Here is a 57671-nt window from a genome sequence, read left to right as displayed (position 1 = left end):
CTTGACTGCTTCATCAAGTAAAGATACCGCCAATCTGTCGGCGCCTGATTGTAATGCTTTTTCAGCAACCTCCACATCTCCGTGTCCATAGGCATTGGCTTTAACTACAGCAAAGATATTCGTTTTATTTGAAAGGCGTTGCCGTAATTGACGGATATTATATGCGACGTTGTCTAAGTTGACTTCCACCCATGAATCCCGGTAAAAATTCTGTGGCAAAATAAGCTCTCCAATCAATATTTTCTTCTATATTATCAGAAACGGACACGGAAAGCATGCGAAATAAAGCCGAAAAAAAATAAAGCAGACCCTAATGCGGAGCCTGCCTGCTAAAACATTATTTGACTTCTTCTCCTGTTACAGATACAGAGCTTGCAACCTCAATCAGCTCTGCTTTTGTTAAGTCTTCACTGGCTAAATAATAAGAATTTCCGTTATGATGCCATTCCAATGCCGCTTCTGTTAAAGCTCCCATGGTAAATCCCAGGTTGACCATCTCACCGTTGACTTGCTCAGGAACTAAAGCACTTGCAGGGAATGCATCTGCTTTCTCTTGGACCAGTGTGAAATTTTTCTCTCCTGCGAAGGTTAAGATCACCCGTTTTCCGTTCTCAGTGTCTACTTCTTTCTTTTCAATCAACTCAGCGCCCGCTCTCTCTAACGGGTAAAAGACTTCTAATTCACTGTTGGTTTCTTCCTCTGCCATTACCGGGATACCAAGCGTTCCGCTAGTCATGTTTTTCTCGATTTCAAAGGTGTCGGAGGCAAATTCCGGATCTAGTTCAAAGGAAGAGAATTGAACCTCTACCAAAGGGTTTTTATCTTTATCGAGTACCTTGACCATTACAGGTGTATAGGCTTTTTTGTCAAAATAGATTTGCTGGTAAGGCAGGTTATTATTATTTTGGTAGTTTGTCTTTGTTTCAAATACATAATAATTTTCCGTTGCCTTAAAATCCGCTTCTTTATCTTCGATTATATCTTTGACTAATGACTGGTATAAATATGGCTGGCTGCTGTTATTCGGCCATTCGCTTTGGAACTTAAAACTTTTATTCAAAGCCGGTGTCAGCACAAAAACTCCATCTTCGTTCTTAAGAATGATCTGGCTGCCTTTTTCATCTTGTTCATTCTTTAAAAGCACCCGATAAAAATCCTTCTTCTTGTGGGAAACTTCAATGTCATACGTTTGGCTTTCTTCTCCAGTCTGCAGGCTCATGCTTGCTTCTACTTTATAGCCGTTCATTTTTTCTAAATTCCCCGCTAATTTATCTGCAACATCCTCTTTCGACTTTTCACCACAAGCAGCCAAGACCAGGACCAATAATAAAATGACCCCTAAGCCGAATTTTTTTCTCATTGTCACAACTCCTTTGTCTCATTTCAAAGGACAAAGGGAACGCACAAGTCAAAAAATCAAGAAAATGCACGAAATACGGAAGCCAATCCATCAATCACATCATGCGCTAACAAGTCCTGCTGGGAGTGATCCTTGGCAATCTGCTGATCGGCGGACATACCATGGATATAACACCCATTTGATAATGCGGCCTGCATCGTCTGGTTTTGCATCATCATGGCCAGTAATATGCCGGATAACGCATCTCCGCTTCCTCCCTTGGCAAGTCCAGCGTTACCTGAAGTATTTACCCATTGATTCCCCTCCGGATCAGTAACAATGGTAATCGCACCCTTCAATACCAGGTAAACGTTGTAATTGATAGCAAACTGCTTTGCTATTGAAAATGGCTGCTGCGTGATTTCCTGGACAGAGAAACCTGTCAGCATTGCCATTTCGCCCGGATGAGGAGTTAAAACTGTGGGATACCGGCGTTTTTGCAGCAAGGCTAGATGACGCTTCACATGATGAAGTCCGTCTGCATCGATTAAAACAGGCACTTCTGCCCGGGTAATCAAATTCCTGGTAAACTGGGCGGTTGTCTCTTCCCTGCCCATTCCCATGCCGACAGCCACTGCATCATAACCAGAAGTGTTTAGTTCCTGATTGGAAATTTTCCCGGCAGCTTCAGCCAGCGATACATATGTCGCTTCAGAGCAATGAGCGGAAATGACTGGAATATTCTGGGGTAATGTACCTGCGGTAATCAATCCAGCTCCCGCCCGTAACGCGGCCCTAGTCGTCAATGCAATAGAGCCCGGCATCTCAAGTGATCCTCCGATAAGCAAACCTTTGCCATGGCTGCCCTTGTGGGAAAATTTGTTTCTGTTTGGCAAGCTGGATTTCGTTTCTGTGTTTCCCCAAGTTAACCGGATAGCAGCGTGCTGAAATGCTTGAGGCGGAATGCCGATTTTCACAACTTCCCATTGGCCGTAAAAAGGAAGTGCTGACACAATAAAAGCCGTTTGTTTTGGCTGCTCGATGATAATCGTGTAATCAGCGATAACCCCTTCTACATCCGCTGTGCCTTCATCCGCAGGAACACCGCTTGGAATGTCTATCGAGATAGTAAAGACGTCTGTGCCATTAAGGATTTGAACTGCCTGATTAAACGGTTCCCGCAAAGGAAGCTTGGTACCAATACCAAGCATCGCATCAATTACAATGTCAACTTCCTTCAATGCTGCTTCAAGCTTACCAGGCGACTCCCACCGTTCAATTGCCCCCTCAGTGTTTTCATACAACAACTTATGGTATGCTGCATCCCCTGTGATTTTTTCGTCTGGAACCAGCTGCAGGACAGAAACCCTGTAACCATTGATCAGCAAATTCCGGGCAATGACAAACCCATCACCGCCATTGCTTCCTCCCCCAGCCATCACAAGGATTCTCTTTTCTTTTCCAGCCCGTTCTTCCACTTTCGCAGCTGCAGCTCTGCCGGCATTCTCCATGAGCAGCTTGCCTTCCATTCCTGTTTTTTCGATGGCATAACAATCAGCTTCGTACATTTCTTTTGCGGTGACAATATGCACAATGTTCCCTCCTACCCGCACTAAAATATTATGAGACAACCCATGCGATTATGCAGACTAGCCTGACAAGCTCTAGAAAACATCTTAATCAAGGAAGTTTTATACAGCTGCCCGACAGTTAGGATACACTGCCGTTCAAGCTTCTATCACTACTTGTGCTACGGCATAATCCTGACTATGCGATATAGATAGAAATACTTTATACTGCGGCAACTGCTCCACCTTTATTTTCGGAGCTCCTTTTTCATCAGCAATAATTTCAATGTCCTGAAAACTTAACTTTCCCAGTCCGGTGCCCAGAGCCTTTGCATATGCTTCTTTGGCAGCAAACCTCCCTGCGAGGAATTCCACCTGTCTGGCATCTGATTTCAACCGAAAAAAAACTTCCTGTTCCTTTTCTGTTAGTACACGTTTCACCAAACGCCGATTACCGTCGATGCTTTTTTTCATCCGTTCCAGTTCTATGATATCTATTCCTATTCCCAAAATCATTGAAACCCAACCTTCACGTAAACTATTTATATTCAGTATAACCTTAGGTTAACGCATTCTCTATTTCCTTTCCCGGATTTCTTCATTCCATGGACAAGAAAAATATATTAACCCTCCTGTAAGCAGGAGAAATACACTATGTTTGTGAATATCTATAAATGTAAAGTATTATACATATTAAGAACAATACTAGCAAAAGGGGAAGTCATATGTTTATCAGAAATGAAAGCTTTAAAGATTTTATCCGGTTTTATCCTGTAGTGAGCACCCTTGTCGCTATCCAACTAATTGTTTGGCTATTAGTCATTCTTGGACCTGGAAGAGCTCTGTTCCAAATGGGGGCAGGTGTAAATATATTTATCGAAAATGGTGAATATTGGAGACTGGTTACTCCGATTTTTCTACATGATCCAAACGGAGTAATGCACGTTCTGTTCAATTCATTTTCTTTAGTATTGTTCGGACCAGCCCTGGAACAAATGACAGGGAAAGTAAGGTTTCTGCTAATTTATTTCTTAACCGGCATCATCGGCAACTTCTTCACCTTCATTGTCGAACCTTCCGCTTACTATGTACACGTTGGAGCCTCCGGGGCTATTTACGGCCTTTTCGGCGTTTATATGTATATGGTGTTTTTCCGAAAACGATTAATTGATCCGGGCAATGCACAAATCATTACAGTCATTATTGTTATCGGGATTATCATGACCTTCCTCCGTCCAGGAATTAATATTCTGGGGCATTTATTTGGATTTATCGCCGGGCTTGCACTGGCACCAATTTTCCTGCGAAATGTTCAGCCATTTTCACTATGGCGCAACAGGAAGGCAAACGATGGCAATATATCGTTTGATCCAAACCGTTGGAACAAACGGCGTCTCCCCTGGAAAAAATACATTGTTCCGTTACTTTGGATCTTTATCGGCCTATTGGTGATCCTCGGTCTTATCGGCAGGCTTTTCTAATAAAAAAAGAGTTACCCGAAGGCATAACGCCTGCAAGGTAACTCTTCTTTTTTATTTTTCCTGGAAAGAATACCAGCCATGTAACTCATCAGCTTCAGCCGCTTCCATATCCTTTACCCGAAACCTTTTTCCGAGTCCACTATGCGAAGCGATCGAGAAGTAACTTGTTTTTAAAGATTTCCTCCATTGGAACCAATGCTCAGAGGAAGACATCGACTGGATCCTGTTTTTCTTCGTTACGATCGTTTCCCTGCTCAAGCCCCGGTTCCGAAAATATAATTGATTTCTTTGCACCGCAAAACCAGCATCTTTATAACGGAGAAAACCGAGAGCACTTGCCGCAGCCAATACTATAAGGGCGGTCCAGCTGTACATTGGAAAGAAATAAATCAAAGGAATGGCAACTAGCAGGACAGGAGCAGCGGCCCGCAATATAAATCTGCGCGCAGATCGCCTCGGCAGTCCCCGCCAATTTTGCTCATACTGGAAGTCAGGCAAAAATTGACCAATAAAGCCTGGGATTTCACTCGTTTTTAATAAAGGGAATAAGGCAATCGAAAAATCATCATTCTTGTCTGCCGCTCCGCCTGCAACCTCCGCATAGACTGCTGCATAGCCGAATGGCTGCCTGAATATATTTTCCTGAATACGAATGCCTTGAATTCTTTTCAACGGGATGGTCACCTGTTTTTTCTCTAATAATCCACGGGTGATAAATATCTCGTCCTCACGCTTGTAGATGGTGAAATAGCTGTAGCGGAGAAACGTACCTGCAATCGCCATTAGCCATAATACGAGACAAATGATTAAAACGAGAACAATAATGACCATTATACTTAAATGTACTGCCCAATTATATATTCCCTTAAGAAACCCCTCCGGCACCATCTGATTAAACTGTGACCCCACTAAAGCGAATAAGGATAAAAATACACCAATACCGCCAGAAGTAGTAGCAGCAAATAGTAAACGGGGGAACTTGATTTTTTCGGCAGGTACATCTGGATGTTCAGGTGACTGAACCTGGTTCATTCCTTCCTGCGGCTCCCCTGTCGTATCTTTTAAGCCTTTAAGGATATCTCTTAATTGTTCACCATCGTTTCTTGTTACAGCTTTCAAGCCTGCTTCAGCTGCATTATCACTGCCAGCCGTCTGTACTTCAACCCTTACCAGGCCAAAAAGCCTGTGAATGATGCCGGCAGTCAAATCAATCGATTGGATTCTATTTTTCGAGATATAACGCTTTTTCCTAATCAGCAGTCCATATTCTATCCTTAATTCCTCTTCTTCCACTCGATACGTAAATCGATACCAGGATAAAAAACTGAAAGCGATCATCCCTGCTACTATTAGCGCTGCGGCTAACATCCAAATCCAGGAGCTTGCGCTAATATTGCGGACAAATGCAAAGGAACCAATAAGCAATGGAATGATAAAGTCCTTTATAAGCCTTATAAAATTAAAAATAGTGGTCGCCGGATGCATACGTCTCGGTTCAGACATCATCTTCATCCACCCTGGCCAGCCGTGATATCCGGTCTCTCAATTCTGATGCTTCTTCCTCCAGCAAGGCAGGAATTTCATGAGTGGTTGCAGCCGTCGACACCGTTACTGTCGCCAGCTTGAAGTGCTTCAATATCGGCCCCTGCTTTGTGTCCACATGCTGGACACGGATCATCGGCACTAGCGTACGCTGAACGATAAAGATACCATGCTGAACATCTATTTCCTGTTCAAATACTTCATATCTCCACCTTCTCCACTTTATCGCAGGAATTAAAAATACCGATAGATATGTAGCGGTTGCCATTACTGCCCAACCGATAAGGACTGTCCATAAAGGGACAGAAAACCGACCCGCCATAAAGGTTAAACCGATAAGCACCAGCCAAAATACAGTAATAGGTATAAGAGCTGAAATCTTCCACACCTTGACAGCGTCCTTTGCGATAAAATTTTTGGGAGGTTGCCGCATTTATAGTCACCAGCCTTTCTAGATAACAAACGTTCTTCTAAAATAGTATCATACTCTTCCCCTATACGTACGGAATCATTCAGGTAACGGTTTCACTTTTCGCTAAATCCACGCCGCTCCAACCTCCTGATAAGGTAGATGCATTACGCTTGTACGAATGGTTTTTTAAACAGAAAAAAGCCCCCTTCATTGTTAGAGGGGGCTGGAAAACTTTATTAATAGTTTTGGCTGCCACGGTTTCCCGTGTTTGAATTCCGTTTGTTTTGGAACTTGCGGTTACGGGAAGGTTTGCCGGATGGCTTGCCTTTTCTCGAGAAGTTCCGCTTATTGTCATTGCTTCTATATTTTTTCTTATTCTTGTCTTTATAAGCTTGCTTAACGCTGACGGGTGCTATTGATGTCAGGTTAACCGGAGCATTGCGCCGCTCTTTTGTCAACATTTTCAATGCTGCCGATACTACGGTTACTGAATCATGCTGCTCCAGTAATTCGTTAGCAGTCTCACGGTATGACTGCAAGTCTTTGCTGTCAATCGTTGACTTCAACTTGTCGACGGTGATTTGCTGTTGGCCGCGCAACGCTTCGTCCATCGAAGGTGCTTGCAGGCGTTTGATCTTTCCTTTTGTAACCTTTTCAATCAGGTGCAAATGCGGGACTTCCCTTGGTGTAATGAAAGATACCGCTTCTCCGCCCTTACCTGCTCTCCCTGTCCGGCCGATTCTGTGGACATAGCTTTCAGGATCCTGCGGAACGTCAAAGTTATAAACATGCGTTACACCGGAAATATCCAGTCCTCTTGCCGCAACATCTGTTGCTACCAGGATTTCAATGCGTCCAGCTTTAAATTTATTCAATACAGACATCCGTTTGCCCTGGGTAAGGTCGCCATGGATACCTTCTGCACGGAATCCGCGTGCTTGCAGCCCTTCTGTTACTTCATCGACACGTTTTTTTGTTCTTCCGAAAATAATGGCTAGATCCGGTACATGGACATCAAGCAAATTAGTTAACGTATCAAACTTTTGTTTTTCATGTACTTCCACGAAAAATTGATCAATGTTTTCTACTGTCATTTCTTTTGCCTTCACTCGGACTTCTTCCGGTTTTTTCATCAGTGTAGTTGCAATGTCTCTGATTTCTTTCGGCATTGTAGCAGAGAACAACAATGTCTGCCTTTGTTCAGGAATGGACTTAAGAATATCACGGATATCCTCAATAAAGCCCATGTTAAGCATTTCATCTGCTTCATCCAATACAGCTGTATGGACATTGCTGATATTAATGGTCTTTCTGCGGATATGGTCAAGCAAACGGCCCGGAGTCGCAACCACGATATGCGGACCTTCCCGCAATGCCCGAATCTGGCGTTCCATATGCTGTCCGCCATAGACAGGAAGCGTTCTTACCCCTTTAAACCGGCCAAGCCTGTTGATTTCTTCGCCTACTTGAATAGCTAATTCTCTTGTTGGCGCAACTACCAATCCTTGGATTCGTTTAAGATCTTGTTCGATTTTCTCAATCATCGGAATACCAAAAGCAGCTGTCTTACCTGTTCCTGTCTGCGCTTGTCCGATGACATCATTTCCTTGCATAGCTAGCGGAATTGTCTCAGCTTGAATTGGCGTAGCCTCTTCAAACCCCATTTTTTCTAAAGCCTTCATTATCGGGTTAGATATGTCTAACGATTTAAAAGTTGTCACTATTTTTTTCCTACTCCTTTAACAAAATTCTCATATTCTGCACGTGTACAGCACGTTTTGAGAACTTGTCTTCTGAGCCGATCCTCATGCTTCTAAACAGCTCTTAGAAACTTCTTATTATATACAAACTTACGTTAATGTCGAATCGACTTCTGCAATGCAAGTTCCACATTCATCCCACGCGATTAAAAACTAAGCACTTTGCCCAGTCCTTGTTACACTTTGCTCTTTGAAATAGCTTCTGCTTCAAATGAAAAAGCCTTTCCCTGCTCGCGCACGGAGAGACCTTATAGCAAGCATTCAATGGATTAATAAATCTTACCACACTCTATGATGTAATTCTACCTGTATTAAAAATGATTTTCAAATAAATGAGTGTTAGAATGTAAAAAAACATTTACTATAAGGAGAAGCTTCATGAATAAAACACCGGTTCAACCATACATCGCCATTGCTGTAGGAGTCGTCTCCGTATCTACCGCAGCTATCTTCGTAAAGCTGTCTGATAGTGCTCCCGCTTCGATCATAGCTAATTACCGATTATTGCTTGCTGTTTTGTTAATGGCTCCTTACGTGCTTGTCAAACACCGAAAGGAATTAATACAGATTGACAAAAAAGATTGGTGTTTCTCTGCCCTAGCAGGTATTTTTCTCGCCTTCCACTTTATTCTCTGGTTTGAATCATTAAATTATACATCGGTTGCCAGTTCTGTAGTTCTTGTAACCCTCCAACCGATATTTGCTTTCCTCGGAACATACTTCTTTTTTAAAGAAAGGTTTTCTGCGGGTGCCTTAATTAGCATGGTGATTGCAATCATAGGTAGCGTGATTATCGGGTGGGGTGATTTACAAGTCAGCGGCATGGCCCTGCTAGGGGACATGCTTGCCCTTTCAGGTGCTGTAATGGTTACTGGCTATCTTTTGCTCGGCCAGAGTGTACGCAAGAGACTTTCCTTGATGGCCTACACGTTTGTAGTATATGGAGTCAGCTCCCTTACCTTAATTATTTATAATCTTCTCCTCCAACAGTCGTTTACTGGCTACCCATTAAATGATTGGTTGATTTTTCTAGCTTTAGCAATCATTCCTACCTTCTTTGGACATACACTGTTCAATTGGGCGATTAAATGGGTCAGCACTTCTACCATTTCGATGAGCATCATTTTTGAACCGGTAGGAGCTTCCATTTTAGCTTATCTTGTATTGGGGGAACAGATTACCTGGACACAATGGCTTGGGGGGACCATTGTCATTTTCGGCTTGTTCTTGTTTATTGTAAGCACCTCAGGCAGAAAATCCAGACTGACGCTTTCCCGCCAAACAAAGGACAAGCGGTGATCAAATTTTTTCTTCTACTCAGTACCCAATCATTATAAACTTAGATAAAGCCATGCTATAATACAAATAAATAATTACGACTATTGATCAAAAGGAGATACAATGAGAATTCAATTAATGACCGATGGTAGTTCTGATCTTTCTAAGAAAATGGTGGAGGACCTAAATGTAAAGGTCGTACCTCTTTATCTGAATTTTGGAGACACTCAATATCGGACGGGAGTCGATATTGATATACCAACCTTTAATCAAATGATAAGTGAAGCAGCAGAGCTTCCCCGCTCCGCTGCTCCGAGCCCTAATGACTTTTATGAAGCTTATAAAAAAGTAAATCCGGAAACGCCCATTTTAATGCTTAGCTTGACTAAAGGGTTAAGCAGTACCTATGCAAACGCGTTAATGGGAAGAGAAATGCTGTTACAGGAAGAACCCGGCCGGAAAATCGAAGTTATTAATACAAAAACGGCGTCCTCAGGGATTATCCTGCTCCTGCATGAAGCAAAAGACAAAATAAATGAAGGTTTTACTTTCGAGGAATTAGTGGACCACCTGCATATCAAGGTAGAACAAACAACAACCCTTTTTGTTCTAAAAACGATCGACAATTTAATTAAGGGCGGCAGATTGGATAGAGTAAAAGGGGCTCTTGCCAAGACGCTGAATATAAAACTGCTTATGAAGGCAAGCGAAGATGAGGGCGTTATCGAAGTAAGCGAAAAAGTCCGCGGAGATAAAAAATCGATCCGACGATTTATCGAACAAATTGGCGAATACACAAAAAACGTGGAAGACAAATTAATTGCGATGACCCATTGCAATGCTGAAGACCGAGCCAGAAAAGTATTAGGAGATATTAAAAGCAAATATCCCTTTAAAGATGCCGTTGTGGCAGAAATGGGTCCGTTAATTTCCACCTATGCCGGAGAAGGCGGACTGGTTATCGCCTTTTTCAAAGATAAAAACCAGACAAACACATAAAATATCTGATTTGGCAAAACAGCACGCCCCAGGGCGTGCTGTTTTATTCTTTCCTCTAGGAGGAAAATGCTATTCGCTTTTGAAAGTGCGGTCGTTTCCGCTTTCTTAGTCTGGGTAGGTGGGTTGGGGGGCGAATAATGCTAGTATCCCTGCAGTGACGGGAAGCAGTAACATGACGAGTAATATCTCCTGATAGCCACCAAACCAGTCATAAAATAAACCAAAAGGCAGTGGGCCGAATGCTGAAGAAACGACCATACACGTTTGAGCTAACCCTTTAATACTGCCCAAATGCTCTCTTCCAAAATAATTCGGCCACACAATACTCAATGTAATTCTTTCGAAGCCATTTACGATTCCCCACATCACCCCAAAAATGATTGCCATTACTGCTGAATTGGTGAACAGTAAAATAACTAATGAAATGATATGTCCCAGGAAGGTTACTGCCAAAATATAATGGACAGATATCCTATCTACTAAGTATCCGACAATAAAGCTGACCGGGAACCCGAAGATAGCCATTAACGACAGAATTAAAGCCGCTGTTTCTGGTGACAACCCTTTCCCATCAGCGATAGAAACAATATGAAAGGTGACGCCGGTATTAACTAAAGCAGGAACACTAACCGCGAATAAAATAAACCAGAAAGTCCTAGTCCTCATCGCTTCCTTTAGCGTCCAGTTCACCTCATTTTCCTCTATATTGGGATTTACCGGAGAGCTTCTGTCGTCCCTTTTTTTGTTTAAATAACGGACAAATAAACTAACAGCTGGTGTGATAACTAATACGATAACTGCCCAAAGAGTGATTGCGCTCATCCAGCTGTATCTATTAATCAACCAAACACTTATAATCAGCAAAAGTCCAGCTAAGACAATCCAAAACACCTTAGTCCGGGCTGCATCCATAAAGCTCCAGTGTCTTTGGCGGGCTTTCCTATTATCGCCATCGGGAACCTCTCCAATATCTTTAGGCTGATTTCGCACAAATAATATGGCAAGCGGAACAAAAACGGCGACTAGCAGTATTCCCCAAAACACCCAAGCCGCTCTCCACCCCATTTGATCAATGAGCCACGTATTTAATGGAGGAAATAAAGCCGGGCTTGCAAAACCTCCGATTGTCATCAAGCTTAACGCTCTGCCCCGCTTGGCCCGGAACCACTGAGGAACCAGCGTATTGGGGAGCAGTGTCATTGAACCTTGACCAAATAAGCGAAGTAAAAAAATACCGATAAACATCATTATCGCCCCTGTTAAAAGGGCATTCCAAAAACATGCAACAGCCAGCATAGATGCCACGACTGCCATCATTGCCCTTTGGCCAAACCTGTCTACTAATCGGCCGACAAGGAATAACGTAAAACCGGCACAAAGTGTAGCAGTAGAGTATATACCAGATACATAAGAACGCGAGTAATCAAAATCAGCTATATAATGATCAATGAAAATAGAAATAGAATAGGTTTGTCCAGGACCAGAAAAAAACACACTCAGACCTGCGACAAAAACAATAATCCACCCATAAAAAAATGGCGGATTAACCAAAGGTAAATCATTGGATGGTGGCTTCAACTTCAACTTTATCTAAATCCCCTCTGTCACTAGTTAAAAAAGAATAGACAGCTTGCGCCAGCTCCTCCTTTTCCTCTCCAAGGCAAATATGATGCTTAGAATTATCATATAAAATAAGCTGAGTCTCCGAAGATATTTCTTTATCAAGATAGTGCAGTGTTTTATAAGGAACCATACTGTCCTGCCGTCCCTGGGCAATCATTACCGGGCAATTGATTTTTCCAAGGTATGGCCGCGCGAATCGTACACACTTTTGGAATTCCAGCATGGAAGTAAGTGGCACTGAGCCTAATTTCCAACGGTAGTTACTATATAAAGGATCATCTTTCAACTTCCCTTTGATTCCTTTCACTGCAAAACCGGCCAACTCCACCCCCATCTGCTTAAAGCTTAAATATTTCCCTGCAGGAGAAAGCAGTGCAAGTTTACTTACATCATATTTCGCAGCCAGATAACTGGCAATCATACCGCCCATCGAAAAGCCGATCAAATATATTTCATCACAAATCCGCGTTAGTTTTTCCAATTCCTGCTCAGCAGCAGTGACCCATTGTTCATAGGTAACTCCTTTGAGATCCAAGTGTTCGCCGTGACCAGGCAAACAAGGAACCTCCACTTGCCAATCAGTGCTCTTTTTTAAATGCTCGGCCACAGGCTCCACTTCATATGGTCCGCCCGTATAGCCATGAATACATAAACAGCCAATCATCTTGGTGCTCCTTTTTAATTTTATTATTGAGGATTACTTATTTATACCCCTTTTCAGACATAATAATCGCACGGTGTTTGATTACAAAAAGGAAGATCCTTGCTCATCACATGGCAAGGATCCCCTTCTATTTTATGCCTTTTATAAAAGAGCCGACTCCCTTAAACAACGGAGCGACTTGCTGGACCGTATTTGCCATCTGTCCTACCGTCGTTAACATTTTATCAATATCCACCTGGCCATTTTTATCCTGAAAATAATGAATGAAACCATTTACCGGTTGTAATCCGCCAGGCCCTCCGTGCGGATAATGAGGAGCCCACGGGGCAGGGTGGGGAGGTTTCATCAACTGTTCATAGGGCGTACCGGCAGCTGGATATACTGGCGGCTGCGGATAGGTGGAATTAGGAGGATACTGATTGACCGGCTGGATGGGTGGATGATAGCTGTAATCATACAAAGGCTGCGGCGCTCTCCAATTTCTCATATGAACACCTCTTTAATATGTTTTATTATAATTTATGCATTCCACCCAAAAAAGGTTAAGTAAAGCAGAACATTCTAAATATCGATCAGTTAAGACATCCACTTTGGCTACTTCTTTCTGCCGGCATCCAGTTTTCTAAATCAGCGTAAAAAAAACAAGCATGAAGGTTTAATTCACACTTGAGTTTATTGCCTTTTAAAGTGAAGTTTACTGCCCTTGTAAAAAGTAGAACCTGTGTCAATCCCGAGGGCTTGTTTCAGTTTGTTTTTTTGAAAACCTAATATTTTTAAATCGTCGACAAAAACGGCTGGTGTACCGTAAACCTTCTGATGCTGCAGCTCTTGGATAAACTGTTTGTTTTGGGAAATATTCTTTTCTGTATATTCGACTTCCCAATTTTCTAAATGGGATAATACCTTGTCACACTGGGAGCAATCTTCACTTACGTAGACCACTACATTCTGCTTAGTCATCGGTGTACCTCCTGGGTAATATTATCTAATTCATACGACCTACGACATTTACTTACTAGCCTTTTCCCTACTATATACCCATTGCGCAGAGAAATAAACGAATATATTAAATTTTATTAACAATTACAATACTTTTTTGTTAAAAAGCCTTTACAAGCAATTAATATGCAAGAATTTCCCCTATTTTATCAGCACCTCGAACAAGGTCAAAACTTTGGTTTTCCGCTCGTGGAATACTCGCTAAATATACCAAAACAAAAGCTACATCCTGACGGGGAATCGTTCCGTCTGCCTTGATTGTATGCTGGAGAAGCACCTTGCCCGTACCTTCCTCGTTTGTCAAACCGCCCGGCCGCACAATCGTATAATTCAATCCGGAGTCTTTCAGGTATTCATCGGCACGATGTTTTGCCAACAAGTATGCTTTCATTGGCGGGAACCTTTCCGGATCATCAGCATACCTAGAACTTAAAAGCACAAAACGCTTGATACCAAATCTTTTTGCCAAATCAATTGATTTAATTGCTCCTTCCTGGTCAATAATCAACGTTTTATCAGTGCCAGTATGCGGTCCTGAACCAGCCGCAAAAATAACTTTATCTATTCCATAAAAAGCATGGTCGAAGCTCTCTTCCAAGTTGCCAAGTACCGTTTTAACCCCCATTTCTTCAAAAAAAGGAACTTGGTCGGTATCTCTGACCATTGCTACAGGTTCGTCCTCTGTTTCCTTTAGCGCCTTAACAATGTGTCTGCCCACTTTTCCGTTGGCACCTATCACTAACACCTTCATCTGAAACGCCTCCTATTCACTCAATGCTATAATTATCATCCCACAAAAGCGTTCCGCTAAAACATCCCGAAATTAGTACCTGGTTACGTTTGTTGTTCGTTTAACCACTTGGCATAGTATGCCTCCAGACGTTCCTCCAATTGTTTCTTGGCTAGCCTTACTTGCTCTGGATCTCCAGCTTGTTGGCGCTCTTCCAATTTTGCGAGTCTGTCCTCCAGCTCGATAATCCTCTTTTCATAGTCAATGTGGCTCACAGGCTTTTTCTTTGTCTGTTTATCAAAAGCACTCTTGCTGCTATGACTGTCTATTTTCTTTAATGCTTCCCATTTATCCCTTGTCACCTGATAATTACCTGGATAACGGTGGAGCTTGCCATCATAAAGATACGCCGTCTCCGAGAAGCATTTATTTAAAAAATATCTATCATGGGAAATGCAAAGCACCGTTCCATCATAATGGTCAAGCGCTTCCTCCAGAACTTCCTGTGAATCAATATCCAAATGGTTAGTAGGTTCATCTAAAAAAAGCACATTGACTCCTTTATACATAAAGACAGCCAGCTTTAGTCTCATACTCTCGCCGCCGCTCAGTTGCCCTAACTTTTTAAATACGGAAAAACCATAAAACATAAACTTTGCCAGAATATGACGGCTCTTCTCTTCTGTCACTCTTACTTCCTCGCGAAAGTAATCAATTAACTGTTTATCATGGTTTTCCTCGAGAAAAGGGTGTTGAGAGAGATAGCCGATTTCCAATTGTGTGCCTGAATGAACTGTTCCTGAATCTGGCGGGAAAATTCCCAGCAATATGTTTACCAATGTCGATTTCCCGCTGCCATTGTCACCGACAACGGCCAGCCTATCCTGGTAGCGGAGGTGGAGGTCAAGTTCCTTTAGGACCTGTCTGCTTCCAAATCGCTTAGTTATCGATTCTGCCCTGATTACATCTTTGCCGGTGCGGTGATCGGCACCGAGGTCCAGTTTCATTTTAACTGGATCAATTACCGGTTTATCGAGTTTTTCCATACGCTCCAATGCCCGCTCCATATTTCTCGCCCGTTTATGAAGCCCTTCATTGGGCGGGTTGGCCTGATTCGCCCAGAGCTTTAAACGTTTGATTGCCTCTTTCATTTTCTTGATTTTTTTCTGCTGTTCCTGGAAAGCGGCAAACTCGTTTAGCAATTTTTCTTCTTTTTGCTGGACAAATGCCGAATAATTGCCAGCGTAATAAGTGATTTCCCCATTTTCTAAATCTGCAATCTTTCCGATGCAATTATCTAAAAAGCTGCGATCATGAGAAATGATGCAGACAGCACCTTGATACTGGCAGATATAATCTTCCAGCCACTCGATTGCGCTTAGGTCAAGGTGATTGGTTGGTTCATCCAGTAACAGTAAGTCGGGATTCTGCAATAATATTTTTGCTAATCCAGCTTTGGTTTTTTCACCGCCGCTCAAGGAAGAGAAGGGCTGCTCCAACAGGTGTCCAATTTGTAATCCATTGGCTATTTTATCGATTTGTGCATCTATTTCATAGCCGCCGGCTGCCGTGAATCTCTCTTGCATTTCACCGTAATCTTTTAAAATTTTATCGATGCGGGAAGAACTTTGCATCTCCATCTCTAGCTCGCTCATTCTTGCTTTTAATTGAATGATGTCTTCCATACTGGACAGTAAATACTTCTTCATTGTCCCGGTAAATCCTAAAGGCATCTGTTCCAAATATCCAACCTTCGTCCCTTTTTTAATATAAATATCGCCTTGTTCATACTCTTCTATTTTAGTGATTAATTTAAAAATAGTCGTTTTACCGCTGCCATTTCGTCCTACCAGCCCGAGTTTTTCTCCTGGTTTTACTTCAAAGCAAAGCTTATCAAAAATCATGTTGCCTCCGATGATTTTTTTAATATCCTTTAAGGTTACTAACATGGCCAAAACTCCTCTTTATTTTAATTTTTTCCAGCTTAAAAAAGCGCAAAAAGCCAGGAGTATCTTTACCCCTGGCTAATCATGGTTTATTTCAATCAGTGGAACCAATAGGAATGTCCAGTCCTATCCATCCCCTCCTGGTCCGATGAACCACAGCATCCGAAGCCGAGATTCAGCTATCACACAAGCAATAAAAAAATCCACACGTGGGGTGTGGATCAAGCTGGACTGATTGATAAAAAATGTATGTTCAGGTATAAGATCCTACACAGAGTCATTATTTAGTTGCTAAAAAGGGCATACGTATCCCGTCAGCAGCTAAATCATGAATAATTGCACGGTACATATACAGTGAAATTGTACTTGCCGCGTGCTTCTCTGTGTATAGCATCTTATTCCCTCCTTTTTCGTACGTAAGTTCATTCTCTTTAAGTATAATAAATTTTCTAACTTTTATCCAGCTTTAATTTTTCTGCATACGTACCGAGCTGCTTTAAAAGATTAATTGCTGTTTGTTTCTCTTCTTCCGTCAAACCGGCAGTGATTTTCTCGATTTGCGCCCAATGATCAGGAAAAATGTCATGAAGAAGTTCTCTTCCACTGTCGGTGATGGCCGCATAAGTTATACGCCGGTCGGTAACAGAAGGTTTCCTTGCCAAATATCCCTTCTTCTCTAATTTATCAACCACATACGTAATACTTCCACTCGCCAGTAAAATCTTATCACCTATCTTTTGTAATGTGTGATCGCCTTGATGAAAAAGCAGCTCCAAGACGCCAAACTCCGTGGGGTTCAGCCCCTTCTTCCTGATATCGATTTCAACTTGGTCTGTGATAGATCGATAAGCTTTCGATAAAACCACAAAAAGCTTCAGTGAAGGATCTTGCTTTTTTTCAGCATATTCATTATTTTGATCCATGTCAGTTCATCCTCTTTAATATCTCTCAAATTAAAAATAGTATAGTAGAAAGATGAAATTGCTGTCAAATCACGCTTGCTTTTATAGCAACCTTGGTCCTCCGTTCTTTTCTATGGCATAATGAATAGAGAAATTCATAGAAAGCGGTGGGCAAGTTGGTTTTAGACACAGGAGAACGAGTCATCCCTGAATACATGAAACCTATGAACAAGTTACTGTTAGAACATATTGCGAGATACCAGTTCGCTTTATATTATGTAAGTGGAAGAGTTTTGGATTTATCATGCGGGGCAGGTTACGGCACACATATGATAGCCAAAGAAAAAAAACAGGATATAACGGAAGTTGTTGGTGTTGACATTGATGAGGAAATCATTTCCTACGCACAAGCAACGTATTACCACCCGCAGTCTTCCTTTGTAGCAGCCAATGCCACAGATGAACGTTTAATCGGCCAGATAGGCAGCTTTGATACGATCATCAGCTTTGAGACGTTGGAACATATTGAAGAGGAAGAACATCTACTGGAAAACTATTATCGCCTATTGAACCCAGGAGGGTCTTTACTCGTTTCCACTCCGTTTGGAGATGGGAGAGGGGTGCCTTGTGGATCGCCATTTCATATCCATCAATTAACGCCTGACGAGTTTCGCTCCTTATTTACTGACTATGCGGAAACAGAGTTTTTTTATCAAAAAGGAGTACTTATCGAGCCGCCTCGGCCGGCAGTGAAGTATCCGTTAGGTATAGCCGTTTGTAAGAAGTAAACAAAAAAAGAATTTCCGGATAAAAAAGTCCGGAAATTCTTTTTAGAATGCACTAGCTTTATTGAACGACTAACGTTGATTTCATATTGGCATGGCCTTCCCCGCAAGGGACACTGCAATAAATTTCATACTCTCCTGGCTCTTCCGGAGTAAATGTAGCTGTTCCCTCTTCTTCAATATTTACGTCGAATTCATCAATCGCAAGGCCGTGCATGCCTTCCTCGCTTGTTAGGTTAATAGTTACTTCTTCTCCGCTTTGTACTGTATATTCCTCTTGGTCAAATTCAAAATCTGTTGCAGCAATATCAAGCGTATTATCGGCTTCAGAGCTTTCCGGGCTTTCCGACGACTCGTCACCGCCTGTTGTTTGTTCTGTTTGGTTTTGCTCGTTCTCCTGCTTCGTCTCTCCAGATTCATCATCACTGCCGCCGCAAGCTGCCAGTAGTAATAGAAGACTTAGCATTAACACCATAAGTATGCTTTTTCTCATGTTGAATCCTCCTCCAAAATGTCTCTTTTTTTAACGCACTTGTCTATATCTCATTTAAAGCTTTGTTAAACATGAAAATTATTTTTTCCATAACTATCCACGAACACCATCTTTAAATAAGCAGGCAGTACCTGTATCGATGCAGGTGTTGATCCATGAATTTCTCCATCCATATCAATTTCTCGTTCTTCTGTTGATTCCACTACTATTTGCTCTGCTTGTAAATGGGAAAGTTCGGTCAATGCATCGGGATCGACGTCCCCTTGATTTATCAACATCAATTCCTTAAACATGGTCAGGCTCGAATTTTTCACTATTAATAAATCTAATTTTCCATCTTGAACATCAATTGAATGAACAGGGATTTCCTGTGTTCCAAGAAATTTACCGTTTAATATCATAATTAAAACAGCTTCACCCTGCTTTTCCTCGCCGCCTGCCGTTACTTTATAAGTGAAAGGAACTGCCTGGTTAATCGTCCTCAATGTGCTTAGAAAATAACTTAATACACCAAAACGGTTTTTTTGCTCCCTATCAATATTCACAGAAGTTTCCGTGACAAGCCCGATTCCCCAGAAATTCAAGAAATATCGGTCATTCGAATGGCCGATATCAACCGCTCTTACTTGCCCATTGACAAGTGCTCTTGCCGCTTGATTTAAATTTTGCGGCATCCCCAGCATCCTGCTGAAATCATTGCAGGTCCCTCCTGGCAATACTGCAAGCGCCGGTCGCTTTTTCAATGAAGCAATAGCATTCACACATTCATGAACCGTGCCATCACCACCAAGGATAATGATAATATCGACGCTGTCGGCATAATGCTTACAAGTTTCCTGCAAATGCGATAAGCTTTTGGTTTGTACGACATATAACCGCTCTATATCTTTTGCCAAAACTGGCACTGTTTGGCTAAGTTTTTGCTCCATTTCCTCTTTTTTCTGGTTTCCGTTAAATAAAAACAATGCTTTGTCGATTTTATTCATTGATTGTCACTCACTTTCCACTTCTCTTTCCATTCTTCCATTCCTTTATGACGAGAAAACCAAACGGTTATTTTAAAACTTCTTATTCCAAACAAAGACCGGAAAGACAATTAATTTTCGTGTGGGAATATTATTTATCTATAAAGAAGCAGTAAGACTTTCACCGAATTTTGTAAATCTGTTAGAATTTTTTGGAAAGTTAAGATAGAATAATAGAATAATCTATCTTACAGGGGATGACTCCATGGTTTATCATAGCAATTTATTCAAGTTGTTCTTACATACAGAAGACCACCTCTTTAGAATTCAAGAGGCTGAAAAAATCACTAACATTTACAAACTAATTCTTTCGCTCCTCGGGTTGACTATCCTTTTATATGGATGGACCGGTTGGCTGGGAATAGGTTCAGATCCATTGTCTAATCATGTTCAAGATTTATCACCAGTTGATTATGAATTAACAAAAGTTTGGTTTATGGCAGGGAAATCAGTTTATGCCCTATTATTTGGTTTATTTGTTTTATTCATACCCACTCTTTTATTTCGGTTTGCTTATCAAATCCATTACCAAAAATTGTTGATTATGCAGTTATCCGTTTTGTTTATCATGCTGCTTGAAAGGCTGCTCTGGATTCCTTTGTTCCTATACGCTGGATTAGAGTGGTATGTGTCTCCGTTATCGTTTGGCATTATCGCTTCCTACGTCACGGACATTCCTTTCTTCATTTATTTTTTTGGTGCGATTTCTCTTTTTCAATTATGGATTATCGGCTTTCAAGTGAAATTTATATCCCGGCTTTCAAGGGTTCGAAAACGGTGGGTATGGACAGGCGTTATCTTACTTCATGTTTTCTATTGGCTGATTACAGCTATCATATCCTCTGATGGTCTTTATCTCGTTCGTCTAATAACGGAAGGAGGAATATAATCATGCTGAAAAAAAGGATTTTGCTTTTATCGGCAGCCTTGTTGACCGTTATTAATATTGTGCTACTCGTGATTGATACAGATGACGAAGTTGCCAGAATCTCTTATATTAAAGATTGGTCGCAAATCTTTCCTCACGATTTATATGAAACAACAATAGCCGCTGGAGTAGTGGCGCCTGTAGAGCATACTCCGGTATATTTCGATGCTGAACAAGGGCAGTTCTCCCAATTTCTTGTCCAGAAGGGAGATCAAGTAAAGCAAGGAGACAGCTTGTATGAGTTTCATGTAAGGGATTACCAGCGTACAGAAAAGCAGCTTCAACAAGATGGAGACAAATTAGCCGCAGAAATTTCTGCAATCCAACGTTCGATAACGGAAATTTCCGCTTATCAAGTTTCAGAAGCTTCTGTCCTGCCGCCTGTGTTGGAAAATGATGATCAGCCGGAAGCTGAACCGCCTTCCTATGAGGAAATAGAATACTTAAAAGAACAATACATCACCGAAAAGGAGTTAGAGCTTGCGAGCAAACAAGCAGAACTCGATTCTATAGAAGCTCAACAAGCAGAGCTGGCTTCCGGCGGTGATCTCATCACTGTTGAAAGTCCAGTTGCCGGCACGGTTACAGACGTTAAAGAAACCTTAAAAAATCCAGTTATTTCGATTGCCAGCGAAGAGTTCCGGATAGAGGGGGAACTGACAGAAAGCCAGCGAAAGGTGGTTGAATCTGGCATGGAAGTAAATATCTCCTTGCAGGATCCAGCGATACAAACAGAAGGAACGGTCGAAGCAATCGAAGACATTCCTGAACAAATAGACACTGAAAAAACCAGTAAATACGGGCTTCACGTGCAACTGGAAGAAACAGAAGATCCTTTGTTAGCAGGCTATCACGCCAATATGGAAATCATTACAGACCAGGCACTGAAAACCCCGACGGTGTTCACTAGGCAGCTTGATAGAGAGGGATTATCGCCCTCTCTCTGGATCATGAATCAGGATGGAACCCTTGAGCTGAGGCCTATCGAGCTTGGCCTTAGCATGGATATATATCAAGAGATTGAGTCAGGGGCAGAAAGCGGCGAATGGATTGCCGACCATCAAGACGTGAAACTTTATCATGGCACTAAATTTATTACTCCTATCAAGGAAAATCTTGTGCCGTGGAGAAAAATTCTTCATCAAGAAAAAGGCTCTTTTAAGAAAGCAGCTTTTTTAACTGGGATTGCTTCCCGGTAGGAAAGTTTCGGCTATTGATTAGGGAATAGAGCCTAATCGCTGTGATGCATGTACACTTTACGAGGGGAGGCAGAAGATTCAATCCTTATCTTCTGCCCTTCTAAACTACACTCCTGTTTAATTCGATGAAGCCAATAGTTTGTCATAATAATAAAGCGAATCCGCTTTTTCTTGTACAGGTCTTGCTTGGACATAATGATAGCCGTTCGCCCTGAATAGTTTTTGGGCAGCCATATTTTTGGCAAACGTGTCTGTTTTTAAATAGTTTAGCTTCTTTTCGCGGGCTACTTTTTCTGCGTATTGATACAATGCACTAGCCATTCCTTTGCCGCGGCATATCGGGTCAATAGCAACTCTCTTAATGGTCAGAGCCTTTTGAGAGCTGCGCCAGTTAATCAACGGGTATTCGTCATGCTCCTTTTCACTGATGGCAGCAGTGCCTGCTATCAGGCCGCTCTGTATGATTACGTATAGTTCGCCGTTCTCCATATCGGATAGATAATGCGATTCTAACGGGTAATCTTCACTCCATTGAAAGTTTCCCTGCTCATTCATAACCTTGACAGAAGCTTTGACGATTTCCATAATCCTGTTTAAATCAGCTTTTTCCGCCAATCTTATCAATAAAACCAACCCCTATGTACTAATTTTTGCTATTAAAAAACCCCGCCGCTTTAGCGACAAGGCTCTCAACATGTTAACCTAGCTGTTGCCCTAGAAACTCTTCTACTTGCTCAGGAGTTTTGGTATTCGCGCTGTGCTGGTGGGCAAGTTTTTCGCCATTTTGGAAAATCAACAAGCTCGGTATCCCCATTACTTCATGCTCTTCGGCAATTCCACTGACTTCATCATTATTAATCTGATACCACTTATACTGCTTATATTCCTCAAGTATCTCACCGATGAACATATCCATTCGCTTACAATCCGGACACCAATCCGCATAAAATTTAATAATGACTGGTTCTGCAGAATTTATAATATCATTAAATTGATCATGTGTTTTAATCTCTTCCATTATCAACATCTCCTTTCTTTTGCAATAAAACTACCATTCGTCTTTCATATATTCAAGTTTTCCGCCTGTTACGATTTATATTCAAACCTCCCAAGCGTAACAGCTGAAACCAAACCCGCGGCAAAAGTAATAATACAAGCCAATAGGCTTGGCCAATTTTGCGGCCAGCCTGGAAAAATGACAACCACCGATCCAATCACAAGGCCTATCACCAGAGCATAGGTTCCGATAGGATACTTCGCTAAAAAGTAATGAATCAGCTTACTCATAATAATAATCCCAAGCACGATACCTATACCAACTACCGCAATAATATCTAATTGCAAATTCGATATCCCATTAATAACTGTTGTATAAGCACCGATAATTAAAAGAATGAATGAACCACTGATTCCCGGAAGTATCATCGCACTGCTGGCAATAAACCCAGCAAAAAACAAAAACAGATAGGAACCGATGTCCAACTGCTCAATTGGTCCTGATTCCTCTAATTGAAAGAATACCATTGAAGCGACAAGCAATGCACCTATCAACAGCAGCAATACATGTCTGGCTGAAAATGAATGCCTGGCATCAGCCTTACTGAATAAAAACGGCAATACACCGATAATGAGGCCCAGAAAGAAAAACTGAGTTGGGCCTGGATGGTTTTCGAACAACCACTCAATAAGATTGGCTAAAGCGAGAACGGAAATAACTACACCTATCCCTAAAGGAATCAGGAAACCTAAATGTTTTTTCCAATCCTTGCTGAGAAAGCCATTGATAGCAGTAATAAGTTCATCATAGATACCAAGAATTACCGCGATTGTTCCTCCGCTGACACCGGGTACTACATCACTAGCACCCATCAGCATGCCCCGGTAAATATTTTTCCATTTCATCATAAGCTCTCCTTTAAACGGCCATTTTATATACAGCATTCATCATATCAAAAAAAGGAGATTTTTACATAAAAAATTTCCTTCACACCGCGTTTACTTATCCTGCTTAGCAGCAGCAAGTGTAATAATCCTATGTCGTGGGATGATTTTTATGAACCTAAATAAAATGGAGGGAGTACCATAGTCCATGTTGATATGCTGATCGGTACCCCGGAAGCGGGAAAAGCTTTTCCGGAAAATAGTTAGCGCCGCAAAATAAAGACTTGGATTCCCAAGTCTTTAGATAAACTGCTTAAGTTAACAAAGTTATTCTTCAATAAATTTCAATTCAGGTACCCATTGAGACATATGGTCTTTGACTTGCTGATAATGAAGCTGGGCATCGGCTAATTCGTTGTTTGTTAATTGATACATTGGTAATACCTTGAAATTTTTCCAGCCTGTGAATTTCACATACGTAGGCAAGAACCGGGGAGCTGTCACCTCGAAGTCTTGTCCGCCTTTTGCTTGTTCCTCGTCCATTTTTTCGATATCGAATTTCAATATTCCGCCGATCTGATTGTAAAACTCGTCTTGCCCAGATAGAAAATTGCCTAACGAATAAGCAGCAAATGTACGATTGCCATCTTTTCCTTCCACCCAATCGACCGGCTGCAGTACATGGGGGTGGTGGCCAATTACAGCATGTACATGGTGGTCAGCAGCTAACTGTACGAGTTCTTTCTGCTCCTTGCTCGGCATATCCTGATACTCCGTACCAAAGTGATAGCTCAAAATAATCACGTCGGCAAGCTCCTTCGCGCTCTCTATATCTTCGACAATTTTTTGTTTATCAATATAATTAACCAGGTAATCCTTCCCCTCAGGCACTGGGATACCGTTTGTCCCGTAAGTATAGCTTAAAAAAGCGACATTTATATCTGCTTCGGTACTCAGGACGCGTATGTTAGCACTATCTTCTTTACTCTTATAAGCTCCTGTGTACCTCATATCAATATCTTCCCAGTGGCTGATCGCACTCTGAATAGCTTCCTCCCCCCTATCAAGGGTATGGTTGTTGGCGATGGTTACAATATCGACCCCGACTTCTTTCAGCGCATTTCCTACTTCATATGGGCTATTAAAGCTCGGATAATCAGATAAACCAACGTCAGCTCCGCCAATCATCGTTTCCTGGTTAGCCATTGTGATCGAAGTATCTCCCAGATATGGCTTGACCTTTTCGAACATCGGCAAAAAATCGTAGCCTTCCTTTGTTTTCGCATCATTGTAGACAGAGGCATGGACCAATATATCACCAATTGCAGTAATGCTTAACTTCTGGCTTTCTTGCTTCTGCTCCTGTGAAGCATTTTCTTTTGCTGAATCGTCAGCCGCTTTATTTTCCTCAGATGCAGATGTATCATTTCCCATGTTGGCCGGGGAGGTTTCTGTTTCTGCCCCATTCTCCTGCTGGTTGCAAGCAAATAACGACAACAGGAAAAGGATACTGGCAGCTAGTATAATTTTTCGTTTAATCATAGGGGAGAACTCCTTTATACAGTAAAGCTATTATAATTCATAATGTGAAATAAACAGACAATAATATACATCTACTGCCAGTCTAATTTATTTTGTCTATAATTGCCACTTTCTACCGAAATCTCCCTACTGGAGGCCCGGAGCTGTCCATCCTTATCAGTCCCAGCATCTACAAGGCAGAGGATTGCTTGTTCTCGAAAAGGGAGTGATATTATGCACTTGGTTGAATACACTTAATTGATATCTTACTATAAGGGAGATGTGTTTTTTGAGTGATTTTATTAAAAGTGCTTCGTTTGAACATCGCTTCTGGCTGCAGGTTTTAGGAGACCACTCTCGCTTTATCCGCGATTCGCTCTATCCCTCCGAAACCGGAGATATTCGGAAGGCCCGATCGTTTGTGGAAACGTTCGACCAGCTCCTGCAACAAACGGACGCGCTGACCAGCACAAACGTGATAGCTTTTACTAAGCAAGCAGAAACGGCCGTCGACCAAATGAAGGACTTCAAACTATCGATTATTAAACGGCATTTAACCGGAAAAATTGGTATTCACTTGACTCCTACCTTTATCAATCACATGGTAAATGAATTGGAAGAGTACCAGCTTGTGATCAGCTTTTTAAAGCAAGGAGAAGAACCTCCGATCTTTCATGAGCTCCATCACCATCTAGTTTGGCTTGTAGATGCTTCCGGCCATGCTGGGGCAATTAATGACAATTTAGATGGAGTAGAGAAACGCTTGAAGAAAAAAAGCAAAAACTTCAGCAAACATTTTGACCAGTTTTACCTGAAAGCGATAGAGCTCACGGGGTATTTGCGTGCCAATCTTGATTCTTTTCCAGCCCTCAGCAAGTTTAATAGCGATGTCCAAGTCGAAATCAATTTATTCAAAACCTTCTTACATGAGCTGGAAGAAATGGAACTGTCTGAAACAGTGCTTGGGACTTTTTCGGGATTGATGGCTGATCATATGTTCCGCGAGGAATGCTACTATTTAACCAAGTTAGCTGAAGCTTCTAACACTTCATCGCCTAATTGCAATCCTGCTGCTCCCCGAACGCTCGATCCTTATTAAAGCATGGGAGTATCCTGTCTTCCACAATCGATACCTGTCATATAGATACTTTCCTAGGTTTCGTGACTCCTTTTTAGTGGAATAAGTTAAGCTGAAGGAGTGATCACATGCCAGGAGAAAGGATTGCCACATTTATATTTGCTGACGATGGCAGGATTCCCAACAATCAAGACTTACCATTATTAGTTTACCCTCAAGTTTTGCTAGATAGAATTGTCGATTGTGAAATGATTTTTAACGGTAATAATTGGAAGAACAGCTGGACAGGAAGTGTATTTGATTACCATCATTTTCACAGTAATACCCACGAGGTTTTAGGAGTAATCAGCGGACACGCCACCTTAACATTCGGAGGCGAAAGAGGAAAAGACCTCAAGGTTGCTGCTGGAGACGTTGTAGTGATTCCGGCAGGTGTCGGCCATAAAAAGGTAGAAGCGAGCAATGACTTCAAAGTTGTCGGCGCTTATCCGGAAGGACGCGGGCATGATTTGCTGACCGGAAAACCAGAAGAAAGAGACCAGGCCCTTAAAAACATAAAAGAATTGCCTATCCCGAACAAGGATCCTGTATTTGCAGAAGATGGGCCGCTGCTGGAATTATGGATGAAAAACTGAGCTCTAGCAGGATGCACATCCATAAATAAATGGCTGACCGCCGAACACAGACGGAAAGCCATTTATTAGCCTCTACATTTCAGGCGGTGAATCCACCCCGAGCAGCCGAAGCCCTTCCTTTAACACTACCGAAGCAGCGTATGTCAGGGAGAGTCGTGAATATTTATGTTTCCCTTCCTCGAGAATACGCTTGTTTGCATAAAATTTATTGAATTCCTGAGCTAAATCAATGACATACTTGGCGATTTTGGAAGGATCATCATTTTCTGCTGCTTTGTTAATCGTATTGGGAAATTCAGCAAGCACCTTCACCACTGGCCAAGCTTCTTCTTCACAGACCAACGTTTCTCCAGTCAATTGAAAGTTGCCCTTTCTTAACAGCGAGCACGCCCTTGCATAGGTGTATTGGACATACGGCCCTGTTTCCCCTTCAACCCGCAGCATATCCTTAAGCGAAAACTCTATATCGTTGTTGCGGTGATTTTTTAAATCATGAAAGACTACCGCGCCAACTCCAACAGACTTGGCCACCGATTGTTTATCAGCCAGATCAGGGTTTTTAGCTTCAATGTTTTTGGACGCCAATTCCATCGATTCCTTTAAAACTTCTTCAAGTAAAACGACCTTCCCTTTTCTAGTTGATAATTTTTTACCATCTTTTAACACCATCCCGAACGATATATGGCGGATATCCTTCCACCAGGAGTACCCCATCTTTTTTAAAACAGCGGATAACTGGTTAAAGTGGAGGCTTTGCTCATTGCCGACTACGTATAAAGACTTTGCAAAATGATACCTTTCCTTACGATAAACTGCTGCCGCCAAATCCCTTGTTGCATATAGTGTTGCTCCATCTGACTTTTTAATTAAACAAGGCGGCATCCCGGCTTCAATTAATTGGACGACTTGCGCTCCCGCAGACTTTGACAGCAAGTTTTTTGCCGACAAGACATCCACGATTCTTTCCATTTTATCGTTGAAGAAGGCTTCTCCTTCAGTTGAGTCAAAATAGACACCAAGCAGCTCATATATTTTGTTGAATTCCTGGAGAGATTCCTCCCGAAACCATTTCCACAATTGCAAGGCTTCCGAATCACCATCTTCCAGTTTTTTAAACCACTCTCTGCCTTCTTCAATCAGCTCGGGGAATGCCTCAGATTCATGGTGGAATCTTACATACAATGCAAGCAGCTCCTTTATGGGGTCCCTGCTAACTTGCTCCTTACTTCCCCATCTTTTGTAAGCAGCAATTAACTTACCGAATTGTGTTCCCCAGTCACCGAGATGGTTAATCCGTACGGCAGTATAGCCTCGCTTTTCAGCCAGTAATGCTAAAGAATTACCAATCACCGTCGACCGCAAGTGGCCCAGTGAAAACGGCTTCGCGATATTGGGGGAAGACATATCAATAGTAATCACTTCTCCCTGTCCTGCTACGCTGGCTCCATAGTCTTGTTGTTTGTCAAAAATTTCACCAATTACTTCATTGGCTGTCTGCTGCTTATTCAAAAAAACATTAACATACGGACCGACGGCCTCTACCTTTTCAAAGGACTCTTTGTTCATTGATTCAGCCGCCTGCCGGGCAATCAGTCCGGGACTTTTTCTTAAGTGCTGTGCCATAGTGAAGCATGGAAAAGCCAAGTCCCCATGGTCTCTCTGTTTAGGCACTTCGATCAACTGCAATATCTCTTCCTTATCCATATACCCTTCAAAAACGGCTTGTAAGTTTGCTGCAAACATATTTTTGTTTTTCATCATCATTACTCCTTAGCATAATTAATTACCAATAAAAAAACCCCCGTCTCTTTCGTAAAAGAGACGAGAGTATCATTCCCGCGGTACCACTCTAAATTGTTCGATCCTGAACCAGCTTATTTGGGATATCGGCCATTAACCGGCTGTTCCTACTATTCGTTCAGAACCGCTGTCGAGAAAGTCCGTTTCCTGCATCCTTCCGCATTGGGCTTTCACCATCCCCAACTCGCTTTTAGCTTCCAGTATGAGTACTCTCTTTCTCTTCGACTATGTATAGATATTAACTCTATTATAGAGAAATGAAGCAATAATTCAAGTTATTAAATAAAAGATCTGTATTTTTTCAGTTTTAGAACATTCATGCCGGGTATACTTTTTACAGTAACACCCAAATCCAAGCGAAAGGATGAGACAAATGGCAAGAAAAACACAGTATCAGCCTATTAAAGGAGACGGGGTTCAATTATCGGATGCACAAGAGGTTCACTACGCAAGAGAATTTAAACATGCAGATATTGCAGGCGGCTATCGCCGTGCTAAAGTGAGAGAAGCAAAAAGCGAAAATCCTGATTTATTAAAATAATTATTTATTCCTGGCAAGGATATTAGATAAAGAATTTGGGACAAAAGGATAGTGGCTAAAGCAAAAGTCGAACGATGATTCGAAGTCTTAACATTCGAACTCGTTCGATTTTTCTTTGCTCCTGTTTCATATAACCTGCCGCCCTAGTGACGACTCTATTTCTTCCTTCGAACAAGTTTCAGTGGTTCACTTGCCCGGCAGAATACTCGCTCCCCGTGAGTACGGCCTCAGCCTCCCCGAAAATAAAGGAGCCGTTTCTGCGTACGCTGAGTCGCTGCCGAAGCGTTCCTTGTCCCAGAAGCAGAAACGGCTTCTCCCGGGGGGATCAGACTCGTGCTGTCCCCCTGATGTCTGCGTATTCTGAGTTGAAAACAGTACGCAGGCTTTAAGCGGAGGAAATTCACGGAGACTCCTGCGGGAGGAAAGGCCTCGGTGAGACCCCGCAGAGCGCAAGCTCGAGGAGGCTCACCAGCCGCCCGCGGAAAGCGTAGTGTATTTCCGCAGCGCTATACTAGCGCTTTTCCGATAATATGAAGAAAACACCTACTGTTACATCGCCACTTATACCCACTGCGTATTCAATACGGCGGCCGCAAATGTAATGCTTCCAATGCCTCTGGCAAGATACGGTTCGGCGATGCTGCATTTTCGCAAAAAAATTAGTAATATTATTGCCATTTTTATAAATTCTTACGTAAAATGTGGTATCATAATAAGAGATAACATATATGAAACCGGCCGCAGCTGCAACTGCGGCCGATAGATAAGCTTGTTCCCTTCAGGGGAGCAGCCATGATTGCATAGACCTCTCACTATCGTCGGCAGGGAGGTCTATTTTTTATTTGTTAATTTTATTACCAACGTGAACAGCGCGATTAAAAAGGTTCCGAATGTGAACATTACCATAAAAACCTCAAACGTATCCACGGCCATCACCCCCATTCACCCCGTATTGGGGAGCTGGCCGACCCTCCCTGCATGGAAAAGCCTATCTTATCGATAGTATAACACAAAACCGAACAAACGTTCCCTTATTGATAAAAAACCAGACTTTTTTCTTATATGTTGTAGTAGAATCTGGATTTTTTCCGTCTACATATTGAAAAAGTTTACTAAGGGGGACAGACGATTGATAACAGTAAAAAACTTATACCACCAATTTGAGCTCGGCAAGAAAGGAAATAAAACAACGCTTCCCGTTTTAGAGGATATTTCTTTCCGGATACAAGAAAAAGAAATCGTAGCAATTAAAGGGAGGAGCGGATCTGGGAAATCTACCTTACTTAATCTCATTAGTGGATTTATCCGGCCTACACAAGGAGAGATTTGGATTAATGGGACAAACGTAACCGAACTAAATGAAACAGACTTTGCGGAATTTCGTTTACAATATATTGGCTTTATCTTTCAAAACTTTCAACTTATCCCAAGCATGACTGCATTTCAAAATATTGAGCTGCCATTAATATTAAAGGGCACACCTGCTTCCGCAAGGCAAAAGATAGTAGAAGAAACGTTAGAAAAAGTTGGCTTGCAAAATCACAAGGAGCATTATCCAAGTGAATTATCGGGCGGCCAGCAGCAACGTGTTAGTATCGCCCGGGCGCTTGTGCTAAATCCGCCGCTGATTTTGGCAGACGAACCTACTGGCAGCCTCGACAGCGAAACAGAAGAAAATCTACTGCATTTTATCGAACAGCTGAACAGAGATTTAGGCATCACCTTTCTGATTATTACTCATGACGAACAGGTTGCACGAATCGGAAACCGTACCATTGAAATTGCTGATGGTTCTTTGCTGGAAGGAAGTGATTCTCGTGAAATTTAAAGATCAATACCAGTTTGTCAGCCAAAATATAAAAAAAAACAAGATTAGAGTATTTATGACCGTTTTAGCAACAGCGATAGGTTGCGCATTTCTGATCGTGCTTGCGTCAGTCGGGTTCGGACTACACGATTCGATTTTAAAAGAAACAATGGAAGACAGAGCGGTAACCGAGGTGCAGGTTCATGGCCGCGAGACGGATGGCAACTATCAGCCATTAACAGATGAAGATATTGACTTTTTTGAATCTCTCGAGGGGGTAAAAGCAGTAACTAGGAACAAGCAGCTGTACCAAACACCTACTTATAAGCTAGAGGACTACCAAGCCCAAAGCAATACATTGGTTTCCCATTTTCCTTCAGAAGTAAAAGCAGGTCTCGAACTATCAGAAGGCCGCTTACCAGAGAAGGAAAATGAAGTGATTGTAGGATATAATTTTAGATCTAACTTGCTGCTTAGCGACGTTAATCAGGAAGAGCTTTACAACGATCAAGACGAACCAAAAGACAAATACCTTTATCAAGACAGCCTTATTGGAAAAGTCATGGACATGGAAGTCATTCAAATAAATGATAATCAGGAAGAAACCAAGAGCATTTCCTTAAAAATAGTAGGTGTCACGGAAAAACCCGGACGTGAATGGGAGGAAGATCGCTCGGTATATATATCCAATAGTGTGTTAAAAGAAGTAGAGGAATTTACAGGTACAGCTAGAGGAATGGTGGACAGTCCTGGGGGTGAACAACAAGGGCCTGAACTGGAAATCGGAGCTTATGATCAGGTTACCATTTATGCTACCAGTATCGAAACGGTGAAACAAGTATCTGAACAGCTAGAAACTGAAAACTATGCCTCTTACTCTGTGATAAGCGAAATGGAACAAATCAATATTTTGTTTACAATTATGAAAGCCGGCTTAATATTGATTGGTACAATTGCAGTGCTCATCGCATCTATCGGCATATATAATACAATGACAATGGCTGTGACGGAACGGGCCCCGGACATAGGAATAATGAAAGCAATCGGAGCGAAACCGAAAATCATTAAACGAATATTTGTTTTAGAAAGCAGTTTAATTGGATTAGCCGGCGCAGTCATTGGTACAATCGTTGCTTATGTCATAAGCTTCGCCGTCAACATCGGTCTTCCGCTGATCATAGAAAGTGCATTTAATGAAGAACTACCGCCAGGTCTGAAGTTTTCGATGATTCCTTGGACTTTAGTTCTTATCGCCGTCGGCATCTGTTTAGTCGTAACCATCTTATCAGGATTACGTCCAGCAAAACGCGCCACACAAATCGACGTACTAAAAGCTATGAGACGCGAAGTATAAAGAAAAGCAGCAACTTCCACCTTTTACCTAAAAAGGCTGGCCAATAAAGGCCAGCTTTTTTTACTATTCTAGCCTAAAGCAACATCCAATATCATCATGACAACGAAGCCAATCATTAAACTCATTGTGGCAAGCTGTACATGGCCCTTTTCCTGGGATCCTGGGATAACTTCTTTTGCTACTACAAATATCATAGCACCCGCCGCGAAGCTTAATGCATACGGCAAAAGCGGCTGGATAAAGACGACAGCTAATGCCCCGACGACAGCAGCCATAGGCTCTACCATTCCAGAGAGCTGGCCATAGTAAAAGCTCTTCCACTTAGACATACCCTCCCGCCGTAAAGGCATCGAGACAGCTGTTCCTTCCGGAATATTTTGAATGCCAATTCCTATTGCCAAGGCAATCGCTCCCGATAAGGAAGCAGTAGTGAATTCTGTTGATAAAGCGCCAAATGCGACACCAATCGCCAATCCTTCCGGAATATTGTGCAATGTAATCGAGAACACCAGCATTGCTGTTCGCCGTTTTGCTTTTTTGTCTTTAATATCTTTAAAATATAAACGTTCATCAATAAAAGGGATAATTCGATCAACAAGCATTAGGAACAGGCCGCCTAATATAAATCCCACAGCTGCTGGAATCGCCGGGGACAGCCCTTGCTCCTCTGCCATTGAAATAGCCGGCGCCAACAGCGACCAAAAGCTTGCGGCAATCATTACCCCTCCGGCAAAGGCCAGCATACTGTCAAACAGCTTTTGGTTGGCCCTTTTCGTAAAAAATACAAACGAAGCCCCCAGTGCCGTACTGGCCCAAGTGAATATAGTTATAACGAGTGCTTGGAAGACGGGACTTAACTCTGAAAACCAACCAGCCAATGCAGACCTCTCCTTATCTAAAATTTATCATTTTTAAAAAAAGCTCAAAGCGCTTTTTAGACGTGCACATTTTTGTTTCCCTAAGGAAAAACGCTCACTCGATAAGTGTATGCCTATGGGATAGCCAGTGTCAATTCCAGCCCACCTGGATCTTTATTGATATCCAGTGAGAAAAACTAACCCACCGCGCGCAGCAGTGGGTCTTTCCCGGAATCCCGAGGATTTTTTACGTTTTGGCTAGGCCGTGCTTCACTTTTAAAGATTCTGGAGCCATTTTAACCATTTGCTGCAATATTAATCCTGCTACAGCCACATCATCAATAACCCCAAATACTATAAGAAAATCCGGAATGATATCGAATGGGAATAGAATGTATCCGACCATCAGTAGGAGAGAAAATATTTTTGTTTTCACCTTTACTTCCTTCGAAAGGAAAAAGTCGCGTAGAAAAGGCAATGATTTTTTAAAATTAACTAAGAATTTCAACCGGCGTACAAATCTGATCATATGGAATTCTCCTTCTAAAGAGTAAAGTTTTCCTAATTTGCAGTTACGCTTTCGTTCTCCAATGAGATATATAGCAAACGGTCATCTTGCTTCCCAGGATTACCACGGCCATCTGTGTTATTAGTAATGAAATAAATGCCGTCTCCGCCGGCTAACACGTCTCTGATCCTGCCATACCCCTCTACAAGCACTTGCTGGTTTTTATTATCAGGGTTAAAGCTTCTCACCGATTCTCCCCTTAAGCTGGCAAAAATAAAATTACCTTGGTAAAAATCCATCCCAGAGGGTGCCCATGTGTCATCAGACGAGTGTAAAATCGGTGATTCCATATTTTCTGCCTGTTCGCCGCCCTCTATTTCAGGCCATCCATAATTACTGCCTGATTCAATCAAATTGATTTCATCATGTGCTTGACTTCCATGTTCCGTGGCATATAGGTTGCCCTGCTCATCCCAGGCAAGTCCCTGGTGATTCCGGTGCCCCCAACTGTAAATGAAAGAGCCGCTAAATGGGTTGTCCTCCGGAATGCTGCCATCCTGATTTATACGTAGAATACTTCCTGACAGGCTATTCCTGTCCTGCGCAGCACTTTCGTTGGTTGCATCGCCGACAGTGGCATATAGCTTATCATCCGGGCCTATCTCTAACCTTCCCCCATGATGGACACGGCCGCCTGGAATCTTATCCACAATCGTCTTTGTTTCCAGCCAGTGGTCATCCATTTCTTTGATTTCTGAAATCCGCTGAAAAACCCCCTGTTCCGTTTGGTAAGAATAGTAAGTATATGCCCGCCCCTCTTCTTCAAAATTTTTTGGAAAGGCTAAGCCAAGCAAGCCGGATTCCGGCTCGTCCGCCAGAGGAGCGTCAAGTTCCACGGGCTTCCTGTGCTGTTTTTTATCGGTAACTTCCACAATAGCGCCTGATCGTTCACTTATATAGATGCTCTCCCCAGCTTCGACAATTTCCCAAGGTTCTTCGAGCTGTTCAGCTAGGGTGTTTACTTGCTGATTTTTAATTACTGCTTGATCAGCCGGTTCGTTTTCCTCTGTCTTTTCATTTCTATCAAGACAGCCTGCAACAACTAGCAAAGTAAACATTCCTGTTAATAAGGCTTTCCTCAAGTTTTCACCCCTCGTAAAATGAACCATTTTATTAAGCAGGCCGCTCCTGCTTGTCTATGTAATTCTATTCACCCTAACAATAACCCTTTTATAGCAAAGTCAAACAGTGTGGACATAAGGGTGTTGAGGAGCATCTTCTTTCACGTATGGAAAAGAAAAAAACAGCTGTGTTTAACAAGGACCTGAAAAAGTCCTCTTTAACCTAAAGGGCTGTCAAAGTTTGTTGTTAATTCCACTGAAGTTAGACGAAAAGCGGTCTGTATGGAAATTAAACCCCACACAGACCGCTTTTTTAAAATTCTACCTATCATAGAGCTTCCGTTTTTCAGTGCCCTCTATTTAACCGCTGTTTTTTCTATCGAACAATTATACAGTTTTTTTCTTTTTAGCTGCTTTTTCACGTTCGTTTTTATTTAGTATTTTTTTACGGAGACGAATTGATTCCGGAGTTACTTCGCAATACTCATCGTCATTCAAATACTCAATTGCTTCTTCTAAGCTAAGTGTACGCGTTTTTCTAATTGTAGATGTTTGATCTTTATTAGCAGATCGAACATTCGTCAAGTGTTTCTCTTTGGTGATATTCACCGTCAAGTCATTATCACGGTTGTGCTCGCCGACAATCATTCCAGCATATATTTCTGTTCCCGGTTCAACGAAGATAACTCCGCGATCCTCCAGACCCATAATGCCATATGTCGATGCTTTTCCGTTTTCCAATGCGACAAGTACACCTTGGCGTCTTCCGCCTACCGGGCCAGGAAGAACAGGCTCATAAGAGTCAAAAGTATGGTTAATAATCCCGTAGCCTCTGGTCTGTGTCATAAACTCAGTCGCATAACCAATCAATCCGCGGGAAGGCACTTTAAATTCCATACGTACCTGTCCATTACCATGGTTAACCATATCGATCATTTCGCCTTTTCTAGAACCAAGGGATTCCATCACAGCACCTTGGTGCTCTTCTGGAACATCAACTTGAACTCTTTCAACAGGCTCGCATTGTACACCATCGATCTCTCTGATAATTACTTGAGGTTTCGACAATTGCAATTCGTAGCCTTCACGGCGCATGTTTTCTATTAAAATCGATAGATGTAGTTCTCCACGGCCGGATACAGTCCAAGCATCCGGAGAGGCGGTTTGCTCTACTCGCAAACTAACGTCTGTTTCCAGCTGTGTCAAAAGCCGTTCTTCGATTCGGCGAGAGGTAATATATTTCCCCTCTTTACCAGCAAATGGACTATTATTTACAACAAAAGTCATTTGCAGTGTTGGTTCGTCGATTCTCGGGATTTCCATTGCTTCCTGTTGATCCTGAGGACATACTGTTTCTCCTACGTTAATATCTTCAAGACCGGCTAGAGCAATGATGTCTCCTGCTTTAGCTTCTTCGATTTCGATCCGCTTTAAGCCAATAAAACCGAATAGCTTAGAAACCCGGAAATTCTTAACTGAACCGTCTTTCTTCATCAAGGCAACTTGCTGGCCAACTTTAATAGAACCGCGGAAAATACGGCCGACACCGATTCTTCCCAGGTAGTCATTATAGTCAAGCAAGGTCACCTGGAATTGGAGGCCCTCCTCTGAATTATCGATAGGAGCAGGGATATGCTCCATAATGGTCGAGAATACCGGTTCCATTGTTTCTTCCTGTTCCGCTGGTTCATTTCCAGAAGTTCCATTTAATGCAGAAGCATAAACAACAGGAAATTCTAATTGCTCATCGTCCGCTCCAAGCTCGATAAATAAATCAAGCACTTCATCAATTACTTCTTCCGGACGGGCATTCGGGCGGTCAATCTTGTTAAGGACAACCACAGGTGTCAGTTTTTGCTCTAACGCTTTCTTTAGTACAAATCGAGTCTGAGGCATGCAGCCTTCATAAGCATCAACTACAAGCAGAACACCATCAACCATTTTCATGATTCGTTCTACTTCACCGCCAAAGTCAGCGTGTCCTGGTGTATCCAAAATATTTATGCGCGTGTCTTTATAGTTAATAGCAGTATTTTTGGCTAGAATGGTGATTCCACGTTCTTTTTCTAAATCATTAGAATCCATTGCACGATCATCGACATGTTCATTTTCCCGGAAGGTTCCGGAGTATTTTAACAGTTGATCCACCAAAGTCGTTTTTCCATGGTCAACGTGGGCGATTATCGCAATATTGCGAAGATCTTCTCTTAATTGCATAATAGATATACTCTCCTCTTTTGTATCGAATTATCTGCTCCGACTACAACCAGACTATTATAACATAAACACCACAAAGTTGGTATACTATTCCCGTTTTGGTATTTATCTAAAAGTGCTTTTCCATTCATAGCAATATTTCTCACACGAACCGTTCCAGACTGTCTACTCTTTATCATGGATATCTTCTGATAAAAAAATCGTGAACAAAGCACCACCTCGTGGTGATCTATCGACGGTTATATTTCCTCCAGACCGCTCGATGATTGCCCGTGAAATAGCCAGCCCAAGACCGGTTTCTCCGCCCTCTCCTTTAACAAAACGATGGAACAAATGCGGCATAAGGTCTTCGGGGACTCCTTTGCCATCATCCGCAACCATAATAGAGATACCCTCCGCTTTGACAACACTAATCTCAACGACGGTATTGGCGTGTCTAATAGCATTGGACACAATATTCATCATTGCCTGCAAAAGCTTTTCTTTATCGGCAGTTATTTCTGCCTCGTCAATCGTTCCATAAGTAACTTCCACGTTTTTATCATTGGCCAGCGGCAGGGCTCTTTCTAATGTTAGTTTAATTAAATCGGCTACTTTTATGTTTTCTTTCCGGTAAATATTTTCCTCGCTATCCAGCTTCGCCAGGAGAATCATTTCATTGATTATCTTTTTGAGGCGGCCAATCTCGGCAATCATCACCTCAAAGCCTCGTTCTGATTCCTCCCGCTCGAATACTCCATCTCTAATTCCTTCTGCATATCCCTGGATAGTCATCAATGGCGTTTTTAGTTCATGGCTCGCATTCTGAAAAAATTGGCGCTGAGATTGGATGTAACGCTGGAGTTCTTGAGCCATCTCTAAAACGCTTTGCTCCACCTCTTTGATTTCACCGCTTGCATGGATGGACTGGATATCATTAAACTGCCGTTTTTCAATTTTTTTCACTTGCTCCTTCAACCGGGTCAATGGCGTTACCAGCCGATTGGTCATAAAATAACTGAGCAAAACAGCAACAATAATGCCAACAGTGAATACGAGGAGCAGTGTTCGAATAAAGTTACGCTGTACTGCTTGCAAATCATCTAAAGGCGTTACTAAAATCAATTCCCATTCCGGAAACCTGGGAGAAAAGCTTATTTTCGATACGACATACCTTTCATTTCCAGCCTTCCATAAAGGCTGGTTGTCTTGGGATAAATCATAGTTATTCACCCAGTACTCTGCTACTTCTCTTGGAAGATTAGTGATAATCGTATCATCATTATTGTCCGTACTGTAATAAAAAAAACCTTGGAGCTTCAAGTCTTCCAGAAGACCTGATAACTGCTGGATATTAATACTGGGTGTTTCATTGATCATCCCTGTGATAATCCTGCCGTTCTTCTCAAGCTGGCTCTGCTCGTTTTGAATCAATAAATTGAGAATCAAAGAATAAATGGTAAACGCAGCGACTGACATTATAACGACCAGCAAAGTAGTGAATGCAATGTTCAGCTGAGACTGAAGCTTCATTCCGATTCCTCTTTTGCCGTTTTCAAACGGTATCCGTATCCCCATACCGTTTCTACCGGAAGGCCATCTATTTTTTTACGAAGCCGTTTGATCAGGTCATCCACGGCACGGTCACTGCCAAAGTAGTCTTCGCCCCAAACTTTGGTCAATAGCTCTTCTCGGGAAAAAGCACGATTTGGATTATGGATAAAGATATAAAGGATCTCAAACTCTTTGGCGGTTATTTCAACTTCATCATCCCCCCAAAATACTCTCCGTTCTTCTGGATATAAGACAAGACTTCCAGCATGGAGCCCCTCTGCTTCTTCCTCCTGTTTTGAAGGAATGGAATGATCAACCCTTTTGAACAGCCTTTTTACTCGCGCTACCATTTCTCTCGGACTGAAAGGTTTTGTCAAGTAATCATCTCCGCCTAATTCCAAGCCAAGAATTTTATCAAGTTCGTCATCTTTTGCTGAAATAATAATAATAGGCACATCACTCTCCTGACGGATTCTTTTACATAATTCATATCCATCTATTCCAGGCAGCATAATGTCGAGAATCCACATATCCGGTGGATTGTTCTTCCATAATTCCATCGCTTCTTCACCAGTTTCTACCACGGTGACCTGGTAACCCTCCTTCATTAAATATGCTGAAACTATATCACGAATATTACGATCATCTTCTACCACAACAATACGATGTTTCATCTATAATGCCCCCTTACTCATTGTTATTTTCGCATATTTTCTACGGAATTGGCTGGTCATGGTGCAATTCCACACTTTTTACACAATTTTACCAAAGGACTGCCGAATCCCGCCCCTACAATTGGAAGTGTAGAAGAAATACTCCAAATATAAAAAAACAGAAAGGTGTGATTTCAAATGAATGAAAATGAAAATCACAATGAAAATAAATCATTATATACCGAAAATGATTCGCCAGAATTCCAACAAACAGCCGAGCCTGAAAAACAACCGCAAAAACAGCCGAAAGGGAATAGCAGGACAGGAACGCTCCTGGGTGGAATCATCGGAGGTCTTGTTGTAGCTATTATCGGTGGTTTATTGATATCCACCAACATTTTACCATTACAGCCGCAAAATTCAGAGTCAGGAAGCACGCAAGATACACAAACGGCTTCTGAACAGACAAGCAATAATAACAATATAACGATGACGTCCAATAGTGATTCCTCATTGGATAGTGCGCTTGAAAAATCAGCCGGAGCCGTTGTTGGAGTATCGAATCTTCAGCAAACGAACGCCAGCATGTGGGAACAGCCGGAAAGCTCAACACAGAAGGCAGGAACAGGGTCAGGTGTCATATACAAAAAGGAAGATGGAAAAGCTTATGTAGTTACCAACAATCATGTAATTGAAGGAGCAAGCGAGGTCGAAGTTATTTTACCAGATAGCACCCATGTTGATGCGACCGTTTTAGGATCTGATGAATTAACAGACTTAGCCGTTCTGGAAATCGACAGCAGTAATGTTAAAACAGTAGCCACCTTAGGTTCTTCAGATAATTTAACTGTTGGCGAAACAGCCATTGCAATCGGAAATCCACTTGGCATGGAATTTGCCGGTTCCGTTACCAAAGGAATCATTAGCGGCTTGGAAAGATCGGTTAAAATGGATTCCAATCAAGATGGAACTGCTGACTGGACCACGGAAGTTATCCAAACAGATGCAGCAATTAATCCAGGAAACAGTGGCGGAGCTCTCGTTAATGGGAATGGAGAAGTAATCGGCATTAATTCGATGAAAATTGCCCAAGGTGCTGTTGAAGGAATCGGTTTCGCTATCCCAATCGATACTGCAAAACCGATCATTAATCAATTGGAAACAGAAGGTTCAATATCACGTCCATTTGTTGGCATTAGTGCTATGGATTTAGCCAGTGTGCCAAATGAACATAAGCAAAACACATTGCATTTATCTGAAGATGTAGAAGATGGGATAGTGGTTGCCCAAGTGCAAAATGGCTCGCCGGCAGCAAAGGCAGGATTAAAGAAATACGATGTTATCACGCACGTCAACGATCAAGCGATTGGGTCCATGCTTGATTTAAAAAAATATTTGTATGATGAAACTGATGTTGGCGAAAAAGTCGAAATCACCTTTTACCGGGATGGCAAAAAACAAACAAGCTCCTTAACATTGAGCGAACAGGAAGCCTAGGTAACAAATCAACTTTGGCGGAAATCCTCCCCCGAACTGCCGAAGTTTTATATAGATTCGACACCCTGCAAAAACGCAGGGTGTTTTCATTGCTTTCTCGTTTAAGAAAGGGAAAAAGTAGTCGGTCCATAACATACATCCCCTTGAAAAAACCGAACGATAACAGAATTTGAAGTTTTAAAAGGGCACCTTCAAGGCTTCGATTGATGACACAATAGTTATAAATGGCAACGGTACAATAGGTGTTAATAGTATCGAATAAGCGCTAATACACCGCGATTTCAAGTAAACCATAAGCATTTGTTTACGGCAGAAAACAGTACGGAGACTCCTGCGGGAGGAAAGGACTCGGTGAGACCCCGCAGAGTGCAAGCTCAAGGAGGCTCACCAGCCGCCCGCGGAAAGCGAAGGATTCTGCCGGCGCAAGTTTAAGCACCTAACCTTGTTAGAGGAAAAAATAGAGTTGTCACTGTGTCCGCAGTTTAAATGAAGCATTAGAATAGAAAAATCGAACGATTCCGAATGTTAGAGATTTCGAATCATCGTTCGATTTGTGCATTGGCCACTATTCTTGCCCCAACCTTTTTTTGGATTTTTGCTTTTTTTCAATTCCTCTTAAGAGGGAATGAAGTATTCCTAAACAGAAAGCAATTAATAAAAACAATAATAAAAACTGCAGGAAAACCAGAAGAAATATATTATTTAAATTAGCTGCAATCCAGTCGACCCCATAGTAAAAACTAATAAAAGCTGCCGCGGCGGTCAGTAAAAACAAAAAAGCAACTCCTGCTGCTGTTACAGGCCTTAAGGTTCGGAGTGTCGCTCTATATCGCATAACCAGATAAATTAAACTGAGTATAAACAGCACCAACAAAAAAATACTGCTCATCCGTACACCCCATTCCGTAAATTCCCTTAGTATTATCAGAACTTAACAGTAGACTTCCCTGTAAGATTTTGAATAAAACAAAAACACAGGTATGAGCTCTCAGCTAATTATTATAAAATTGTTATAATAAGGACAGGAGGAAAATAAATGAAAATTTCTGAAATAACCGTTCCTAATCACATTCCGTTTGAATTGCTGCTGACCGCTGATCCTAATCCTTTGCTAGTCAGGCAATATTTGCAGCAAGGACGCTGTTATGCGGCATACGATCACACGGACCTCGTCGGCGTATATGTTCTTAACAGGAATAGTCCTCAAGTTAACGAAATTATCAACATTGCTGTCCAACCTGATTATCAAAATCAGGGGATAGGAAGAAAATTGATCAACCATGCAATCGTAGAAAGTGAGATACAAGGATGCCGCGAGGTGGAAATCGGCACCGGCAATTCCAGTATCGGCCAACTCGCTCTTTATCAGAAATGTGGTTTTCGCATCAAGGCCGTAATCAAGGACTTTTTCACAAATAATTATCCTGAAGAAATTATTGAGAACGGCATTGTCTGTAGAGATATGATTAGATTAAGCCGTTCGTTATAGAAAATAGGAATAATGGTTGGTGAATATTCAAGGAGGTATTAGCTTATGGAATATGTAATAAACGGAAAAGTATCCCCCGCCGAGCTTGCTAGCGTTTTTAAAGATTCAGGAATAAACAGACCATATCAAGATATGGAGCGTCTCGAGAAAATGTTGAATGAAGCAGACTTAATCGTCACTGCACGCAAACACGGTAAACTTGTTGGCGTTGCCCGGGCACTGACTGACTTTTGTTATTGCTGTTATTTATCTGATCTGGCCGTTGTGAAGCCATTTCAACAACAGGGGATTGGATCAAAGCTCATCAGCTTCGTAAGAAAAGAAATCGGTGAGGAAACAGCTCTAATCTTGCTTTCAGCCGCTCCTGCTATGGACTATTACCCTAGAGCTGGATTTTCAAAAGCAGATAATGCTTTTATTATTCCGAGAGTAAAGTAACTTTTTACATAAAAAAGCCATTCCCATCATAGAGAATGGCTTTCTTCTATTTGGTGCGTAACAGCGTATATGGCCATTAGTCGTATAAAATGGAGTCTACCTCGTTTTCATCCAGATAGTCTTCGTACTTTTCATGGTTTGGATTTACTCCACTAAATTTCCCATCCATATCAGCTGTTAAAAAGTTTTCTACGTCTTCCGCGCCGCCAACCAATTCATCCGAGTTAAAAAACATGTCTTCATAATCCTTTTCAGTATCATAAAAATCTGAAGGACCATCAGAAGAACCATACTTTTCAACGCGCTGCCAGGAATCTTCCGGATCAAAAACTGTCGATTCTTCTTCATCCACTTCTGTTTCCATTTCGTTGACACTGGGATGGAATACATCTTCTTCTGCCGGGCGGTCTTGAGAAATATGGTCTTCCGCATGATCGATGCACCTGCTCGTCGTTGGCATTGCCAACAACCGGTCGGCAGCAATTTCTTGCCCACATTCTTCACAAACGCCGTAATTGCCATTTTCAATGGCATTTAGAGAATTATTTATATCCTTTAACTCTCTTTCTGCATGGTCATTCAGGGCGATATCTTTTTCCCGCTCAAAAAGCTCAGAACCATGGTCACCAGGATGATTATCATAGCTGGAAAGTTCACCAAGGGATTCTTTGATTAATTCGTATTGCGTTCCATAGTGGTCTTCCAAGTGGTCCACTAGGTGCTTTTTTCGCTCCACTAATAATTTTCTGCATTGTTGCATTTGTTCTTGGTTAAGCACCAACAATCGCCTCCTGACAATCCAAACCTTTGGCGGAGCATTTATTAGTATAACCACTGGATCAACCACACAACCAGAAAAGATATTGGAAATTAAGGCGCAGAATTCTCCCTTTATTGTTTACTTCAAAACGAGTTGCATATCTATGTGGGGAATGCCGTCATCAAGGTATATTCCGGAAATTGCTTTAAAGCCAAAGGAGCTATAAAAATTACGCAAATACGCTTGTGCCTGGATTTTTATTTCCTTTTCCTTCCATTCTGTAGCGATATACTCAATAGATTTTCCCAGCAATGCTTTGGCGAAACCTTTTTTCCGGTGCTGACCATGTACCAACACCCGGCCGATAGATGCCTGTGGATAAACTGTTTCGCGAGGAAGGAGACGGGCATAAGCTATAATTGTGCCGTTTTCTGCGTAAAGTAAATGAACAGCCTGTTTATCATGGCCATCGAGTTCACGGTAAGGACAGTTTTGTTCAACTACAAATACATCGATTCTTGTCTGAATAATGGCATAAAGCTCTTCTGGGTTCAGTTGTTTGAATGTTTTTAGCTTCCAGCTCATCAAATGCCTCCTTAAATAGCGTGCTGCCAGCAGCTTTGTTTATACGTATAGTATTTATTTTAGGCAGCCGACCATTTCTGTAAAGTATCCAATACTTTTTCATCCAAAAAACGAGGTAGGGACATAACATACATCCGCTTACAATAACCGAACGATGACAGCGCAGGAAGCTTTAAAAGGACATCTTTAAGCATTCGATTGATGACGCAATGGAATATATATGGCGATTAACAGTAGTATCAGATAAGTATTCGTACTGCGCTGCGGAAATACACTACGCTTTCCGCGGGCGGTTGGTGAGCCTCCTCGAGCTTGCGCTCTGCGGGGTCTCACCGAGGCCTTTTCTCCCGCAGGAGTCTCCGTGGATTTCCTCCACTGAAAGTCTGTGTACTGTCTTCAACCAACAGCCCTAACATCGCAGCCAAAAAAGCTCCTTAATTTTCAAGGAGGCTGAGGCCGTGCCCACGGAAAGCAAAGTGTGCTGCTGCACAAGTTTAAGCACCCAACCTTATTAAAATTCGAAAAGAAAAATCGAACGAGTTCGAATCCTAAGGATTTCGAATCATCGTTCGATTTTTGCTTTGGCACTATCCTTTTGTCCCAATCTCGCCCCTCACACATTTTTTAAAGATCATCAAAACCGTTATCTGTATAATTCACTTTCGTATATTGTCTTGATTTTTGTTCGAAAAAGTCGGATTTGCCTAAATCAACTTCCTCATAAGCTTTTATCCAGCGCAATGGATTTTTGGTTATGTTCGGATAGGGCTTTTCATAGCCAAGCTGCTTACACCTTGTGTTGGCATAAAACTTAATATAATCTTCTACATCCTGCAGTAAGATACCGTCTATTTTATTCCCGATAATATGCCGGGCCCATTCAATTTCCAAGTGAGCTGCTTGCTTAAAAGTGTCATATACAAAAGTTTCTAACTCTTTTGTATTGTATTCCGGATTTTCTGCTAAAACTTCCTTGTAGATACGAACAAATAAATCTACGTGGAGTTGTTCATCCCGATTGATGTAATTAATCATTGTCGATGTTGCCACCATTTTCTGGTTCCTGGCCAGATGGTAAAAGAAAGCAAATCCAGAGTAAAAGAACAAGCCTTCCAGAATAACATCAAATACAATGGATTTGAGCAAGTTATCGATGCTTGGTTGTTCAGCAAAGGCCTGGTAACCATCTGTTATAAAATCATTTCTCTTCTGCAAAATGGGTTCTGTCCGCCAAAATTCAAAGACCTCGTCTTGTTTCTGCTTAGAAACCAGGCTTGATAAGACATAGGAGTAGGAATGATTATGGATAACCTCCTGCTGGGCCAGGATGATCATCAAGGCATTCAAACTGGAGTCTGTTAAATAATCAGCAACTTTGCCGGCATAGTCTGTTTGGATACTATCAAGCAGTGCCAGCAGTCCAATTATTTTTAAAAAGGCTTCCTTTTCGTCTTTAGAAAGTTCGGGAAAATGCTTCATATCCTGGGACATATTGATCTCAAAAGGGGTCCAAAAATTCGAAAGCATTTTTTTATATTTGGGATAAGCCCAGGAAAACCGCACATCATCCCAATTGAGTATATTTGAACTCTGACCGTTTATAATACTTGTTGAATTATTCGGAGCTGTTTTATCCATTAGCTTACGTTTATTTAGAGATACAGTCATATTTTTTCCCCTTTCTTTAGCTGGAACATGATTCGCAATCAATTAAGTCAGATGATGTTGAGCGTAAATAGTAAGTCGTCTTAAGACCGGATTTCCAAGCATCCATATGAAGCGCTAATAACTCTTTTGCCTGAACTGTATTCGGCACATACATATTGAAGGACACGCTTTGGTCAATATGCTTTTGCCTAGCTGCGTTTTGTTGAATGCTCCAGTGCTGGTCCACAAAGTAAGCAGACTTATAATACCAAGTGGTTTCTGCATCTAAGTCTGGAGCTGTAACAGGAATTTTATAATCCTTCTTTTCTTCCGAATAAAACTTTTGGAAAATAGGATCAATACTTGCCGTACTTCCTGCAATCAAGGAAGTCGAGGAGTTCGGGGCAACGGCCATCAAGTAACTGTTGCGCACGCCAACTTCCTGCACTTGTTCTTTCAACTTGGCCCAATCCACTTGGGTATCCTGTTTAGCTGAATAACCCTTCTGGTCAAAATACCGGCCATTTTCCCAATCAGAACCGGCGAATGCCGCACAAGCTCCCTTTTCACTTGCAAGTTCCATACTTGATTTAATGGTGAGAAAAGCGATTTTTTCATAAAGTTTATCTGCATATTCAACAGCCTCATCGCTTTCCCATTTAATTTTTTTCAAAGCAAGCAAATGATGCCAGCCGAATGTTCCAAGGCCAATTGCCCGGTATTTTTGATTCGTGATCTGAGCTTGTAATACAGGAATGGTATTCAAATCAATGACGTTGTCCAGCATTCGCACCTGGATTGGGATCAGCCGCTCAAGGACTTCCTCAGTTACTGCTCTTCCAAGATGGATGGAGGACAAATTGCATACTACAAAATCTCCTGGTTGTTTATTAATGACAATTGCACCGTCAACAGTCTGTTGTTCTGTTACAATGGTTGGGCTTTGATTTTGGGTGATTTCCGTGCATAAGTTACTGGAATATACCATGCCCAGATGACTATTTGGATTGTGGCGGTTTACTTCATCACGGTAAAACATAAATGGTCCGCCAGTCTCCAATTGGCTTTTCAACACCCGTTTCATAATATCAATGGCCGGCACTTCTTCCTTGGTTAAATCCGGATGGGCGACACATTCCCAGTACTTCTGCCGGAAACTTCCGCTGCCTTTTTCTTCATCATAGTAATCTTCCAAAGAGTAACCCATCACTCTTCTAACTTCATGAGGATCAAACAAGTACCAGTTTTCCCTGGCTTGGACTTGTTCCATAAATAAATCCGGCAGGCAAATGCCTGTGAATAAATCGTGTGTCCGGTAACGCTCGTCCCCATTGTTCAATTTTGCATCCAAAAATGAAGAAATATCTTTATGCCATATATCAAGATAAACACAAATAGCGCCTTTACGCTGTCCGAGCTGATCAACGCTGACAGCCGTGTTGTTTAGCTGTTTCATCCATGGCAATACTCCGGAGGATGCTCCGTTAAACCCTTTAATAGCACTGCCTCTGCTTCGGATTTTGCCTAAATAAACGCCAATCCCTCCGCCATTTTTAGAAAGGTTAGCGATGTCGGTATTACTATCAAATATTCCCTGCAAACTGTCATCCACTGTATCGATGAAACAGCTTGATAACTGGCCATAGCTCTTCCCCGCATTAGAAAGCGTCGGAGTAGCAACCGTCATATATAAATTACTTAATGCCCAATAGGCTTCTTTTACTAAGGATACACGCTTTTGCTTTGGCTCGTTTTTCATTAATGTCATGCAAATAATCATAAACCGCTCTTGTGGAAGCTCAAATACTTCCCCTTGATAATCCTTAGCGATATAACGGTCTGCAAGGGTCCGCAGCCCAATATAGGTAAACATAGCATCTTTTTCAGGATCAATTTCCTTGGCTAATTCCGATATTTCCTGTTTAGAGTACGTATCTAGAAGCCCTGGATGATAAATGCCAATATTAGTTAAATGAGTAACTAAGTCTATAAAAGCGCCGTATTTTTGGTTAGAATCGTATCCCCTATTGATAGAAGCCTGTTTGTATAGTATTTCTAAGTATAAAGCAGAGGCGACATACGTCCAATTAGGTTCATTTTCATCTAAGTAAGCCAATGCCTCCAAGATCAATTGATGGACCCATTCTTCATCAGATAACCATGGCTTCTGCTCAAGTACCTTTTCGCCATGCTGAAGCAATGACTCTATATCCATCTCAGGAAACCTCTCACCTAAAAGTTTTTGTATGCTGGTTTTCCAATTGCTTGTTTGTACTTCTGTTTCCATCATAATTGTTTTCCTCCTCTTCTTTATCCAACGCGACAGCTTAATTTAGACAGAAAAAAATCCGCCCATGAGTGACATGAGCGGACAGAAAACGACAGAAATCAGTTATAGAATGAGAAAATACCTCTATATCTTGGTCTATCGTTTTCATCCCCCAGTCCCCGAAGAAATGAAACACGCAAGCAGAGGCAGGTCTCCTGACTTGTGCTTCAGCCTACTAAAGACCTTCCCAAATCGCCGCCGGAAAGCTGATCGATTTAGTGGAAATTCTCTTTCGTCCACACTTACAGTTGCGGGGACAGTTCCGGATTTTCACCGGATTCCCTTTTCAGACAAAGATGTCACCTTTACTCGCATATAAACTACATATAGTGTTTGTTTTTAATTGAATAACAATATATTGTATTAATTATGACTTTATCATAATCATTTTTTTCTTGCAAACCAATTATTTCCCTTATTTTTTCTTCTTACTTAAAAAAGCCCGTGATACTGCGGTAATTAATGCCCGAAAATTTTTTTGGCGAATTTTCACTTATTCCCTGACAAGGATTTTAAGGAAAGATGTCGAAAATAGTGGATGTAGCACAAAGAAAGGAGGAGTGGTTTTGGCTCTCACAAAAGATACCGTAATTGGTTTTATCGGCACTGGAGTAATGGGAAAAAGTATGGCTGCTAATCTTATGAAAGCAGGCTATCGCTTAAATATTTATACGAGAACGAAAGAGAAAGCGGAGGATTTATTGAAGAAGGGGGCAGCATGGAAACAAACCGCAGCTGAACTAGCGGCAGGTTCAGATGTTGTGATTACTATTGTCGGCTATCCGCATGATGTCGAAGAACTATACTTTGGCGATGGCGGCATCCTCGCGAATGCTAAACCAGGCAGTTATGTAATCGATATGACGACTTCAAAACCGAAGTTAGCTGAAGAAATCAGCCAACAAGCCACAAAACATCATATTTACTCCCTGGACGCTCCCGTCTCAGGCGGAGATGTTGGAGCGCGAAACGGGACGCTAGCTATTATGGCAGGAGGTGCAGAGACTGCCTATCAGGAAGTACTGCCTATCTTAGAGACATTGGGGGAGAATGTCGTCTACCAAGGTGGCGCAGGGGCTGGACAGCATACAAAAATGAGCAACCAAATTACCATTGCTTCCAACATGATTGGTGTATGTGAATCCATCACTTATGCTGAAAGAGCAGGATTGGATCCGGAACGGGTATTAAACAGCATATCGACAGGGGCTGCTGGCAGCTGGTCGCTCAGCAATCTTGCCCCGCGCATGATTGCTGATAATTATGATCCCGGCTTTTATGTAAAGCATTTTATTAAAGATATGAAAATCGCCTTGGAATCAGCAGAGGAGATGGGACTGCTGACACCCGGGTTAAAGCTTTCTCTATCTCTTTATCAAAAACTTGCCGAAGACGGTGAAGAAAACAGCGGTACCCAAGCTCTCATCAAATTGTTTAAATAATAATGCGGGAAATAGCCGCTAGTACGGCGGGCGGCTCCCAGATCTTTAAACAACCCACCCTCTTTGGCCAGCAGCAATTGAAATGGGTTCATGTAGCTGACCATAAATAATCGACAAGGGTCAATCGTCCTTTCTTTTATTTATCTTGTCCATTTCCCTTGCCACAATAAAAGCCAAGTCATCATTGCCGAATAATTGTAAAACGCTCAGTACCGTATCATAAGGAATCTCCTGCGATTCCTGTTTCGGTACGGTTAGTTCCAAAGTCTTTTCCAATTCTAGATTTTTGCCTTGTTGGGGATATGCTTCATGATACAATTCCTCCGGATTAAGCCCATGATTCACACACCATTGAGCAAAAACCAAAATCATCATATTTTCATCCTGCCGATATTGATCAATAATTTTTTGTTCCATTTCGTTTCTTTCCATTTTCAACAACCCCTCATTTTCGAAACATGAATAACCACATAAAAGTAAGCGCCTGTTTTAATTCCAAAGGAAGTCTTTCGACCTGTGCTTGATCGACTTCCTGTTTATAAACTCCCTGCCCATCAATTGTTTGCCAGCCGAGTTCATCAACTAACTTTTGCAGTTCCCATGGCATCATTGTATTACAAATTGCTTTCCCCCCTTTTAATCGGGGGTAACTGTTATTTCTCGGACCAGCCGTCGGTCCTAATAGACCTACGCAGGCTAATCCGCCTTTTTTTAAAATTCTGTCCAGTTCATGTAAAGCTTGAGCCGGATGCTCGGTCCATTCCAGTGAATTTATAGCCATAATACCATCAAAAGATTCATCAGCAAAAGAGAGCTGGATGACATCTGCTTGCTGAAACATCAAGCGATTGTTCGCTAACCTGTTTGCCTTATGTATCATTTCCGGCGCTAAGTCTACTCCTGTTACAGCATAACCAGCCTGCCACAGTTTATAGGATCCATAACCATCCCCGCAGCCGACATCTAATATAGAAGCCTCTTTCCTGACGTGCTTGCTTATAAAAGGTATAATTGTTTTCCTGCTGCCATTGTCCCACATTTGCCTGCTGTTTTCATTCCAAAATGAAGCACGTTCGTTCCATTGTTTTTCTGCTTCCTGATGCCAATTAAAAGACTGTTTCACTGAAATCCCCACCTTAAGTTTGTTATGCCTATTATACACCACCGGCTGTTTGGTTTATGTTTAACGGGCTTGCAGAAACACAAAAAAGGTGCATCCCGTAAAGAGATGCACCAACTTTATTTGTCGTTTATATTATAGAGGGCTAACGTTAGACGCTTGTGGCCCGCGGTTACCTTCTACGATTTCAAATTCAACTTCTTGACCTTCTTCAAGAGTCTTGAAACCTTCAGTTTGGATAGCAGAGAAATGAACGAAAACATCGTCCCCATCTTCACGCTCGATAAATCCAAAACCTTTGTCTGCGTTAAACCATTTTACTTTTCCTGTCATATTAAATGACCTCCTTACAATAAAGTATAAAGTAATTGGATCAAGATATTACCTTTACATCACCTTATTGTTAAAGAGATCGTAAAGAAATATTCAACCAACAATTTCTTATTACTGTTTCATTTTACTACTTTTTCCAAAACAATGCAAGAGCATACATGATTTTTTTGAAATTTAACTAATTTACCCTGCATTCCCATTTAATCTTTACCGTTTATCGATGCATTCACACAGGGCCGTTTTACGTTTTTAACCATAACATTTTCACATGGGATAACTGGTTATTAGGGATAGTAATAACGACTTGTTATTTTTGTTTCAATCGTGGTAAAATAACTTCTTGCAAGAGTATAAAAGAATACATCTGCCTAATACATTTATATCTTGCAAATATGAATTGATAGGTGGTTAAAAAAATGGAGAGCAAAGAAAAATTTCAAGTATTATTGTATTATAATTACGTTCATATGGAGGATCCTGAAGCATTTGCCGATGAGCACCTAAAATACTGTAAAGATTTGGGGCTGAAAGGCCGTATTTTGGTTGCAGAAGAAGGCATTAATGGAACAGTTTCAGGGACAGTGGAACAAACCAATAAATATATGGAAGACATGCATAATGATCCTCGCTTTGCCGACATGACTTTCAAGGTTGATGAATCAGAGGGACATGCCTTCAAAAAGATGCACGTACGCCCGCGTCCTGAGCTTGTGACACTCCGGCTGGAAGACGATATCAATCCAAAAGAGGTAACTGGCAATTACCTTAGCCCACAAGAGTTTTATGAGGCAATGAAAGATGATAACACCGTCGTCCTTGACGCTCGTAATGATTATGAGTATGATCTTGGCCACTTCCGTGGAGCGATTCGGCCAGATATCGAAACCTTCCGCGAATTGCCGGAGTGGGTAAAAGAAAATAAAGATAAATTAGAAGGCAAAAAAGTTATCACATACTGCACTGGCGGCATCCGTTGCGAAAAGTTTTCTGGTTGGCTTGTCAAAGAAGGTTTTGAAGACGTCGGTCAATTGCATGGCGGAATTGTCACTTATGGACAAGACCCCAAAGTACAAGGCGAGCTATGGGATGGACAGCTTTATGTCTTTGACGAACGGATTTCTGTACCAGTCAATCGTAAAGAACATGTAGTTGTCGGCAAAGACTATTTTGACGGTAAACCGTGCGAACGCTATGTAAATTGTGCTGACCCTGATTGCAATAAACAAATTCTCTGTTCAGAAGAGAACGAGCATAAATACATGCGCGGCTGTACACATGAATGCCGTGTGTCTCCAAGAAACATGTATGTGGAAGAACACAATTTATCGCAGGAAGAGATAGAAGCAAGACTTAAACGAATTGAAATGGAAGATGAAGTAACCCAATAAAAGCAAATTTTAAAAAAGACAGCCAAGGTGCTGTCTTTTTTTAATTTCCCGAAACTGGCAGTTTCCTTGTTTGAAGAGGGACTGCTTTCATTTGAAATGCCGGTTATGCTATCCTTCCTTTAAAGGAGGAGTTTCATGAGTATTTATCGCTTTTCAGCAGAAACGATTACCGGGGAAGAAAAATCACTACAGGATTATCAAGGAAAGGTTTTATTAATCGTCAATACAGCAAGCAAATGCGGGTTCACTCCGCAATTCGAGGGGCTGCAGCATTTATATGAAAAATATAAGGATTCGGACTTTAAAATACTCGGCTTTCCAAGCAATCAGTTTATGAATCAGGAACCAGGATCTGAAGAGGATATTCAGGAATTTTGCAAGGTGAATTATGGAGTTACCTTTCCAATGTTCAGTAAGATAAATGTAAGAGGGAAGCAGGCCCATCCTTTATTTTCATATTTACAAAAGCAATCATCAGGTCTATTCTCCAATCAAATAAAATGGAACTTCACCAAGTTTTTAATCGGCCGGGACGGACTTGTTATCAACCGGTATGCACCAAAGACTAAACCAGAAACCATTGAAGCTGATATTCAAAAGGCGATCCAACAATAAAACAAACTACGGATTGCAAGCCATCCATAATGGCCTTCCGTAGTTGTTTCATCGGTTAATCCCATAAATGCCCGATAATCAAACCCCTTAATCTACGTCGATATCTTTATAGGATGTCGTTTTCTTTTTGTTTGCTTTTTCATCTTTTTCTACCTGGTCAATCGGAAAATCTTCTTGTGGTTCAGCGAAAGTGTCGCGCTTGTCCTGTTTGTCCCGAGTTTCCTTGAATTTAATTTCATCTTTCTGATCCGGTAATTTACTGCCTCGTTCACGTTCGGACTTATCCATAAACTACCCTCCAATCATAATATGAGAAACGTTTATACAACAATTCCCTTAATATCGGAAGGAGCAAACCTTTTTCTGGTAGCAAAAAAGAAAAAATTTCGAAACAGTTTCAATGGGTTTACAGTAGCTTGAGGGCTTCCCTCCCTGATTCTTCAATAAATCAAGCTCAAAAAGTGAACCGTCTTTTTGGCTTTCCTTTATCTTGAACAGGTCAGTCCACCCCTTACGCCACTACCGGTGTCCTCCGCTTTTCTTTGGCTAGCTGCGGACTACCAGTGGCTTGAGGGCTTCCCTCCCTGCTCCTTCAATAAGTCAAACTCAAAAAGATGAACCGTCTTTTTGGCTTTCCTTTATTTTGAACAGGGCAGTCCACCCCTTACGCCACTACCGGTGTCCTCCGCTTTTCTTTCTAATATGCTTTGGCCCAGTAGACTTGTTGTTGTGCGGGTTTGCTGCAATATACGCAGGTATCGGAGACTTTTTCCTGTTCAAAAGGGATGCAGCGGGAAGTTGCGCTGGTTTCTTCTTTTATTTTCTCCTCGCAGGTTTGTTCGCCGCACCACATCGCTTTGATAAACCCTGGATTGTTCTCCAGACTGTTTTTGAATTCTGTCATTGTCTTGGCAATGCTTGTTTTGTCTTCCCGATGATTTTTAGCCTTTTCAAACAGGTTTATTTGTATGTCTTCCAACAATTCAAGGATTTTCGTCTCCAAATCCTCCATCGCTGCGAAGATTTTTTCTCCTGTATCCCGTCGGACAAGTACGGCATGGCCTTGTTCTATATCCTTCGGGCCAATTTCTAACCGGATAGGAATCCCTTTCATTTCATATTCATTGAACTTCCATCCTGGTGACTTATCACTTGCATCTATGTCTACTCTGGCTATATCGCTCAAACGAGTCTTCAGCTGATACGCCTTATCAAGCACACCTTCTTTGTGCTGTGCAACTGGCACAATCATCACTTGCTTGGAAGCTATTTTGGGAGGTATCACCAAGCCGCGGTTATCCCCATGTACCATAATCATGGCCCCGATCGACCGTGTCGTAAATCCCCATGATGTTTGATGAACAGGCTGCAGTTCCCCTGCTTCGTCTGAAAAACGGATGTCAAACGCTTCGGCAAATCCAGTTCCTAAATGATGGGAAGTACCTGCTTGCAAGGCCTTGCCGTCATGCATCAAGCTTTCTATCGTTAGCGTGTACTTCGCACCTGCAAACTTTTCCTTTGCTGTTTTTCTTCCCTTCAAAACAGGAATCGCCATGTAATCCTCAAATAAACTTGCATAGACATCCAGCATTTGTCTTGTTTCTTCAGCGGCATCTTCATCTGTTGCATGGCATGTATGGCCTTCCTGCCATAAAAACTCTAGTGAACGCAAAAATGGCCGGGTTGTTTTCTCCCAACGAACGACATTGCTCCACTGATTGTATAGCTTCGGCAAATCACGATAGGAATGAATAATTTTCCCATAATGTTCGGCGAATAGTACTTCCGACGTCGGCCGGACGACCAACCTCTCTTGTAACTCTTCGTCGCCTCCATGGGTTACCCAAGCCACCTCTGGGGCAAAACCTTCGATATGGTCTTTCTCCTTTTGCAGCATGCTTTCCGGAATAAACAAAGGAAAGTACATATTTTCATGGCCGGTTTCTTTTATTTTTGCATCTAAAATATCACGTATATTTTCCCAAATCGCGTAACCATAAGGCCGGATAATCATCGAGCCTCTTACAGGGCCATAATCAACTAAATCTGCCTGTTTCACAACATCTGTGTACCATTGTGCGAAATCTTCTTCCATAGCGGTTATCTTTTCTACAAACTGCTTATTTTTTTTCGCCATCTTGTCACCTACTTTATTTTTTTCCATACAAAAAACCCCCATCCCCAAAAAAAGGGACCGAGGTTTGGTGGTACCACCCTTGTTCACAGCGTTTCCTGTGCACTCTACTTGATAACGGAAAACTCCGCATGTATCTTTATCGATACCGAGCTCCAAGGGCAGGTTCCTGTATAGCTGTTGGAAATTCTCACCAGCCATTCCCTCTCTATAAACAGCTTGCTACAGTACTAATCCTTGTCATCGCTTTAACTATTTAAATGTATAAATACTATATGAACTTCCAAGAGGATTGTCAAGCGGCTAAGCATCGACATGGCTAAGCAGGAAGATTATTTCACGCTCCTGTTGGCATATTCAAGACAACTACTCCGATGACGATTGCACTAACGCCTACCAGCATTTGCAGCGAAAAATGCTCTTTCCAAAAGATGACGCCAATCGCTACCGTCAATACTGTCCCTATACCAGCCCACAGAGCATAGGTCAATCCCATTGGCAAGTCTTTCAATGCCAATGCCAGAAAATAAAAGGACAATCCATAACCAGCAATAGCTCCCAGACCGGGAATAAGATTGGAAAAACCGGCAGACATCTTAAGCATCGAACTCCCTACAATTTCACAAACAATAGCAGCAGCCAAAAGTAAATATGCCATAAAAAAACCTCCTTACAAATTTTCATCTTTTAATTACTTCCCGGCATCGAATTGTAAAACTAATAAACTCCAAACGTTTTTTTAGTTTACATTTGGGAAATAAAAGAATAAAAGTTATTATCTTTTATTCTCAGGTACCAATCCATATAGCAAGATATCGACGATTTGTGATAAAGCTTCCGCAACAGTTATATTATTTTTATTAAAAAAATGTTGATCCATCGTGGTATTGATCGCTTCGATCAGCACCTTCATGATGACAGCGACGGAGTAGCCAGATACGATCTCGCCCGTTTGAATGCCGCTTTCAATTAAAGCTTGCAGTTCATCCCAATCCTCATCTAAGGAAGCTTCGATTTTCACCCATTGATCAGGATAGAAGCGCTTCATTTCATCCAAAATAGGCCTGTCATAAATTTGGTAGTATTCTGGAAGAACTTGCATTAACTGTTTAATCTTAACAATAAAAGAAAGAGAATCATCGGCCATTAGTTCATTTGTTTTTTGATCTGTTTCAGCCAACATTTTATCGACAATCGTTTCGATAATCTCTTCTTTTGAAGAAAAATGTTCATAAATTGTTTTTTTACTAATGCCCAATTGGTTGGTAATATCGTCCACAGTGAATCGCATACCGTTTCGTTGTATTTCTTCGACTACTTGCCTGGTGATTCTGTCTTTCACTTTCAATCCCCTACCTGTAAGCTAATGAATAAATCAAGGAAACTAATTTAGTTTTCTAAGTACACATTCTACTCCTGGGGTCCTTTTTTGTCAAACAGCTCACGCCAAGACCTCTGGAATGTTTAAACTTTTAAACGCTCAATCTTTCCCGCAAACCTCTCGGCCAAACAGTTGGCAGCATCCTCAATTAAGGAATGATTCCAGTCTGCTAAGCGGTTATCTGCTATTTCCAGCCATAACCGCCCTTTTTGCGGCCAATAGGTTATTTCCAGCACCCCAGCTTGCTTTTCTTTTTTGGTATGCCAATGGTAAGAACCTTTTTTAGTACGAAGAGTAGTTTTTTGGGTAATTGTTAAATGGTAATTCGCTATTACTTCTTCGATTTCGCGGCAAACTAATTCATCATCCAATCGTTTAATATCCTGCAATTTTGATTCTATGATTTCATAAGTTAACATGCCATCCCCTACTTAAAGTATTTTCTGTTATCTTATCATACAGAAAAACTATATGGGCAACAAAAAACCGTATTATCCTCCAAATAGAAGAAGATAATACGGTTCAGCTTTATTCAAACGAATTCATTAGATTTGCCATTTCAATGGCAGATACAGCCGCCTCGGCCCCTTTGTTTCCGGCTTTCGTTCCAGCCCGTTCGATTGCCTGTTCGATGGTATCGGTTGTTAGAACACCGAAGATGACAGGAAGGTTCTCCTGCATCGATACATTGGCTACACCTTTTGATACTTCACTGCTTACATAATCAAAATGAGGGGTCGAGCCTCTGATAACTGTACCTAAGGCTATAACTGCATCAAACTTTCCTGAGGCAGCCATTTTTTTTGTTACCAGAGGAATTTCAAATGCTCCGGGCACCCAGGCAATCGACACATCCGATTCAGCAACGCCATGTCTTCTTAAAGTATCCTCCGCCCCGCTAAGCAATTTGTTCGTAATAAATTCATTAAACCTGCCCACGACAATACCGATTTTTAAATTAGTACCCACCAGGTTTCCTTCATAGATTTTGCTCATTTTATATCCTCCATTCCATTTTTGTATTATTTAGTGTGAAAATTAAATAAGTGATCGAGTTTCGTTTTTTTGGTTTGTAAGTACTTCTCATTGTCTTTGTTTGCCGGTATTTGAATGGCCTTCCGTTCAACTACTTCCAGCCCGTACTCATTTAACCCCGATATCTTTCTTGGGTTGTTCGTTAGTAAATGAAGCTTACGGATGCCTAAATCCTTCAGCATTTGTGCACTTACTGCGTAATCGCGCAAGTCGGCAGGGAAGCCAAGCTGATGGTTCGCTTCCACTGTATCAAAGCCTTGTTCCTGGAGCTTATAAGCCTTTAGCTTATTTAGCAAACC

60 protein-coding genes, 1 riboswitch and 1 other annotated feature (2 of these 62 running past the window's edge) are annotated in these 57671 nt (G+C 41.7%); of the genes, 17 read left to right on the top strand and 43 right to left on the bottom strand.

The window, feature by feature from the left end; genetic code table 11:
* The 4 genes from alr to acpS all read right to left on the bottom strand — a co-directional run.
* A protein-coding gene (gene alr / locus BLR93_RS12840; protein ID WP_093215253.1) for an alanine racemase crosses the window boundary here: on the bottom strand, window positions 1-219 show its start. It extends 996 nt beyond the left edge of the window; the window shows 219 of its 1215 coding nt (coding positions 1-219); the start codon lies at window positions 217-219; its stop codon lies off the left edge, out of view.
* Window positions 220-337: 118 nt separating this feature from the next.
* Complete coding sequence (locus tag BLR93_RS12835; protein ID WP_093215250.1) at window positions 338-1360, bottom strand: LolA family protein; 1023 nt, start codon at window positions 1358-1360, stop codon at window positions 338-340.
* A gap of 56 nt (window positions 1361-1416) precedes the next feature.
* On the bottom strand, window positions 1417-2931 hold the full coding sequence (locus BLR93_RS12830) for an NAD(P)H-hydrate dehydratase (RefSeq protein ID WP_093215247.1): 1515 nt from the start codon (window positions 2929-2931) through the stop codon (window positions 1417-1419).
* Between the two features lie 135 nt (window positions 2932-3066).
* Complete coding sequence (acpS, locus tag BLR93_RS12825; protein WP_093215244.1) at window positions 3067-3423, bottom strand: holo-ACP synthase; 357 nt, start codon at window positions 3421-3423, stop codon at window positions 3067-3069.
* A gap of 209 nt (window positions 3424-3632) precedes the next feature.
* Between acpS and BLR93_RS12820 the strand changes: the two genes are divergently transcribed.
* Window positions 3633-4388: a rhomboid family intramembrane serine protease gene (locus BLR93_RS12820; protein WP_093215242.1), complete on the top strand. Its 756-nt coding sequence runs from the start codon at window positions 3633-3635 to the stop codon at window positions 4386-4388.
* Window positions 4389-4439: 51 nt separating this feature from the next.
* Here the strand turns inward: BLR93_RS12820 and BLR93_RS12815 are convergent, their stop codons facing one another.
* The 3 genes from BLR93_RS12815 to cshA all read right to left on the bottom strand — a co-directional run bounded on the left by BLR93_RS12815 (window position 4440) and on the right by cshA (window position 8063).
* Window positions 4440-5891 carry a PH domain-containing protein gene (locus BLR93_RS12815; RefSeq protein WP_175559350.1) on the bottom strand — a complete coding sequence of 484 codons (1452 nt, stop codon included), beginning with the start codon at window positions 5889-5891 and terminating at the stop codon, window positions 4440-4442.
* Window positions 5884-6318, bottom strand: a complete 435-nt coding sequence (locus BLR93_RS12810; RefSeq protein WP_425440947.1) for a PH domain-containing protein — start codon at window positions 6316-6318, stop codon at window positions 5884-5886. Before BLR93_RS12810 ends, BLR93_RS12815 begins: the two co-directional genes overlap by 8 nt.
* A gap of 260 nt (window positions 6319-6578) precedes the next feature.
* Entirely contained in the window at window positions 6579-8063 is a 1485-nt protein-coding gene (gene cshA, locus BLR93_RS12805) for a degradosome RNA helicase CshA (protein ID WP_093215234.1), read from the bottom strand.
* A 417-nt stretch (window positions 8064-8480) separates the two neighbouring features.
* Here cshA and BLR93_RS12800 point away from each other — a divergent pair, with 417 nt between their 5' ends.
* Both BLR93_RS12800 and BLR93_RS12795 read left to right on the top strand, forming a co-directional pair.
* Complete coding sequence (locus BLR93_RS12800) at window positions 8481-9401, top strand: DMT family transporter (RefSeq protein WP_093215232.1); 921 nt, start codon at window positions 8481-8483, stop codon at window positions 9399-9401.
* 102 nt (window positions 9402-9503) lie between these two features.
* Window positions 9504-10379 (top strand): DegV family protein, encoded by an 876-nt coding sequence (locus BLR93_RS12795; RefSeq protein WP_093215229.1) that lies wholly within the window; start codon window positions 9504-9506, stop codon window positions 10377-10379.
* 105 nt (window positions 10380-10484) lie between these two features.
* Here BLR93_RS12795 and BLR93_RS12790 read toward each other — a convergent pair whose 3' ends face one another.
* The 8 genes from BLR93_RS12790 to BLR93_RS12760 all read right to left on the bottom strand — a co-directional run bounded on the left by BLR93_RS12790 (window position 10485) and on the right by BLR93_RS12760 (window position 17264).
* Window positions 10485-11963, bottom strand: coding sequence for an MFS transporter (locus BLR93_RS12790; protein WP_245690146.1), 1479 nt, complete (start codon window positions 11961-11963; stop codon window positions 10485-10487).
* Window positions 11938-12666 carry an alpha/beta hydrolase gene (locus tag BLR93_RS12785; RefSeq protein WP_093215227.1) on the bottom strand — a complete coding sequence of 243 codons (729 nt, stop codon included), beginning with the start codon at window positions 12664-12666 and terminating at the stop codon, window positions 11938-11940. Before BLR93_RS12785 ends, BLR93_RS12790 begins: the two co-directional genes overlap by 26 nt.
* 127 nt (window positions 12667-12793) lie before the next feature.
* Window positions 12794-13153: a YppG family protein gene (locus tag BLR93_RS12780; protein WP_093215224.1), complete on the bottom strand. Its 360-nt coding sequence runs from the start codon at window positions 13151-13153 to the stop codon at window positions 12794-12796.
* Window positions 13154-13338: 185 nt separating this feature from the next.
* Window positions 13339-13626, bottom strand: coding sequence for a glutaredoxin family protein (locus tag BLR93_RS12775; RefSeq protein WP_093215222.1), 288 nt, complete (start codon window positions 13624-13626; stop codon window positions 13339-13341).
* Between the two features lie 160 nt (window positions 13627-13786).
* The gene (locus BLR93_RS12770) at window positions 13787-14416 is read right to left on the bottom strand and encodes an SDR family oxidoreductase (RefSeq protein ID WP_093215219.1); all 630 of its coding nucleotides are present in this window, start codon (window positions 14414-14416) and stop codon (window positions 13787-13789) included.
* A gap of 83 nt (window positions 14417-14499) precedes the next feature.
* Window positions 14500-16344 carry a ribosomal protection-like ABC-F family protein gene (gene abc-f, locus BLR93_RS12765; protein ID WP_093215216.1) on the bottom strand — a complete coding sequence of 615 codons (1845 nt, stop codon included), beginning with the start codon at window positions 16342-16344 and terminating at the stop codon, window positions 14500-14502.
* A 277-nt stretch (window positions 16345-16621) separates the two neighbouring features.
* Window positions 16622-16735 carry an RAxF-45 family protein gene (locus tag BLR93_RS18395; RefSeq protein WP_281241710.1) on the bottom strand — a complete coding sequence of 38 codons (114 nt, stop codon included), beginning with the start codon at window positions 16733-16735 and terminating at the stop codon, window positions 16622-16624.
* Window positions 16736-16790: 55 nt separating this feature from the next.
* A complete protein-coding gene (locus tag BLR93_RS12760; RefSeq protein ID WP_093215214.1) occupies window positions 16791-17264 on the bottom strand; it encodes a MarR family winged helix-turn-helix transcriptional regulator in 474 nt (157 codons plus the stop codon).
* Window positions 17265-17419: 155 nt separating this feature from the next.
* Between BLR93_RS12760 and BLR93_RS12755 the strand changes: the two genes are divergently transcribed.
* Window positions 17420-18031 (top strand): class I SAM-dependent methyltransferase, encoded by a 612-nt coding sequence (locus tag BLR93_RS12755; RefSeq protein WP_093215211.1) that lies wholly within the window; start codon window positions 17420-17422, stop codon window positions 18029-18031.
* A gap of 58 nt (window positions 18032-18089) precedes the next feature.
* On the opposite strand, the gene BLR93_RS12750 is transcribed toward BLR93_RS12755, so the two are convergent.
* Entirely contained in the window at window positions 18090-18521 is a 432-nt protein-coding gene (locus BLR93_RS12750; protein WP_093215209.1) for a cupredoxin domain-containing protein, read from the bottom strand.
* 65 nt (window positions 18522-18586) lie between these two features.
* Window positions 18587-19507 (bottom strand): YegS/Rv2252/BmrU family lipid kinase, encoded by a 921-nt coding sequence (locus tag BLR93_RS12745; protein WP_093215206.1) that lies wholly within the window; start codon window positions 19505-19507, stop codon window positions 18587-18589.
* Window positions 19508-19751: 244 nt separating this feature from the next.
* On the opposite strand from BLR93_RS12745, the gene BLR93_RS12740 reads away from it, so the two are divergent.
* Both BLR93_RS12740 and BLR93_RS12735 read left to right on the top strand, forming a co-directional pair.
* Window positions 19752-20435: a hypothetical protein gene (locus BLR93_RS12740; protein WP_093215204.1), complete on the top strand. Its 684-nt coding sequence runs from the start codon at window positions 19752-19754 to the stop codon at window positions 20433-20435.
* Between the two features lie 2 nt (window positions 20436-20437).
* Window positions 20438-21673, top strand: a complete 1236-nt coding sequence (locus BLR93_RS12735; protein ID WP_093215201.1) for an efflux RND transporter periplasmic adaptor subunit — start codon at window positions 20438-20440, stop codon at window positions 21671-21673.
* A gap of 117 nt (window positions 21674-21790) precedes the next feature.
* Here the strand turns inward: BLR93_RS12735 and BLR93_RS12730 are convergent, their stop codons facing one another.
* From BLR93_RS12730 to BLR93_RS12715, 4 genes are all read right to left on the bottom strand, one after another.
* Entirely contained in the window at window positions 21791-22297 is a 507-nt protein-coding gene (locus tag BLR93_RS12730) for a GNAT family N-acetyltransferase (RefSeq protein ID WP_093215199.1), read from the bottom strand.
* A 73-nt stretch (window positions 22298-22370) separates the two neighbouring features.
* Window positions 22371-22691: a thioredoxin family protein gene (locus tag BLR93_RS12725; protein WP_093215196.1), complete on the bottom strand. Its 321-nt coding sequence runs from the start codon at window positions 22689-22691 to the stop codon at window positions 22371-22373.
* Window positions 22692-22759: 68 nt separating this feature from the next.
* Complete coding sequence (locus tag BLR93_RS12720) at window positions 22760-23575, bottom strand: DUF368 domain-containing protein (protein WP_093215194.1); 816 nt, start codon at window positions 23573-23575, stop codon at window positions 22760-22762.
* 306 nt (window positions 23576-23881) lie between these two features.
* Complete coding sequence (locus BLR93_RS12715) at window positions 23882-25096, bottom strand: CapA family protein (protein ID WP_093215191.1); 1215 nt, start codon at window positions 25094-25096, stop codon at window positions 23882-23884.
* A 268-nt stretch (window positions 25097-25364) separates the two neighbouring features.
* On the opposite strand from BLR93_RS12715, the gene BLR93_RS12710 reads away from it, so the two are divergent.
* Window positions 25365-26174, top strand: coding sequence for a DUF2935 domain-containing protein (locus tag BLR93_RS12710; RefSeq protein WP_093215189.1), 810 nt, complete (start codon window positions 25365-25367; stop codon window positions 26172-26174).
* A 107-nt stretch (window positions 26175-26281) separates the two neighbouring features.
* Window positions 26282-26788 carry a cupin domain-containing protein gene (locus tag BLR93_RS12705; protein ID WP_093215187.1) on the top strand — a complete coding sequence of 169 codons (507 nt, stop codon included), beginning with the start codon at window positions 26282-26284 and terminating at the stop codon, window positions 26786-26788.
* 72 nt (window positions 26789-26860) lie between these two features.
* Here BLR93_RS12705 and argS read toward each other — a convergent pair whose 3' ends face one another.
* A complete protein-coding gene (gene argS, locus BLR93_RS12700; protein ID WP_093215184.1) occupies window positions 26861-28546 on the bottom strand; it encodes an arginine--tRNA ligase in 1686 nt (561 codons plus the stop codon).
* 415 nt (window positions 28547-28961) lie between these two features.
* Here argS and BLR93_RS12695 point away from each other — a divergent pair, with 415 nt between their 5' ends.
* A complete protein-coding gene (locus BLR93_RS12695) occupies window positions 28962-29129 on the top strand; it encodes a YfhE family protein (RefSeq protein ID WP_093215182.1) in 168 nt (55 codons plus the stop codon).
* A gap of 831 nt (window positions 29130-29960) precedes the next feature.
* On the opposite strand, the gene BLR93_RS18085 is transcribed toward BLR93_RS12695, so the two are convergent.
* The gene (locus tag BLR93_RS18085) at window positions 29961-30062 is read right to left on the bottom strand and encodes a putative holin-like toxin (RefSeq protein ID WP_281241709.1); all 102 of its coding nucleotides are present in this window, start codon (window positions 30060-30062) and stop codon (window positions 29961-29963) included.
* A gap of 196 nt (window positions 30063-30258) precedes the next feature.
* Between BLR93_RS18085 and BLR93_RS12690 the strand changes: the two genes are divergently transcribed.
* Together BLR93_RS12690 and BLR93_RS12685 are read left to right on the top strand one after the other, a co-directional pair.
* The gene (locus BLR93_RS12690; RefSeq protein WP_093215180.1) at window positions 30259-30957 is read left to right on the top strand and encodes an ABC transporter ATP-binding protein; all 699 of its coding nucleotides are present in this window, start codon (window positions 30259-30261) and stop codon (window positions 30955-30957) included.
* Window positions 30947-32290: an ABC transporter permease gene (locus BLR93_RS12685; RefSeq protein ID WP_093215177.1), complete on the top strand. Its 1344-nt coding sequence runs from the start codon at window positions 30947-30949 to the stop codon at window positions 32288-32290. The genes BLR93_RS12690 and BLR93_RS12685 overlap by 11 nt, the downstream gene beginning before the upstream one ends.
* A 68-nt stretch (window positions 32291-32358) precedes the next feature.
* On the opposite strand, the gene BLR93_RS12680 is transcribed toward BLR93_RS12685, so the two are convergent.
* The 6 genes from BLR93_RS12680 to BLR93_RS12655 form a co-directional block, all read right to left on the bottom strand.
* Window positions 32359-33168 carry a ZIP family metal transporter gene (locus BLR93_RS12680; RefSeq protein WP_093215174.1) on the bottom strand — a complete coding sequence of 270 codons (810 nt, stop codon included), beginning with the start codon at window positions 33166-33168 and terminating at the stop codon, window positions 32359-32361.
* Between the two features lie 226 nt (window positions 33169-33394).
* Complete coding sequence (locus tag BLR93_RS12675) at window positions 33395-33676, bottom strand: YkvA family protein (protein WP_093215171.1); 282 nt, start codon at window positions 33674-33676, stop codon at window positions 33395-33397.
* Between the two features lie 32 nt (window positions 33677-33708).
* A complete protein-coding gene (locus BLR93_RS12670) occupies window positions 33709-34797 on the bottom strand; it encodes a PQQ-dependent sugar dehydrogenase (RefSeq protein ID WP_245690145.1) in 1089 nt (362 codons plus the stop codon).
* Window positions 34798-35163: 366 nt separating this feature from the next.
* The gene (gene typA / locus BLR93_RS12665; RefSeq protein WP_093215169.1) at window positions 35164-36993 is read right to left on the bottom strand and encodes a translational GTPase TypA; all 1830 of its coding nucleotides are present in this window, start codon (window positions 36991-36993) and stop codon (window positions 35164-35166) included.
* A gap of 165 nt (window positions 36994-37158) precedes the next feature.
* Complete coding sequence (locus BLR93_RS12660; protein ID WP_093215166.1) at window positions 37159-38505, bottom strand: sensor histidine kinase; 1347 nt, start codon at window positions 38503-38505, stop codon at window positions 37159-37161.
* Complete coding sequence (locus tag BLR93_RS12655) at window positions 38502-39200, bottom strand: response regulator transcription factor (RefSeq protein WP_093215163.1); 699 nt, start codon at window positions 39198-39200, stop codon at window positions 38502-38504. Before BLR93_RS12655 ends, BLR93_RS12660 begins: the two co-directional genes overlap by 4 nt.
* A 177-nt stretch (window positions 39201-39377) precedes the next feature.
* Here BLR93_RS12655 and BLR93_RS12650 point away from each other — a divergent pair, with 177 nt between their 5' ends.
* From BLR93_RS12650 to BLR93_RS12635, 3 genes are all read left to right on the top strand, one after another.
* A complete protein-coding gene (locus BLR93_RS12650) occupies window positions 39378-40676 on the top strand; it encodes a S1C family serine protease (protein ID WP_093215160.1) in 1299 nt (432 codons plus the stop codon).
* A gap of 1036 nt (window positions 40677-41712) precedes the next feature.
* The gene (locus tag BLR93_RS12640) at window positions 41713-42165 is read left to right on the top strand and encodes a GNAT family N-acetyltransferase (protein ID WP_093215156.1); all 453 of its coding nucleotides are present in this window, start codon (window positions 41713-41715) and stop codon (window positions 42163-42165) included.
* 45 nt (window positions 42166-42210) lie between these two features.
* Entirely contained in the window at window positions 42211-42603 is a 393-nt protein-coding gene (locus tag BLR93_RS12635; protein WP_093215153.1) for a GNAT family N-acetyltransferase, read from the top strand.
* Between the two features lie 76 nt (window positions 42604-42679).
* On the opposite strand, the gene BLR93_RS12630 is transcribed toward BLR93_RS12635, so the two are convergent.
* The 4 genes from BLR93_RS12630 to BLR93_RS12615 all read right to left on the bottom strand — a co-directional run bounded on the left by BLR93_RS12630 (window position 42680) and on the right by BLR93_RS12615 (window position 47909).
* Entirely contained in the window at window positions 42680-43381 is a 702-nt protein-coding gene (locus tag BLR93_RS12630) for a TraR/DksA C4-type zinc finger protein (RefSeq protein WP_093215312.1), read from the bottom strand.
* 120 nt (window positions 43382-43501) lie between these two features.
* Window positions 43502-43948 carry a GNAT family N-acetyltransferase gene (locus BLR93_RS12625; RefSeq protein WP_093215150.1) on the bottom strand — a complete coding sequence of 149 codons (447 nt, stop codon included), beginning with the start codon at window positions 43946-43948 and terminating at the stop codon, window positions 43502-43504.
* Window positions 43949-44572: 624 nt separating this feature from the next.
* Window positions 44573-45616, bottom strand: a complete 1044-nt coding sequence (locus BLR93_RS12620) for a ribonucleotide-diphosphate reductase subunit beta (RefSeq protein WP_093215148.1) — start codon at window positions 45614-45616, stop codon at window positions 44573-44575.
* A gap of 16 nt (window positions 45617-45632) precedes the next feature.
* Window positions 45633-47909 (bottom strand): ribonucleoside-diphosphate reductase subunit alpha, encoded by a 2277-nt coding sequence (locus tag BLR93_RS12615; protein WP_342720569.1) that lies wholly within the window; start codon window positions 47907-47909, stop codon window positions 45633-45635.
* Window positions 47910-48052: 143 nt separating this feature from the next.
* Window positions 48053-48246: riboswitch (cobalamin riboswitch) on the bottom strand.
* Window positions 48247-48490: 244 nt separating this feature from the next.
* Between BLR93_RS12615 and BLR93_RS12610 the strand changes: the two genes are divergently transcribed.
* Window positions 48491-49366: an NAD(P)-dependent oxidoreductase gene (locus BLR93_RS12610; protein WP_093215143.1), complete on the top strand. Its 876-nt coding sequence runs from the start codon at window positions 48491-48493 to the stop codon at window positions 49364-49366.
* A 120-nt stretch (window positions 49367-49486) separates the two neighbouring features.
* On the opposite strand, the gene BLR93_RS12605 is transcribed toward BLR93_RS12610, so the two are convergent.
* The 3 genes from BLR93_RS12605 to BLR93_RS12595 form a co-directional block, all read right to left on the bottom strand.
* Window positions 49487-49798 (bottom strand): hypothetical protein, encoded by a 312-nt coding sequence (locus tag BLR93_RS12605; RefSeq protein WP_093215140.1) that lies wholly within the window; start codon window positions 49796-49798, stop codon window positions 49487-49489.
* A 13-nt stretch (window positions 49799-49811) separates the two neighbouring features.
* Window positions 49812-50489: a class I SAM-dependent methyltransferase gene (locus tag BLR93_RS12600; RefSeq protein WP_245690144.1), complete on the bottom strand. Its 678-nt coding sequence runs from the start codon at window positions 50487-50489 to the stop codon at window positions 49812-49814.
* A 132-nt stretch (window positions 50490-50621) separates the two neighbouring features.
* Complete coding sequence (locus tag BLR93_RS12595) at window positions 50622-50819, bottom strand: cold shock domain-containing protein (RefSeq protein ID WP_093215138.1); 198 nt, start codon at window positions 50817-50819, stop codon at window positions 50622-50624.
* Between the two features lie 416 nt (window positions 50820-51235).
* On the opposite strand from BLR93_RS12595, the gene trhO reads away from it, so the two are divergent.
* Window positions 51236-52207: an oxygen-dependent tRNA uridine(34) hydroxylase TrhO gene (gene trhO, locus BLR93_RS12590; RefSeq protein ID WP_093215136.1), complete on the top strand. Its 972-nt coding sequence runs from the start codon at window positions 51236-51238 to the stop codon at window positions 52205-52207.
* 135 nt (window positions 52208-52342) lie between these two features.
* Window positions 52343-52822 (top strand): glutathione peroxidase, encoded by a 480-nt coding sequence (locus tag BLR93_RS12585; protein ID WP_093215134.1) that lies wholly within the window; start codon window positions 52343-52345, stop codon window positions 52820-52822.
* A gap of 87 nt (window positions 52823-52909) precedes the next feature.
* Here BLR93_RS12585 and BLR93_RS12580 read toward each other — a convergent pair whose 3' ends face one another.
* The 7 genes from BLR93_RS12580 to BLR93_RS12550 all read right to left on the bottom strand — a co-directional run.
* The gene (locus BLR93_RS12580) at window positions 52910-53110 is read right to left on the bottom strand and encodes a hypothetical protein (protein WP_093215131.1); all 201 of its coding nucleotides are present in this window, start codon (window positions 53108-53110) and stop codon (window positions 52910-52912) included.
* A gap of 409 nt (window positions 53111-53519) precedes the next feature.
* Window positions 53520-54959: a proline--tRNA ligase gene (proS, locus tag BLR93_RS12575; RefSeq protein WP_093215307.1), complete on the bottom strand. Its 1440-nt coding sequence runs from the start codon at window positions 54957-54959 to the stop codon at window positions 53520-53522.
* A gap of 49 nt (window positions 54960-55008) precedes the next feature.
* Window positions 55009-55209 (bottom strand) — a binding site (T-box leader).
* A gap of 84 nt (window positions 55210-55293) precedes the next feature.
* Window positions 55294-55614: a DMT family transporter gene (locus tag BLR93_RS12570; RefSeq protein WP_093215129.1), complete on the bottom strand. Its 321-nt coding sequence runs from the start codon at window positions 55612-55614 to the stop codon at window positions 55294-55296.
* Between the two features lie 117 nt (window positions 55615-55731).
* Entirely contained in the window at window positions 55732-56298 is a 567-nt protein-coding gene (locus BLR93_RS12565; protein ID WP_093215126.1) for a TetR/AcrR family transcriptional regulator, read from the bottom strand.
* 122 nt (window positions 56299-56420) lie between these two features.
* Window positions 56421-56756, bottom strand: coding sequence for a hypothetical protein (locus BLR93_RS12560; RefSeq protein WP_093215124.1), 336 nt, complete (start codon window positions 56754-56756; stop codon window positions 56421-56423).
* Window positions 56757-56865: 109 nt separating this feature from the next.
* Window positions 56866-57333, bottom strand: a complete 468-nt coding sequence (gene ribH, locus BLR93_RS12555; protein ID WP_093215121.1) for a 6,7-dimethyl-8-ribityllumazine synthase — start codon at window positions 57331-57333, stop codon at window positions 56866-56868.
* A gap of 26 nt (window positions 57334-57359) precedes the next feature.
* On the bottom strand, window positions 57360-57671 hold the 3' end of the coding sequence (locus BLR93_RS12550) for a bifunctional 3,4-dihydroxy-2-butanone-4-phosphate synthase/GTP cyclohydrolase II (RefSeq protein WP_093215119.1). It continues 891 nt past the right edge of the window; 312 of the gene's 1203 nt are visible here — the last part of the coding sequence; its start codon lies beyond the right edge, outside the window; its stop codon occupies window positions 57360-57362.

It is taken from the genome of Sediminibacillus albus, from assembly GCF_900101125.1.
Lineage (GTDB): Bacteria > Bacillota > Bacilli > Bacillales > Amphibacillaceae > Sediminibacillus > Sediminibacillus albus.
Note: the sequence above shows the minus strand (reverse complement) of the source record. Positions and strands in the feature narration are given on the sequence as shown.

Bases quoted from the DNA above. Each gene is read 5' to 3' on its own strand.
- BLR93_RS12635 (WP_093215153.1), top strand. From the start codon at position 42,211: ATGGAATATGTAATAAACGGAAAAGTATCCCCCGCCGAGCTTGCTAGC.
- BLR93_RS12725 (WP_093215196.1), bottom strand. From the start codon at position 22,691: ATGGAAGAGATTAAAACACATGATCAATTTAATGATATTATAAATTCT.
- trhO (WP_093215136.1), top strand. From the start codon at position 51,236: ATGGAGAGCAAAGAAAAATTTCAAGTATTATTGTATTATAATTACGTT.
- BLR93_RS12780 (WP_093215224.1), bottom strand. From the start codon at position 13,153: ATGAGAAATTGGAGAGCGCCGCAGCCTTTGTATGATTACAGCTATCAT.
- BLR93_RS12605 (WP_093215140.1), bottom strand. From the start codon at position 49,798: ATGGAAAGAAACGAAATGGAACAAAAAATTATTGATCAATATCGGCAG.
- BLR93_RS12760 (WP_093215214.1), bottom strand. From the start codon at position 17,264: ATGGATCAAAATAATGAATATGCTGAAAAAAAGCAAGATCCTTCACTG.
- BLR93_RS18395 (WP_281241710.1), bottom strand. From the start codon at position 16,735: ATGCTATACACAGAGAAGCACGCGGCAAGTACAATTTCACTGTATATG.
- BLR93_RS12770 (WP_093215219.1), bottom strand. From the start codon at position 14,416: ATGAAGGTGTTAGTGATAGGTGCCAACGGAAAAGTGGGCAGACACATT.
- BLR93_RS12595 (WP_093215138.1), bottom strand. From the start codon at position 50,819: ATGACAGGAAAAGTAAAATGGTTTAACGCAGACAAAGGTTTTGGATTT.
- BLR93_RS12775 (WP_093215222.1), bottom strand. From the start codon at position 13,626: ATGACTAAGCAGAATGTAGTGGTCTACGTAAGTGAAGATTGCTCCCAG.
- BLR93_RS12625 (WP_093215150.1), bottom strand. From the start codon at position 43,948: ATGAGCTGGAAGCTAAAAACATTCAAACAACTGAACCCAGAAGAGCTT.
- proS (WP_093215307.1), bottom strand. From the start codon at position 54,959: ATGGCGAAAAAAAATAAGCAGTTTGTAGAAAAGATAACCGCTATGGAA.
- BLR93_RS12620 (WP_093215148.1), bottom strand. From the start codon at position 45,616: ATGACTGTATCTCTAAATAAACGTAAGCTAATGGATAAAACAGCTCCG.
- typA (WP_093215169.1), bottom strand. From the start codon at position 36,993: ATGCAATTAAGAGAAGATCTTCGCAATATTGCGATAATCGCCCACGTT.
- BLR93_RS12640 (WP_093215156.1), top strand. From the start codon at position 41,713: ATGAAAATTTCTGAAATAACCGTTCCTAATCACATTCCGTTTGAATTG.
- BLR93_RS12815 (WP_175559350.1), bottom strand. From the start codon at position 5,891: ATGTCTGAACCGAGACGTATGCATCCGGCGACCACTATTTTTAATTTT.
- BLR93_RS12675 (WP_093215171.1), bottom strand. From the start codon at position 33,676: ATGATCAGATTTGTACGCCGGTTGAAATTCTTAGTTAATTTTAAAAAA.
- BLR93_RS12795 (WP_093215229.1), top strand. From the start codon at position 9,504: ATGAGAATTCAATTAATGACCGATGGTAGTTCTGATCTTTCTAAGAAA.
- BLR93_RS12585 (WP_093215134.1), top strand. From the start codon at position 52,343: ATGAGTATTTATCGCTTTTCAGCAGAAACGATTACCGGGGAAGAAAAA.
- BLR93_RS12750 (WP_093215209.1), bottom strand. From the start codon at position 18,521: ATGAGAAAAAGCATACTTATGGTGTTAATGCTAAGTCTTCTATTACTA.
- BLR93_RS12650 (WP_093215160.1), top strand. From the start codon at position 39,378: ATGAATGAAAATGAAAATCACAATGAAAATAAATCATTATATACCGAA.
- argS (WP_093215184.1), bottom strand. From the start codon at position 28,546: ATGAAAAACAAAAATATGTTTGCAGCAAACTTACAAGCCGTTTTTGAA.
- ribH (WP_093215121.1), bottom strand. From the start codon at position 57,333: ATGAGCAAAATCTATGAAGGAAACCTGGTGGGTACTAATTTAAAAATC.
- acpS (WP_093215244.1), bottom strand. From the start codon at position 3,423: ATGATTTTGGGAATAGGAATAGATATCATAGAACTGGAACGGATGAAA.
- BLR93_RS12655 (WP_093215163.1), bottom strand. From the start codon at position 39,200: ATGAAACATCGTATTGTTGTGGTAGAAGATGATCGTAATATTCGTGAT.
- BLR93_RS18085 (WP_281241709.1), bottom strand. From the start codon at position 30,062: ATGGCCGTGGATACGTTTGAGGTTTTTATGGTAATGTTCACATTCGGA.
- BLR93_RS12660 (WP_093215166.1), bottom strand. From the start codon at position 38,505: ATGAAGCTTCAGTCTCAGCTGAACATTGCATTCACTACTTTGCTGGTC.
- BLR93_RS12560 (WP_093215124.1), bottom strand. From the start codon at position 56,756: ATGTTAACTTATGAAATCATAGAATCAAAATTGCAGGATATTAAACGA.
- abc-f (WP_093215216.1), bottom strand. From the start codon at position 16,344: ATGTTAGTAACCTTAAAGGATATTAAAAAAATCATCGGAGGCAACATG.
- BLR93_RS12735 (WP_093215201.1), top strand. From the start codon at position 20,438: ATGCTGAAAAAAAGGATTTTGCTTTTATCGGCAGCCTTGTTGACCGTT.
- BLR93_RS12785 (WP_093215227.1), bottom strand. From the start codon at position 12,666: ATGATTGGCTGTTTATGTATTCATGGCTATACGGGCGGACCATATGAA.
- BLR93_RS12800 (WP_093215232.1), top strand. From the start codon at position 8,481: ATGAATAAAACACCGGTTCAACCATACATCGCCATTGCTGTAGGAGTC.
- BLR93_RS12705 (WP_093215187.1), top strand. From the start codon at position 26,282: ATGCCAGGAGAAAGGATTGCCACATTTATATTTGCTGACGATGGCAGG.
- BLR93_RS12835 (WP_093215250.1), bottom strand. From the start codon at position 1,360: ATGAGAAAAAAATTCGGCTTAGGGGTCATTTTATTATTGGTCCTGGTC.
- BLR93_RS12695 (WP_093215182.1), top strand. From the start codon at position 28,962: ATGGCAAGAAAAACACAGTATCAGCCTATTAAAGGAGACGGGGTTCAA.
- BLR93_RS12740 (WP_093215204.1), top strand. From the start codon at position 19,752: ATGGTTTATCATAGCAATTTATTCAAGTTGTTCTTACATACAGAAGAC.
- BLR93_RS12580 (WP_093215131.1), bottom strand. From the start codon at position 53,110: ATGGATAAGTCCGAACGTGAACGAGGCAGTAAATTACCGGATCAGAAA.
- BLR93_RS12720 (WP_093215194.1), bottom strand. From the start codon at position 23,575: ATGAAATGGAAAAATATTTACCGGGGCATGCTGATGGGTGCTAGTGAT.
- BLR93_RS12745 (WP_093215206.1), bottom strand. From the start codon at position 19,507: ATGAATAAAATCGACAAAGCATTGTTTTTATTTAACGGAAACCAGAAA.
- BLR93_RS12570 (WP_093215129.1), bottom strand. From the start codon at position 55,614: ATGGCATATTTACTTTTGGCTGCTGCTATTGTTTGTGAAATTGTAGGG.
- BLR93_RS12820 (WP_093215242.1), top strand. From the start codon at position 3,633: ATGTTTATCAGAAATGAAAGCTTTAAAGATTTTATCCGGTTTTATCCT.
- BLR93_RS12715 (WP_093215191.1), bottom strand. From the start codon at position 25,096: ATGATTAAACGAAAAATTATACTAGCTGCCAGTATCCTTTTCCTGTTG.